The 55,931-nt window shown below is 68.4% G+C and carries 57 protein-coding genes, 1 tRNA gene, 1 other RNA gene and 2 pseudogenes (2 of these 61 running past the window's edge); 28 read left to right on the forward strand and 33 right to left on the reverse strand.

All coding sequences use genetic code 11. The features are described from left to right. From G6N16_RS01345 to G6N16_RS01360, 4 genes are all read left to right on the forward strand, one after another. Positions 1–410: the 3' portion of a DUF4129 domain-containing protein gene (locus G6N16_RS01345; RefSeq protein ID WP_083033469.1), read on the forward strand. The gene continues 241 nt to the left of window position 1, outside the view; 410 of the gene's 651 nt are visible here — the last part of the coding sequence; its start codon lies beyond the left edge, outside the window; its stop codon occupies positions 408–410. After that, a complete protein-coding gene (locus G6N16_RS01350) occupies positions 407–1,534 on the forward strand; it encodes a DUF4350 domain-containing protein (RefSeq protein ID WP_083033476.1) in 1,128 nt (375 codons plus the stop codon). Before G6N16_RS01345 ends, G6N16_RS01350 begins: the two co-directional genes overlap by 4 nt. A gap of 86 nt (positions 1,535–1,620) precedes the next feature. Next, on the forward strand, positions 1,621–2,661 hold the full coding sequence (locus G6N16_RS01355; RefSeq protein ID WP_110810971.1) for an AAA family ATPase: 1,041 nt from the start codon (positions 1,621–1,623) through the stop codon (positions 2,659–2,661). After that, a complete protein-coding gene (locus G6N16_RS01360; protein ID WP_083033466.1) occupies positions 2,661–4,016 on the forward strand; it encodes a DUF58 domain-containing protein in 1,356 nt (451 codons plus the stop codon). Before G6N16_RS01355 ends, G6N16_RS01360 begins: the two co-directional genes overlap by 1 nt. A gap of 7 nt (positions 4,017–4,023) precedes the next feature. Here G6N16_RS01360 and G6N16_RS01365 read toward each other — a convergent pair whose 3' ends face one another. Continuing rightward, the gene (locus tag G6N16_RS01365; protein ID WP_133053014.1) at positions 4,024–4,743 is read right to left on the reverse strand and encodes an Rv1363c family protein; all 720 of its coding nucleotides are present in this window, start codon (positions 4,741–4,743) and stop codon (positions 4,024–4,026) included. A gap of 16 nt (positions 4,744–4,759) precedes the next feature. Continuing rightward, a complete protein-coding gene (locus G6N16_RS01370; protein ID WP_083033463.1) occupies positions 4,760–5,752 on the reverse strand; it encodes a stage II sporulation protein M in 993 nt (330 codons plus the stop codon). Between the two features lie 28 nt (positions 5,753–5,780). Between G6N16_RS01370 and G6N16_RS01375 the strand changes: the two genes are divergently transcribed. After that, the gene (locus G6N16_RS01375) at positions 5,781–6,698 is read left to right on the forward strand and encodes an RDD family protein (protein ID WP_083033461.1); all 918 of its coding nucleotides are present in this window, start codon (positions 5,781–5,783) and stop codon (positions 6,696–6,698) included. Here G6N16_RS01375 and G6N16_RS01380 read toward each other — a convergent pair. Further along, positions 6,672–7,889 carry a cation:proton antiporter gene (locus tag G6N16_RS01380; RefSeq protein ID WP_083033459.1) on the reverse strand — a complete coding sequence of 406 codons (1,218 nt, stop codon included), beginning with the start codon at positions 7,887–7,889 and terminating at the stop codon, positions 6,672–6,674. The two genes, G6N16_RS01375 and G6N16_RS01380, sit on opposite strands and share 27 nt — an antisense overlap. A 150-nt stretch (positions 7,890–8,039) precedes the next feature. Between G6N16_RS01380 and G6N16_RS01385 the strand changes: the two genes are divergently transcribed. Further along, positions 8,040–8,672 carry a PadR family transcriptional regulator gene (locus G6N16_RS01385; protein ID WP_083033458.1) on the forward strand — a complete coding sequence of 211 codons (633 nt, stop codon included), beginning with the start codon at positions 8,040–8,042 and terminating at the stop codon, positions 8,670–8,672. A gap of 93 nt (positions 8,673–8,765) precedes the next feature. Here the strand turns inward: G6N16_RS01385 and glpK are convergent, their stop codons facing one another. After that, positions 8,766–10,334, reverse strand: coding sequence for a glycerol kinase GlpK (glpK, locus tag G6N16_RS01390; RefSeq protein WP_083033456.1), 1,569 nt, complete (start codon positions 10,332–10,334; stop codon positions 8,766–8,768). On the opposite strand from glpK, the gene G6N16_RS01395 reads away from it, so the two are divergent. Then, entirely contained in the window at positions 10,333–11,094 is a 762-nt protein-coding gene (locus tag G6N16_RS01395; protein ID WP_083033454.1) for a class I SAM-dependent methyltransferase, read from the forward strand. The two genes, glpK and G6N16_RS01395, sit on opposite strands and share 2 nt — an antisense overlap. A gap of 25 nt (positions 11,095–11,119) precedes the next feature. On the opposite strand, the gene G6N16_RS01400 is transcribed toward G6N16_RS01395, so the two are convergent. Beyond that, positions 11,120–11,404, reverse strand: coding sequence for a hypothetical protein (locus tag G6N16_RS01400; RefSeq protein ID WP_110810970.1), 285 nt, complete (start codon positions 11,402–11,404; stop codon positions 11,120–11,122). Between the two features lie 34 nt (positions 11,405–11,438). Then, positions 11,439–14,183: an AAA family ATPase gene (locus tag G6N16_RS01405; protein WP_163787721.1), complete on the reverse strand. Its 2,745-nt coding sequence runs from the start codon at positions 14,181–14,183 to the stop codon at positions 11,439–11,441. A 109-nt stretch (positions 14,184–14,292) separates the two neighbouring features. Here G6N16_RS01405 and G6N16_RS01410 point away from each other — a divergent pair, with 109 nt between their 5' ends. Together G6N16_RS01410 and bluB are read left to right on the forward strand one after the other, a co-directional pair. Continuing rightward, the gene (locus G6N16_RS01410) at positions 14,293–14,958 is read left to right on the forward strand and encodes a class I SAM-dependent methyltransferase (protein ID WP_197913094.1); all 666 of its coding nucleotides are present in this window, start codon (positions 14,293–14,295) and stop codon (positions 14,956–14,958) included. 9 nt (positions 14,959–14,967) lie between these two features. Then, positions 14,968–15,618 carry a 5,6-dimethylbenzimidazole synthase gene (bluB, locus tag G6N16_RS01415; protein WP_083033448.1) on the forward strand — a complete coding sequence of 217 codons (651 nt, stop codon included), beginning with the start codon at positions 14,968–14,970 and terminating at the stop codon, positions 15,616–15,618. Positions 15,619–15,623: 5 nt separating this feature from the next. Here the strand turns inward: bluB and G6N16_RS01420 are convergent, their stop codons facing one another. Together G6N16_RS01420 and G6N16_RS01425 are read right to left on the reverse strand one after the other, a co-directional pair. Beyond that, positions 15,624–16,271 carry a sensor domain-containing protein gene (locus tag G6N16_RS01420; RefSeq protein WP_110810969.1) on the reverse strand — a complete coding sequence of 216 codons (648 nt, stop codon included), beginning with the start codon at positions 16,269–16,271 and terminating at the stop codon, positions 15,624–15,626. A gap of 110 nt (positions 16,272–16,381) precedes the next feature. After that, positions 16,382–16,828 (reverse strand): hypothetical protein, encoded by a 447-nt coding sequence (locus G6N16_RS01425; protein ID WP_163787722.1) that lies wholly within the window; start codon positions 16,826–16,828, stop codon positions 16,382–16,384. 161 nt (positions 16,829–16,989) lie between these two features. On the opposite strand from G6N16_RS01425, the gene G6N16_RS01430 reads away from it, so the two are divergent. Beyond that, positions 16,990–17,373: a hypothetical protein gene (locus G6N16_RS01430; RefSeq protein WP_083034010.1), complete on the forward strand. Its 384-nt coding sequence runs from the start codon at positions 16,990–16,992 to the stop codon at positions 17,371–17,373. Positions 17,374–17,433: 60 nt separating this feature from the next. Here the strand turns inward: G6N16_RS01430 and G6N16_RS01435 are convergent, their stop codons facing one another. The 5 genes from G6N16_RS01435 to G6N16_RS01455 form a co-directional block, all read right to left on the reverse strand. Continuing rightward, complete coding sequence (locus tag G6N16_RS01435) at positions 17,434–19,506, reverse strand: alpha/beta hydrolase family protein (protein WP_163787723.1); 2,073 nt, start codon at positions 19,504–19,506, stop codon at positions 17,434–17,436. Between the two features lie 104 nt (positions 19,507–19,610). Further along, positions 19,611–20,714, reverse strand: a complete 1,104-nt coding sequence (locus G6N16_RS01440; protein ID WP_163787724.1) for a DUF4185 domain-containing protein — start codon at positions 20,712–20,714, stop codon at positions 19,611–19,613. 12 nt (positions 20,715–20,726) lie between these two features. Further along, complete coding sequence (locus tag G6N16_RS01445) at positions 20,727–21,764, reverse strand: aspartate-semialdehyde dehydrogenase (RefSeq protein ID WP_083033955.1); 1,038 nt, start codon at positions 21,762–21,764, stop codon at positions 20,727–20,729. 6 nt (positions 21,765–21,770) lie between these two features. Continuing rightward, on the reverse strand, positions 21,771–23,036 hold the full coding sequence (locus G6N16_RS01450; RefSeq protein WP_083033953.1) for an aspartate kinase: 1,266 nt from the start codon (positions 23,034–23,036) through the stop codon (positions 21,771–21,773). Positions 23,037–23,172: 136 nt separating this feature from the next. Next, positions 23,173–23,643 (reverse strand): hypothetical protein, encoded by a 471-nt coding sequence (locus G6N16_RS01455; protein WP_133053038.1) that lies wholly within the window; start codon positions 23,641–23,643, stop codon positions 23,173–23,175. A 202-nt stretch (positions 23,644–23,845) separates the two neighbouring features. Between G6N16_RS01455 and leuA the strand changes: the two genes are divergently transcribed. Together leuA and G6N16_RS01465 are read left to right on the forward strand one after the other, a co-directional pair. Then, complete coding sequence (gene leuA, locus G6N16_RS01460) at positions 23,846–25,651, forward strand: 2-isopropylmalate synthase (RefSeq protein ID WP_163787725.1); 1,806 nt, start codon at positions 23,846–23,848, stop codon at positions 25,649–25,651. Positions 25,652–25,819: 168 nt separating this feature from the next. Continuing rightward, positions 25,820–26,218 carry an SHOCT domain-containing protein gene (locus tag G6N16_RS01465; RefSeq protein ID WP_234806003.1) on the forward strand — a complete coding sequence of 133 codons (399 nt, stop codon included), beginning with the start codon at positions 25,820–25,822 and terminating at the stop codon, positions 26,216–26,218. A gap of 272 nt (positions 26,219–26,490) precedes the next feature. Here G6N16_RS01465 and G6N16_RS01470 read toward each other — a convergent pair whose 3' ends face one another. The 3 genes from G6N16_RS01470 to G6N16_RS01480 form a co-directional block, all read right to left on the reverse strand. After that, a complete protein-coding gene (locus G6N16_RS01470; protein ID WP_083033150.1) occupies positions 26,491–27,603 on the reverse strand; it encodes an oxygenase MpaB family protein in 1,113 nt (370 codons plus the stop codon). Beyond that, positions 27,591–28,274, reverse strand: coding sequence for a TetR/AcrR family transcriptional regulator (locus G6N16_RS01475; protein ID WP_163787726.1), 684 nt, complete (start codon positions 28,272–28,274; stop codon positions 27,591–27,593). The genes G6N16_RS01470 and G6N16_RS01475 overlap by 13 nt, the downstream gene beginning before the upstream one ends. Positions 28,275–28,420: 146 nt before the next feature. Further along, the gene (locus tag G6N16_RS01480) at positions 28,421–29,416 is read right to left on the reverse strand and encodes a DEDDh family exonuclease (protein ID WP_083033156.1); all 996 of its coding nucleotides are present in this window, start codon (positions 29,414–29,416) and stop codon (positions 28,421–28,423) included. 89 nt (positions 29,417–29,505) lie between these two features. Between G6N16_RS01480 and G6N16_RS01485 the strand changes: the two genes are divergently transcribed. Beyond that, a complete protein-coding gene (locus G6N16_RS01485) occupies positions 29,506–30,804 on the forward strand; it encodes a Mur ligase family protein (RefSeq protein ID WP_083033158.1) in 1,299 nt (432 codons plus the stop codon). Continuing rightward, a complete protein-coding gene (locus tag G6N16_RS01490) occupies positions 30,801–31,511 on the forward strand; it encodes a type 1 glutamine amidotransferase (protein WP_083033159.1) in 711 nt (236 codons plus the stop codon). Before G6N16_RS01485 ends, G6N16_RS01490 begins: the two co-directional genes overlap by 4 nt. 7 nt (positions 31,512–31,518) lie before the next feature. Here G6N16_RS01490 and G6N16_RS01495 read toward each other — a convergent pair whose 3' ends face one another. After that, positions 31,519–31,830, reverse strand: a complete 312-nt coding sequence (locus G6N16_RS01495; RefSeq protein ID WP_133052997.1) for a DUF4333 domain-containing protein — start codon at positions 31,828–31,830, stop codon at positions 31,519–31,521. 220 nt (positions 31,831–32,050) lie between these two features. Between G6N16_RS01495 and G6N16_RS01500 the strand changes: the two genes are divergently transcribed. Then, positions 32,051–32,368: a hypothetical protein gene (locus G6N16_RS01500; RefSeq protein WP_083033162.1), complete on the forward strand. Its 318-nt coding sequence runs from the start codon at positions 32,051–32,053 to the stop codon at positions 32,366–32,368. A 39-nt stretch (positions 32,369–32,407) separates the two neighbouring features. On the opposite strand, the gene recR is transcribed toward G6N16_RS01500, so the two are convergent. Further along, complete coding sequence (gene recR, locus G6N16_RS01505) at positions 32,408–33,019, reverse strand: recombination mediator RecR (RefSeq protein WP_083033164.1); 612 nt, start codon at positions 33,017–33,019, stop codon at positions 32,408–32,410. A 1-nt stretch (position 33,020) separates the two neighbouring features. Beyond that, positions 33,021–33,356, reverse strand: coding sequence for a YbaB/EbfC family nucleoid-associated protein (locus G6N16_RS01510; protein WP_083033166.1), 336 nt, complete (start codon positions 33,354–33,356; stop codon positions 33,021–33,023). Positions 33,357–33,446: 90 nt separating this feature from the next. Between G6N16_RS01510 and G6N16_RS01515 the strand changes: the two genes are divergently transcribed. Continuing rightward, the gene (locus G6N16_RS01515; protein ID WP_407663611.1) at positions 33,447–34,223 is read left to right on the forward strand and encodes an Rv3717 family N-acetylmuramoyl-L-alanine amidase; all 777 of its coding nucleotides are present in this window, start codon (positions 33,447–33,449) and stop codon (positions 34,221–34,223) included. On the opposite strand, the gene G6N16_RS01520 is transcribed toward G6N16_RS01515, so the two are convergent. Then, positions 34,220–34,663, reverse strand: coding sequence for an SRPBCC family protein (locus G6N16_RS01520; protein ID WP_083033167.1), 444 nt, complete (start codon positions 34,661–34,663; stop codon positions 34,220–34,222). The genes G6N16_RS01515 and G6N16_RS01520 overlap by 4 nt on opposite strands. Before the next feature lie 91 nt (positions 34,664–34,754). Here G6N16_RS01520 and G6N16_RS01525 point away from each other — a divergent pair, with 91 nt between their 5' ends. From G6N16_RS01525 to G6N16_RS01535, 3 genes are read left to right on the forward strand one after another with little or no spacing between them, the layout of a single operon-like run. Further along, positions 34,755–36,149 (forward strand): FAD-binding oxidoreductase, encoded by a 1,395-nt coding sequence (locus G6N16_RS01525; protein WP_083033169.1) that lies wholly within the window; start codon positions 34,755–34,757, stop codon positions 36,147–36,149. Then, positions 36,146–37,471 (forward strand): class I SAM-dependent methyltransferase, encoded by a 1,326-nt coding sequence (locus tag G6N16_RS01530; RefSeq protein ID WP_083033170.1) that lies wholly within the window; start codon positions 36,146–36,148, stop codon positions 37,469–37,471. Before G6N16_RS01525 ends, G6N16_RS01530 begins: the two co-directional genes overlap by 4 nt. Before the next feature lie 60 nt (positions 37,472–37,531). Next, positions 37,532–38,323 (forward strand): hypothetical protein, encoded by a 792-nt coding sequence (locus G6N16_RS01535; RefSeq protein WP_133052998.1) that lies wholly within the window; start codon positions 37,532–37,534, stop codon positions 38,321–38,323. Between the two features lie 2 nt (positions 38,324–38,325). Here G6N16_RS01535 and G6N16_RS01540 read toward each other — a convergent pair whose 3' ends face one another. The 5 genes from G6N16_RS01540 to G6N16_RS01560 form a co-directional block, all read right to left on the reverse strand. Then, positions 38,326–40,554 (reverse strand): DNA polymerase III subunits gamma/tau, encoded by a 2,229-nt coding sequence (locus G6N16_RS01540; protein ID WP_083033173.1) that lies wholly within the window; start codon positions 40,552–40,554, stop codon positions 38,326–38,328. Between the two features lie 255 nt (positions 40,555–40,809). Further along, entirely contained in the window at positions 40,810–42,099 is a 1,290-nt protein-coding gene (locus G6N16_RS01545) for an aspartate aminotransferase type Ic (protein WP_083033175.1), read from the reverse strand. Positions 42,100–42,132: 33 nt separating this feature from the next. After that, positions 42,133–42,227: signal recognition particle sRNA small type (gene ffs, locus G6N16_RS01550), an RNA gene on the reverse strand. Between the two features lie 57 nt (positions 42,228–42,284). Next, on the reverse strand, positions 42,285–42,677 hold the full coding sequence (locus G6N16_RS01555) for a type II toxin-antitoxin system VapC family toxin (protein ID WP_083033176.1): 393 nt from the start codon (positions 42,675–42,677) through the stop codon (positions 42,285–42,287). A 4-nt stretch (positions 42,678–42,681) separates the two neighbouring features. After that, positions 42,682–42,945: a type II toxin-antitoxin system Phd/YefM family antitoxin gene (locus G6N16_RS01560; protein ID WP_083033185.1), complete on the reverse strand. Its 264-nt coding sequence runs from the start codon at positions 42,943–42,945 to the stop codon at positions 42,682–42,684. A gap of 42 nt (positions 42,946–42,987) precedes the next feature. Here G6N16_RS01560 and G6N16_RS01565 point away from each other — a divergent pair. From G6N16_RS01565 to G6N16_RS01580, 4 genes are all read left to right on the forward strand, one after another. After that, positions 42,988–43,073, forward strand: a tRNA-Ser gene (locus tag G6N16_RS01565). 112 nt (positions 43,074–43,185) lie between these two features. Further along, positions 43,186–43,977 carry a lipid uptake coordinator LucA gene (locus G6N16_RS01570; RefSeq protein WP_083033178.1) on the forward strand — a complete coding sequence of 264 codons (792 nt, stop codon included), beginning with the start codon at positions 43,186–43,188 and terminating at the stop codon, positions 43,975–43,977. A 73-nt stretch (positions 43,978–44,050) separates the two neighbouring features. Next, on the forward strand, positions 44,051–45,127 hold the full coding sequence (locus G6N16_RS01575; RefSeq protein ID WP_083033179.1) for an NAD(P)H-dependent amine dehydrogenase family protein: 1,077 nt from the start codon (positions 44,051–44,053) through the stop codon (positions 45,125–45,127). Positions 45,128–45,176: 49 nt separating this feature from the next. Beyond that, on the forward strand, positions 45,177–46,244 hold the full coding sequence (locus G6N16_RS01580) for a S1C family serine protease (protein WP_407663612.1): 1,068 nt from the start codon (positions 45,177–45,179) through the stop codon (positions 46,242–46,244). 164 nt (positions 46,245–46,408) lie between these two features. On the opposite strand, the gene G6N16_RS21915 is transcribed toward G6N16_RS01580, so the two are convergent. Beyond that, the gene (locus G6N16_RS21915; protein WP_264026810.1) at positions 46,409–46,543 is read right to left on the reverse strand and encodes a hypothetical protein; all 135 of its coding nucleotides are present in this window, start codon (positions 46,541–46,543) and stop codon (positions 46,409–46,411) included. A gap of 221 nt (positions 46,544–46,764) precedes the next feature. Here G6N16_RS21915 and G6N16_RS01585 point away from each other — a divergent pair, with 221 nt between their 5' ends. Beyond that, positions 46,765–47,460, forward strand: coding sequence for a peroxiredoxin (locus G6N16_RS01585; protein ID WP_163787727.1), 696 nt, complete (start codon positions 46,765–46,767; stop codon positions 47,458–47,460). A gap of 55 nt (positions 47,461–47,515) precedes the next feature. Then, the gene (locus G6N16_RS01590) at positions 47,516–48,040 is read left to right on the forward strand and encodes a DUF2202 domain-containing protein (protein WP_083031542.1); all 525 of its coding nucleotides are present in this window, start codon (positions 47,516–47,518) and stop codon (positions 48,038–48,040) included. Positions 48,041–48,172: 132 nt separating this feature from the next. Here G6N16_RS01590 and G6N16_RS21675 read toward each other — a convergent pair. The 4 genes and pseudogenes from G6N16_RS21675 to G6N16_RS01610 form a co-directional block, all read right to left on the reverse strand. Then, positions 48,173–48,289: pseudogene (locus G6N16_RS21675) on the reverse strand (ATP-dependent DNA ligase); the annotation flags it as partial. A gap of 69 nt (positions 48,290–48,358) precedes the next feature. Further along, positions 48,359–48,541 (reverse strand): annotated as a pseudogene (locus G6N16_RS01600) (ATP-binding protein); the annotation flags it as partial. A gap of 23 nt (positions 48,542–48,564) precedes the next feature. Then, positions 48,565–49,683, reverse strand: coding sequence for a DUF4062 domain-containing protein (locus G6N16_RS01605; protein WP_083031543.1), 1,119 nt, complete (start codon positions 49,681–49,683; stop codon positions 48,565–48,567). Further along, positions 49,680–50,246, reverse strand: a complete 567-nt coding sequence (locus tag G6N16_RS01610) for a hypothetical protein (protein ID WP_133052945.1) — start codon at positions 50,244–50,246, stop codon at positions 49,680–49,682. The genes G6N16_RS01605 and G6N16_RS01610 overlap by 4 nt, the downstream gene beginning before the upstream one ends. Positions 50,247–50,583: 337 nt before the next feature. Between G6N16_RS01610 and G6N16_RS01615 the strand changes: the two genes are divergently transcribed. Further along, the gene (locus G6N16_RS01615; RefSeq protein ID WP_133052946.1) at positions 50,584–51,312 is read left to right on the forward strand and encodes a DUF1889 family protein; all 729 of its coding nucleotides are present in this window, start codon (positions 50,584–50,586) and stop codon (positions 51,310–51,312) included. 10 nt (positions 51,313–51,322) lie between these two features. On the opposite strand, the gene G6N16_RS01620 is transcribed toward G6N16_RS01615, so the two are convergent. Continuing rightward, the gene (locus G6N16_RS01620; protein WP_163787728.1) at positions 51,323–51,484 is read right to left on the reverse strand and encodes a hypothetical protein; all 162 of its coding nucleotides are present in this window, start codon (positions 51,482–51,484) and stop codon (positions 51,323–51,325) included. A gap of 206 nt (positions 51,485–51,690) precedes the next feature. On the opposite strand from G6N16_RS01620, the gene G6N16_RS01625 reads away from it, so the two are divergent. Together G6N16_RS01625 and G6N16_RS01630 are read left to right on the forward strand one after the other, a co-directional pair. Further along, the gene (locus tag G6N16_RS01625; RefSeq protein ID WP_083031548.1) at positions 51,691–52,764 is read left to right on the forward strand and encodes a DNA polymerase domain-containing protein; all 1,074 of its coding nucleotides are present in this window, start codon (positions 51,691–51,693) and stop codon (positions 52,762–52,764) included. A 151-nt stretch (positions 52,765–52,915) separates the two neighbouring features. Then, a complete protein-coding gene (locus tag G6N16_RS01630) occupies positions 52,916–53,713 on the forward strand; it encodes a hypothetical protein (protein WP_133052947.1) in 798 nt (265 codons plus the stop codon). A 244-nt stretch (positions 53,714–53,957) separates the two neighbouring features. Here G6N16_RS01630 and G6N16_RS01635 read toward each other — a convergent pair whose 3' ends face one another. Continuing rightward, positions 53,958–54,422: a hypothetical protein gene (locus G6N16_RS01635; RefSeq protein ID WP_133052948.1), complete on the reverse strand. Its 465-nt coding sequence runs from the start codon at positions 54,420–54,422 to the stop codon at positions 53,958–53,960. Positions 54,423–54,437: 15 nt separating this feature from the next. Continuing rightward, positions 54,438–55,931: the final stretch of a type I restriction endonuclease subunit R gene (locus tag G6N16_RS01640; RefSeq protein ID WP_083031582.1), read on the reverse strand. Its footprint extends 1,623 nt past the window's final position; 1,494 of the gene's 3,117 nt are visible here — the last part of the coding sequence; the start codon falls outside the window, past its right edge; it ends in the stop codon at positions 54,438–54,440.

Consider the following 55,931-nt stretch of genomic DNA (forward strand, 5'->3'; position numbering starts at 1 on the left):
CCATCCGCACCCAGCCCGGGGAGACCTACCAGCTGTTCGACGGCGCCGAGCTCACCGCGGCCCAGCACCGCGCCGCCGCCGCGGACTACGCCGCCCGCGGCGACTGGGCCGGCGCGATCCGGCACCGGCTCCGCGCCGTCGCCCGGCACCTGGAGGAAACCGGGGTGCTCACCGCCGTGCCCGGTCGCACCGCCACCGAGCTCACCCGCGCAGCGGCCGTCGCCTATCCGGCGTTGTCCGGTGAATTCACCTCGGCGGCAGCCATTTTCAACGACGTCACCTACGGTGAACAACCCGGCACCGCCGAGGAGTATCAGCAGATCGCCGATCTCGACGAGCATCTGTGCGCGCAACGCGGCACCCCGTCGGGCACCGCCGCGACGGTCGAGGGCTGGACGGCCGTGCGATGACCACCGCCACGACCCGCAAGACCCGTTCGAGGTGGTGGCTCCTCATCGCGCTGGTCGCGATCGCCGCCGTCGCGGTCCTGGCCACCCAGCTGACCAGCCCACGCGCGGGCGGCTTCCTCGATCCGGAATCCACCGCCACCAACGGTTCACACGCCCTGGCCACGCTGCTGCGCGAACACGGGGTGGAGGTGATCGAGGCCAACACCGTCGACGAGGCGGTGTCCGCCACGACCGGGAACTCGACCCTGCTGGTCGCCCCGACCTACTACCTGCCCGACCGCGACAAGCTGCAGCGGCTGTCGCGCGCCCCCGGCGACCTGTTGCTGATCGCGCCCAACTTCGTCGTCCAGGACGTCCTGGCACCTGACCTTCGGGCGGGCGCCAGCACCGTCACCCAGAAATCACCCGGCTGCGATCTGCGCGCGGCCCGGCGCGCCGGAGCCGTCGATTTCGACACCGGGCGGATCTACCGCGCCGCAACCGATTCGGTGGACCTGACCTCCTGCTACGGCGGCGCACTGGTCCGCTACCGAAACGGCGCCGGGCAGACCGTCACCGTCGCCGCCAACACCGACTTCCTGACCAACGACGGGTTGCGCGACGGCGGCAACGCGGCCCTGGCGATGAATCTGGCCGGCGAACACCCCCGGCTGGTCTGGTACGCGCCGCAACAGCTGGAGGGTGAGAAGTCCAGCTCCGCATCCATCACCGACCTGATGCCGGACCGGGTCGGCTGGGTCATCTGGCAGCTGATCATCGCGGTGGCACTGCTGGCGCTCTGGCAGGGCCGGCGCCTCGGCCCGCTGATCGCCGAACCGCTGCCGGTGGTGGTTCGCGCGTCGGAAACCGTGGAGGGGCGCGGCCGGCTGTACCAGTCGCACCGGGCCCGGGACCGGGCCGCCGACGCGCTGCGCTCGGCCACCATCTCCCGGCTGACCCCGCGGCTCGGATTGAGCGCAGCGGCCGGCCGGACCCAGATCGTCGACGCCATCGCCGCGCACAGCGGAACCGACCCGGCGCGGCTGACCCACCTGTTGTACGGCCCGGCCCCGGCCACCGACGACGATCTCATCAACCTCGCTCACGCTCTCGACGACATCGAAAGGCAGGTCGCGCACCCGTGACGCACTACTCCCCCGAGTCCCAGCCGCCCGGCGCTCCGTACGGCGGTCCCGCATCCGGTGGCTGGGCGCCCACGCCCCCGCCACCCGTGGCGCCCCCCGCGCAGGCACCGCTGCCGGTCCCGCCGCCGTCGGCCCCGCAGCACGCTCCCCAGCACCCGGTGCACGCGCCCCCGGATCCGGCCGGAGACGCCGCCCGCGCCGCGTTGCTGGCCTTGCGGGCCGAGATCGGCAAGGCCGTGGTCGGGCAGGACGCCGTGGTGAGCGGTCTGGTGGTGGCGCTGCTGTGCCGGGGACACGTGCTCCTCGAGGGCGTACCCGGCGTAGCGAAGACCCTGCTGGTGCGCACCCTGGCCGCCGCACTCGCCCTCGATTTCAAGCGGGTCCAGTTCACCCCCGACCTGATGCCCGGCGACGTCACCGGTTCGCTCATCTACGACGCCCGCACCGCGGAGTTCGAATTCCGAGCCGGACCGGTGTTCACCAACCTGCTGCTGGCCGACGAGATCAACCGCACCCCACCGAAAACCCAGGCCGCGCTGCTGGAGGCGATGGAGGAACGCCAGGTCAGTGTCGACGGGGATCCGAAGGCGCTGCCCGACCCGTTCATCGTGGCGGCCACCCAGAACCCGATCGAGTACGAGGGCACCTACCAGCTGCCCGAGGCTCAGCTGGACCGGTTCCTGCTCAAGCTCACCGTGCCGCTGCCCGCCCGCGAGCAGGAGGTGGCCATTCTCGGCCGGCACGCCGGCGGTTTCGATCCGCGTGATCTGACCGACATCGAGACGGTCGCCGGACCCGACCAGCTGGCCGCCGGTCGCGCCGCGGTCGCCCGGGTGCTAGTGGCCGACGAGATCCTGCGCTACATCGTCGATATCGCGATCGCGACCCGCAATTCACCGTCGCTGCAGCTCGGCGTCTCACCACGCGGAACGACCGCGCTGATGGGTACCGCCCGCGCCTGGGCGTGGCTGTCCGGGCGTTCCTACGTCACCCCCGACGACGTCAAGGCCATGGCCAAATCGACGCTGCGGCACCGGATTGCGCTGCGTCCCGAGGCCGAACTGGAAGGCGCCACCCCGGATGCCGTACTCGACGGCATTCTGGCCTCGGTGCCGGTTCCGCGCTAGTGGTGCTCAGCGGCCGGGTCGGCCTGATCGCCCTGGCGGGGGTGCTGCCGATCCTGGTATCACCCTGGCCGGAGGCGACTTTCGCGGCGCTGCTGGCCGTGCTGCTGGTGGCCGTCGTCCTCGACATACTGCTGGCCGCCACACCGTCGGCCATCGGTGTCACCCGCACCGTCGCGGCGTCCAGCCGCCTCGGTGAACCCATCGACGTGAGCCTGTCGGTCCGCAACGACGGCAGCCGCCGCTTCCGCGGGCAGATCCGGGACGCGTGGGCGCCCAGCGCCTGTGCGACCCCGCGCGCGCACGACGTGACCCTGTCACCCGGCGAACACATCTCGCTGCTGACCCGGCTGGACCCCGTGCGTCGCGGCGATCAGCGGGCGGCCGGGATCACCGTCCGCGCCCTGGGCCCGCTGCGGCTGGCCGGCCGTCAGCGTTTCCGCCCGCTGCCCGACGAGCTGCGGGTACTGCCGCCGTTCTTGTCCCGCAAGCATTTACCGTCGCGGCTGGCCCGGCTGCGGCAGATCGACGGGGCCATCCCGGTGCTCATCCGCGGCCAGGGCACCGAGTTCGATTCACTGCGCGAGTACGTCGACGGCGACGACGTGCGCTCGATCGACTGGCGGGCCAGCGCACGGCGCAACGACGTGGTGGTCCGGACCTGGCGTCCGGAACGCGACCGCCGGGTGGTGCTGGTGCTCGACACCGGCCGCACCTCGGCCGGGCGCGTTGGGGTGGATCCCATTGCCGCGCAACGTCGGACCGCCGCGGACGGATCCGGGCTGGAGGCCGGCGGCTGGCCGCGCCTGGACTGGTCGATGGACGCCGCCCTGCTGCTCGCGGCACTCGCGGCCCGCGCGGGTGACCATGTCGACTTCCTCGCCCATGATCGGGAGACCCGGGCGGGAGTGTTCAACGCCGGGCGCAACGAGCTGTTGTCGCGGCTGGTCGACGCGATGGCGCCGTTGGAGCCGTCATTGATCGAGAGTGACTCCGCAGCAATGGTTTCCGCAGTGCTGCGGCGCACCCGCGGCCGCGCGCTGGTGGTCCTGCTGACGGATCTGAATCAGTCGGCACTGGAGGAGGGCCTGCTGCCGGTGCTGCCGCAGCTGTGTGCGCGCCATCAGGTGATCGTCGCCGCGGTCGCCGACCCGCGGGTGGAGACCCTGGCGGCCGGACGCGGTGACGCGGCCCAGGTCTACGACGCCGCGGCCGCCGAACGCTCGCGTATTCAGCGCCGCGAGGTCGCATCCCGGCTGCGCAGCATGGGTGTCGAGGTGGTCGACGCCCCACCGGAGGAACTGGCTCCGGCGCTGGCCGACCGCTACCTGGCGATGAAGGCCACCGGGCGGCTGTAGCCGGGCGTCAGGGAAGCTCGACGTTGCTGGTCAGCCACCGGCCGTCGACCTTGGTCATGGTCATCTTCATCCGATTCCGGTCCAGCCGTGGATCGGACTGCTTGGTGTTGGACACCGACTGGTCGACGAACAGCAGCACCACGACATCCTGGCCGTTGACCGATTCGACCGCCGAATCCAAGACATTGCCCTTGGCCGAGGCGTTGTTCGACTTCAAGATTTCCTTGAGCGCAGCGCTGCCGGACGCGTAGTTCTCCTTGAACTTCCCGGTCGCGCCGTCGAGCACCTTCTGCATCTGCTCGTCCAGATGTGCATAGTCGACCGAGGTCAACAGTTTGGCGTACTCGACGGCGGCCTTGCGGGCGTCCTCGGAATCGGTGCGCTGAGCTTCCGCCTCCGCGATGACCGCGTGCTGGGTGGTACGCACCTCCTGCAGGGTGGTCGCGCTCTCATGCCATTTCCAGCCCAGGAACCCCGATCCGGCCAGCGCCAGCACGGCGATCAGGGTCGGTACCCAGACCGCGGCGCGACCCGGCCGGGCCACCGACGGCGCACCGGGCGCGGGGGCTCCCGGCGCCGACAGGTAAGGCGGTGGCGTCGCCGGATAGGCCGGCGGCGCAGCGGGATATGCCGGGGGCGCGGCGTAGACCGGGGGCGTGGGAAAGCTCGGGCCCGCGGGATACACCGGGGGCGTGGGGGAACCCCCGGGCGCGAAACCGTCGGTCATCAGCGGTCCTCTCGATTCATGCGGTCGGCACCACGTCGGGTGCGTCCGCCAGGTCGCCGGCGTCGCCGACGGCATCGGCACGGCGGCCGAAGTAGATGATGTAGTACAGGAACGCGCCCTCGGCGATCACCCCGATGCCGATCCGGGCCCAGGTCGGCAACGGCGACGGCGTCACCAGTGCCTCGATCAGACCGGCGACCAGCAGCATCACCACCAGGCCGGCGGCCACGGCTACCACCGCGCGGCCCTGCTCGGCCAGCACCTGCCCGCGTGGCCGGTCACCCGGGGCGATCACCGACCAGCCCAGCCGCATCCCGACGCCGGCGGCCAGGAACACCGCGGTGAGCTCCAGCAGTCCGTGCGGCATCAGCAGCCCGAGCATGAAGCCGCCCTTGCCGGCGCCGAACATCAGCCCGGCCATCACCCCGACGTTGGCGGCGTTGCTGTACAGCACGAACGGGATCGGCAGGCCCAGCACGATGGCGTAGGCGATGCACTGCACGGCGATCCAGGCGTTGTTCACCCAGACCTGCAGCGCGAACAGCCCCGCCGGGTGGTCGGAGTAGTAGCTCTCGAAGTCATGGTCGACGATCTGCCGAATGGACTCCGGCGTGCCGATGGCGGCCTGCACGTCCGGATTGTTGGCCACCCATACCGCGAACAGCGCGGCGATCAGCAGGAACACCAGCGCCGAGCCGAGCCACCAGCGCCAGGCTCGGTAGGCGACCACCGGGAAGGACACCGTCCAGAACCGGACGAACTCCCGCGACAGCGGCGCGTGTGCGCCGGTGACCGCGGCCCGGCCGCGCGCCACCAGCGTGGACAACCGCCCGATCAGCACCGAGTCGTTCGAGGACGACCGCACCATCGACAGGTGCGTCGACACCCGCTGGTAGAGGTCGACGAGTTCGTCGGCCTCGGCACCGCTGAGCCGCCGCCGGTGTTTGGTCAGGTACTCCAGCCGGTCCCACGTGCCGCGGTGGGCGAGCACAAATGCGTCAACGTCCACCTCCGGGAGTTTAGTAGCGTGGATGACTATGTCCGCACACTCGAATGACGCCGTCGTCACCGGCGATGCCGTCGTCCTCGATGTGCAGATCGCACAGCTGCCGGTCCGGGCGGTGGGCGCCCTGATCGACGTCACGGTGATGTTCATCGCCCTGTTCGTCGGCCTGTTCCTGACCGCACTGACCATCCGCCAGTTCGACACGGCGTTCACCGCCGCGGCGCTGATCCTGTTCACCGTGCTGGTGTTGGTCGGGTATCCGGTGATCATGGAGACCACCACGCGTGGCCGCACGCTGGGCAAGATGGCGATGGGTCTGCGGGTGGTGTCCGACGACGGCAGCCCGGAACGGTTCCGCCAGGCCCTGTTTCGGGCGCTGGCGTCAGTGGTCGAGATCTGGGGGCTGACCGGCAGCCCCGCCGTCATCTCCAGCCTGCTGTCGGCCAAGGGCAAGCGGCTCGGTGACCTGTTCGCCGGGACCGTGGTGATCAACGAGCGCGGGCCGCGGCTGGCCCCGCCGCCGCCGATGCCGCCGATGCTGGCCGCCTGGGCCTCGACGTTGCAGCTGACCGGCCTGAGTGCCGATCAGGCCGAGCTGGCCCGGCAGTTCCTGTCCCGGGCCCCGGATCTGCACCCGCAGGTCCGCACCGAGATGGCGAATCGGATCACCGCCGACATCGTCGCCCGGATCTCCCCCGCCCCGCCGACGGGAACGCCGCCGCAGTACATCCTGGCCGCGGTGCTGGCCGAGCGGCATCGCCGCGAACTGGCCCGCCTGCAGGCCGGGCGGGCCCAAGCAGCGCCAATGGTTGCGCCCGTCCAGCCGGGTGCGCCGGCGTGGCCGTCGCCTCCGACCTTCGCTGCGCCGCTGGCCGTGCCGTCGCCCGTTCCGGTGGCCCCGGCACCGGCCCAGCCGGCGTCGTCATCCGGCTTTGCCACTCCCGACTGAGCCGCCACCCGACGACGGCTCTCCCGACGACGGCTTCTCACCCGTCGCGACGACCGGGTTGCGCCTGCCCGCCGCGCGGGCGGCGATCGAGGTGACGACGACGGTCACCAGCGCGCCCAGGATCAGCGCCGACGGCTCACCGGGCTCCAGCAGCGCCGACTCAGTGCCCAGCGCCGCAGCCGCCACCGGCACACCCAACTGCGCCGAAGACAGCGCAGCCATGGCCACCGGCTGGCGTAGCAGCGCACCCACCAGGTGGGCCAGCACCGCCGCCACGCCCAGCGCCAGGCCCAGGCCGATCAGCCGCGGGTCGGCGCCGAGCTCGCGTATCCGCAGCGAGGACCCCAGCCAGACGAAGAACAGCGGGCCGAAGAACCCCTCGGTGATGCCGAACAGTTGTCGCGCCAGCCGCCGGGGCTGACCGACGGCGGAAAGCACCAGCCCCAGCGCGAACCCGGCCAGCATGATCGAAACGTGGGTCGCCGTGGCCAATGCCGCCAGCGCGAACAACAGCAGCAGGCTGATGCGCAGTTCCAGCGCCAGCCGATGCCGCTCGGAGTACCGGTGCAGGCGTTTGCGCCGGCCGTGCGCCTCGTAGTGCTGCAGCACCAGGAAGATCAGCACCGCACAGCCGCCGATGGCCAGCGAGCCCAGCGCCGCCCGGCCGGCCCGGGGTGGGTCGATGACCAGCGGCAGCAGCACGATGGAGGCGGTGTCGGCGATGGCGATCTGCGCGGTCACCGACAGCACCGCCGGGCCGCCCAGCCCCAGGGAATCCAGCATCGGCAGCGCCAGGGCCGCCGAGGACGACGCGATCAGCACGGCGAACAGCAGCGTGTGCCCGGTGTGGAAGGACTGGGCGATGATCACCGCGAACCCGACGGCGACCGCCCCGACCAGCACGGCGCGCAGCGCGGCCTTGGGCATCGAGGAGCGCAGCGTCACATCGCGGATCGGCACGTGGGAGCCGACGACGAACATCACCAGCGCGAAGCCGACGTCGGCCAGCATGGAGAACGTCGGGTTGGTCGGGTCGAGCACCTTCAGACCGCTCTGGCCGAACAACAACCCGACGCCGAGTTCCCCGACGACCACCGGGATGCGCAGCTGCTTCGGTGCGGCCAGCAGCGGTCCGAGCAGGCCCACCGCGACGATCAGCGCCAAGGTGGCGAAGCCGAAGTTCGCCGGCATCAGGCCGCCGGTCGCAGATTGTGCATCGGATACAGATAGCACGCGCCGTCGGCATTCACTCGCAAATTAAACGTTGCATCACGATAGTTTTCGATATATCGTTAATGCATCGAGAGCGCACACCGCGCCTCCGGACGAAAAGAGACGCACATGAACACCCCTTTCAACACCCCACTCGTTGGTGACCACCACCACGGCCACCCGGGTCACGGGCCCGCCCGTCGCGGCGGGTTCGGCTTCGGCCCGGGCTTCGGCGGCCCCGGCGGCGGATTCGGGCCCGGCTTCGGTCCCGGGGACGGCTTCGGCCGCGGGCGGGGCCGCGGCCACCGGCACGGACGCCGCGGCGCGGGCCGGCGCGGCGACGTCCGCGCAGCCATCCTGAGCCTGCTGGCCGAACAGCCCATGCACGGCTACGAGATGATCCAGGAGATCGCCGCCCGCAGCAACGGACTGTGGAAGCCCAGCCCCGGCTCGGTGTACCCCACCCTGTCCATGCTGGAGGACGAGGGCCTGATCGCCGCGGGCGAGTCGCACGGCAAGAAGAAGCTGTACACGCTGACCGACGAGGGCCGCGAGGCCGCCGAGAAGATCGAGACCGCACCGTGGACCGAGATCACCGAGGGCGCCGACCCCGATCAGGTCAGTTTGCGCGATGCGTTCGGCCAACTCTTCGGCGCGGTCGCCCAGTCCACCCATGCCGCCAGTCCCGAACAGCAGCAACGGATCCTGGACATCGTGAACACCGCCCGCCGCGAGGTGTACCAGATCCTCGCCGAGGATTAGGCGGTTCAGCGGAGCTGACGCTGGCCGGAACCGACCGTTGATGCGGAGTCGAGGGGAAGCTGGGACCGCCGCAACAATCCCGGCCCCATTCACTCAGTCGATATCGACCCAGTCGAGGGTTCGCTGAACTGCCTTGTGCCAGTTGGTGTATCCCTTGGCACGCTGGTCGTCGGACCATTCCGGCGACCAGCGTTTGTCCTCCTGCCAATTCTGCTGCAGCTCGGCCGGATCAGCCCAGAAACCGACGGCCAGCCCGGCGGCATAGGCGGCGCCGAGCGCCGTCGTCTCCGCGACAACGGGTTTGACCACCTGGACCCCGAGGACATCGGCCTGGATCTGCATGCACAGCTCGTTGGCCGTCACCCCGCCGTCGACCTTCAGCACCTCCAGGTGCACCCCGGAGTCGGCCTCCATCGCCTCGACGACGTCGCGGGTCTGATAGCAGATCGCTTCCAGCGCGGCGCGGGCCAGGTGCGCGTTGGTGTTGAACCGCGACATGCCGACGATCACACCGCGCGCATCGGCCCGCCAATATGGCGCGAACAATCCGGAAAACGCGGGCACGAAATACATTCCGCCGTTGTCGGGGACCTGCCGGGCCAGCGCCTCGCTCTGCGCCGCACCGGAGATGATGCCGAGCTGGTCACGCAGCCACTGGATCGCCGAACCGGTGACCGCGATCGAACCCTCCAGTGCGTAAACCGGTTTCGCGCCGGCGAACTGGTAGCAGACCGTCGTCAACAGCCCGTTGGCTGACCGGACGATCTTCTCCCCGGTGTTCATCAGCAGGAAATTGCCGGTGCCGTAGGTGTTTTTTGCCTGGCCGGCGCTCAGGCACACCTGCCCGACCATGGCGGCCTGCTGGTCACCGAGCGCAGCGGTCACCGGTACCGCACCGCCCAGCGGTCCCGATTCGGTGGTGACACCGTAGTCCTGCGCGGATGACGACGGCACGATGCGCGGCAGCATAGCTCGCGGAATCCCGAAGAACGACAACAGCTCGTCGTCCCAGTCCAGAGTTTCCAGGTCCATCAGCATGGTCCGGCTGGCATTGGTGACGTCGGTGCGGTGCACGCCGCCGTGGACCCCGCCCGTGAGGTTCCACAGCACCCAGGTGTCGGGGGTGCCGAACAGTGCGTCACCCCGCTCGGCGGCCTCCCGCACGCCGTCGACGTTGTCCAGGATCCAGGCCACCTTGCCGGCCGAGAAATAGGTCGCCGGCGGCAGGCCGGCCTTGTGCCGGATGACGTCCCCGCGCCCGTCGCGCTCCAATGCCGCGGCGATCCGGTCGGTGCGGGTGTCCTGCCAGACGATGGCGTTGTAGTACGGCCGCCCGGTGCGCCGGTCCCACACCAGCGCGGTCTCCCGCTGATTGGTGATGCCCAGCGCCGCCAGATCGGTCGGGCCCAGGTTCAGCGTGTTGAGCACCGTCATCAGGACCGCCACGGTGCGCTCCCAGATCTCCACCGGATTGTGCTCGACCCACCCGGCGCGCGGCAGGATCTGCTCGTGCTCGAGCTGGTGTCGGCCCACCTCGCGGCCGGCATGATCGAAGATCATGGCGCGGGTGCTGGTGGTTCCCTGGTCGATGGCGGCGACGAACTCGGCCAACTCGTAACTCCTAGCGTGCGGTACCCCTGCGATCGTCCATGATGTACCCATGAGCAACCCGGTCGGCGACATTTCCCGGATGCCGCGCGGCGGCCACGACGCATCCTGGCTGGACCGGCTGCTGCAGACCAATCTGAGCCAGTACCAGGATCGCGACGACGCCGACCCGGAGCTGCTGCGCGGGCTGCGCACCGAACGAATCCGGGTCCAATCGTTCCTGCACACCCACCAGCAGGTGGCCCGGCTGGTGCTCGACGACGTCGCCGACATGGCGGATCCGGCGATTCTGCAACTCGGCGCCGACAACGACGAGGTGGCGGCCCTGCTTCTGCACGACCACCCGACCGCCCGGCTGACGGTCAGTTCGCCCGATCCGGAACTCGTCGGCGAATGGGCCGACGGCGCGCTGGGCGACCAGCCCAGAGCACACCTGCGCACCCTGGATCCCACCGCGATCAACGCCGCCAACGACGAATTCGACCTGGCATTCCTGGCGTTCGGGCTGCATCACCTGTCCGCGGTGGCCGGCGCCCGGTTCATCGCCGAGGGTACCCGGGTGGCCGGAGAGTTGCTGATCATCGACGTGTTCCGGCCGCCGTCACCACTGCATCTGGTCCGGTTGGCCGCAATGGCACCGCTGGCGCCGGTCATTCCGTTCGTGCACGACGAACTCATCTCGTCGCTGGAGGCCTACAGCACCTCAGCGATCCGGGCGATGGCGGCATCGGCCGCGGAACGCACCGGGCGCACGATCGACGTCGACGTTTCCCGGTCCGGTCCCATCACTGTGGTGCGGGCCGCGCGCGGGTAACCCTGCTGTCCCCTCCGCAGCAGGACTACCCGGCGGCCCAGGTGTCAACCCGATCCACCACCCGGTCCGGCGGGCAACCCGCCGACCGGCAGACTTCGCACACCGCGTCGTCGGAGTCCGCGGAGAACACGCCGTAGACCACCTCGTCGGTCGGCGCGGCGACCGCCATCAGCAGGCGGACCGGCGCGCCGCAGGCCTTGGCCGCCGCCGCGCCCAGGCGCGCCACGGCATCCGCCAGGGACGCGCCGACGACATCGCGGCCGTACCACTCGACCAGGATGCGACGCTGCGACATCTCCGGATTGACCACGAATCCAACCTAGTGAGCGGGCCCGGGATGTGAATCAGGGATTTCCCTGGGATCGAACCTCGGTATCCTCGGACAGCCGTGCGTGCAGCTGGCTGCGGGACCGGATCCCCAGCTTGCGGTACGCGCTGGTGAGGTTCATCTCGACGGTCTTGGGCGCGATGAACAGCTCCACGGCGATCTCCTTGTTGGACATTCCGGCCGCGGCGCGCTCCGCCACCCGCAGCTCGCCCGAGGTGAGCCCGGTCCCCACGGGGGCCGAACCGGCCACCCGGGCCAATTCATCCCGGGCGCGCTGCGCCCAGATCTGCGCCCCCATGTCCTCGAACGCCCACAGTGCCTGCGCCAACGCTTCGGCCGCGGCCTGGCGCCGGCGGCGTCGCCGCAGAATCTGGCCGAGCAGCAGAACGATCCGGGCCCGGGTGAACGCCATCTCCAGGTGATCGTGTTCGGCCAGCGCCCGCCGCACGGCCGCCTCGGCGCCCGCCAGATCTCCGCGGGCGACCAGCAGCATCGCCCGTCCCCGGGCGCCCTCGGCGATCGTCCACGGCCGCCCCAGGCGGGCACCGCCGGTTTCCATCGCGGCGACCAGCGATTCGGCCTCGTCGAGCCGGTCCAGCGCCACCAGCGCCTCGACGGCTTCGGAGACGAACACGGCGCTGTGGATCTCGGTGATCCACGGTTCCCGGCGGAAGTTGGCGATCACCCCCGACAGCGCGTCGATGGCCTCCGGATAGCGGCCGAGCGAAACCTCCAGCAGACCGAGGGAACTGGCGGCCGCGTACTGCACACGGTCGGCCCCGCGGTGCACTGCAATCTCGGTAGCCTCCGCGCACGCCTGCCGGGCGTCGTCGATCCGGCCGGTGAGCGCTGCCGGACCGGCGCGGGCGACGGCGGCGATGAGCTTGGAGTTGTCCCCGCCCAGTTGGTCTGCGCGCTCGGTCGCGTCCCGGGCGATGGCGGTGGCCCGCACCAGATCCCCCTTCCAGCTCGACCCCAAGGTGCCCTGCACGGCCAGGAACAGCAGCTCGCTTTCCGCACCGCGCTCGGCGGCGCTGCGCCACAGCTGCTCGTACAGCTCGAGCCCCCCGGTCAGGTCGCCCTCCCAGAAACGCAGCTGCATCTCGTTGGCCGTGGCCCGGAAGATGATCGGCGCCACCAGATCCCGGTCCTCCAGCTCCAGCGCGAGCCGGCGGCGATCCGGGCAGATGCCGCCGCCGCGCAGACAGCCCAGCATGGTCTGCAGGCTCAGCACCTGGCTGCGCACCGCGTCGGAGCCGAGATCCTCGGCCCGCGCGGCGGCGACATCCAGGGTGCATTCGGCGTCGGCGAACTCCCCCAGGTTCATCGCGGTGAACGACAACATCATGTGCAGCTGGGCGAGCATTGCCGGGTCGGTGGTCGTCTCGACACCCTGGCGTAGCCAACCAGCTGCCGCAGTGAATCCGTCTGTGTAGACGCTGATTCCGCCGAGCATCAACAGTGCGGTGGCCCGGACGGGCCCGGACGGCAGCTCGTCGATCACCCCGGCCAGTAGCTTCTGCGCCGACTGTGCGTCGCCCGCGGTGAAATGGTGCGTGGCGCACAGGATCCGCCGCAGCGGGGTGTCACCACCGCGAGCGATCGCCAGTTCCAGCAGTTCGGCGGCGGTGGCCGGGGCGCCCTGGGCGGCGGTGACCGCGACCGCGGCATCGAGAGCGGCCAGGGTTTCCGGATCCGCGCCGGCGCTCGCCAGCGCCAGGTGCCGTGCCCGCAGTTCGGGCGAATCCACCACCTCGGCCAGCCGGCGGTGCGCCGCTCGGCGTTGCGCATTGGTGGCGTTGGTGTAGACACCCGAGGCCAGCAACGGGTGGGTGAAGCCAATGGCGTTGCCCGCCATGGTGATCAAACCCTGGTCCTCGGCCGGTTCCAGCAGTAGCACCAGTTCGTCGGGAGAACACTGCGCGGCACGCGCGATCCGGTCGAGCGCCGGCCGCACGCACGCTGCCAACAGAAGCAGGGCCTCGGTGGTCGGTTCGTCGAGGCGCCCGACCCGCTCGGCAACCAGCGCGGCAAGTGAATCGGGCAGCTCCCGGCCCGCCCCGTCCCGGATCACCGCGTGAGCCAGTTCCAGTGCGTAGAAAGGGTTTCCGCCGGACATCCGATGAATGTGGGTGATCGTCGGCCGGGGAAAGGTGCGGCCCAGCCGCCTGCTGAACATCTGGTGCAGCCCACCGAGGCTCAGGCCCGAAACGGCGTGGCGCACCAGCAGTTCCGGGCGCGGCAGCGTCAGCCAGCTCAGCGGGTCCGGCACCGGTTCGGTGGCGCGCACGGTGACCAGCACCGCGACCGAGCTGGTCAGCCTGCGGAGCGCGTAGCCGATCGCGGTGCGGGACGCGGGGTCCAGCCACTGCGCGTCATCGATGGCAACCAGCACCCGGTGTTCGCGGGCCAGTTCCTCCAGCACCGCCAGGAACGCCGCCGCCACCGCCCGCTCGTCGGTCGGTGGCCCGTACGCCGCTCCCGGCAGGACTCGTCCGAGGGTCTGTCGCTGGGTTTCGGGCAGTGCCGCCAGCACCTCGTCGTCGAGTCCGGTGAGCAGGTCGGCGAGCGCCGAATACGTCAGAGTCAGTTCCGCGGACGCACCGCGCGCGGCCAGCACCACCATGCCGTCGGCCCGCGCACGGTCCACCGCATCCAGCCACATCGTGGTCTTGCCGATCCCGGGCTCACCCTGGACGATCAGCCCGGCCGGACCCGCGGCGGCACGGCGCAGCAAATCCACGACCGGGGACAGTGGCACAGGGTCTACCGTAAACGGCTTTCCGCGCGTCCCCGTGCCGAAATTCGCCGACACGCTTCCCTCACTTCGGCGAACCTATCGCGATGGCGGGCCGGGTAGCCTGGCGAGCATGGCCGACGACGTAATGGATTGGGACAGCGCCTACCGCGGTGAAGCCGTATTCGAGGGCCCGCCGCCGTGGAACATCGGCGAGCCGCAGCCCGAGCTGGCGACGTTGATCGACAGCGGCGCGATCTCGGGTGCGGTCCTCGACGCGGGCTGCGGCCACGCCGAACTGGGGCTGGCACTGGCGGCGCGGGGGCACGACGTCGTCGGGATCGACCTCAGCCCGACCGCCGTGGCCGCGGCAACCGCTGCCGCCGCCGAGCGCGGGCTGCCGAATGCGACTTTCGTCGCCGACGACATCACCGCGTTCACCGGCTACGACGGCCGGTTCGACACCATCGTCGACTCCACGCTGTTCCATTCGCTGCCGGTGGAGGGACGCGACGGCTACCAGCGCTCGATCGTGGCCGCGGCCGCACCTGGTGCGCGGTACTACGTGCTGGCGTTCGCCAAGGGCGCCTTCCCCGACGACCAGGACACCAAGCCCAACGAGGTCGACGAGGCGGAGTTGCGCGCCGCCGTCGAGCCCTACTGGACCATCGATGAGATCCGCCCGGCGAAGATCCACGCCAACCCGCCGCCCGGGGTGCCGATCCCGGCCGAGGCGCTCGACGCCGCCGGCCGGGTGCAGATGCCGGCGTGGCTGCTGCGCGCCCACAAACCTGCCTGAGCAGCGGAGATGAGCGAACCGGAGTTCACCGACGCCGAACGCTCCGCGGTGTACCGGGCGATCGCCGAGCGCCGCGACATGCGCCGGTTCGTCCCCGGTTCCACGGTGGCCCCGCAGGTGCTGTCCCGGTTGCTCGCGGCCGCGCACGCCGCCCCCTCGGTCGGTCTGATGCAACCGTGGCGGTTCATCCGGATCACCGATGAGCACCTGCGCCGCGACATCCACGCGCTCGTCGACGAGGAGCGCCACCGCACCGGCGTCGCGATCGGTGAGCGGGAGTCGGAGTTCCTGGCGCTGAAAGTCGAGGGCGTGCTGGACTGCGCCGAGCTGTTCGTCGTCGCACTGTGCGAACACCGGGAGCGCTGGGTGTTCGGCCGCCGCACGCTGCCGCAGATGGACCTCGCCTCGGCCTCCTGCGCGATCCAGAACATGTGGCTGGCCGCCCGCGCCGAGGGCCTCGGAATGGGCTGGGTGTCCATCTTCGACCCGGGCCGGCTCGCGGAGCTGCTCGGGATGCCCGACGGCGCCGATCCGATCGCCGTGCTGTGCCTGGGCCCGGTGCCGGAATTCCCCGACCGCCCGGTGCTGGAGCTGGACAACTGGGCGTTCGCCCGGCCGCTGAGCGAGTTCGTCGCCGAAAACAGCTGGCCGGAAGGCTAATCCGGCTACTGCCCGAGGGTGTTCTGCATGGCTCCGGCCAGCACATTGGCCGCGGGGCCGCCGTTGCCGGTCTGGCAGACCTTGGCCTGCAGCAGCACGTTCTCCCGCAACCGGGTCTGGGTGTAGCAGCGGCGATCGGTGCCGGCCTCCTGCTTGACCCAGATGGCGTCGGTGGCAGTCGGCGCCGACCCACCGAACGACCAGACCTGCACGGTGCCGTCGTCGAGGCGCATGGTGGCGGTCTGACCCGAGCAGCCGACCGTGCGGTCGACGACCCGGTGGAAGGCGCCGTTGGCCGCAGCCGTCGTCGCGAACACCCCGATGGCCTGCCGGACGAGGTGGTCCTGGTCGGTGGCCGAGGTCTGCGCGGTGGACCCGTTGAACGACGCCAGGTCCGGATCGAGGAACACCTCCGGCAGGCCGATGTCGGCCCAGTTGTTGCAGACCGGGATGTCGACCGAATAGCCCTGGAACGGCGCGGTGAACACCGACTCGAAGCTGATCGGGGCGCCGACGATATTGCCGACCGACCCCTTGCCCATCACCGCGTAGGTCACCACACCCGGGTCCGACGGCTTGGCCGCCACCGTCGGAGCCGTCACGGTGCCCGCCGGAATCGCCAGCAGCACCGCCGCCAACAGCGTCGTCCTCATCCGTGCCATGAGCCGATCATGCCAGGTCCGGGTGGTGTGGCGAGGCGCCAACATGAGACGCCCCAGCGCATTCACGGGGCGAATGCGCCGGGGCGGGTCGGGTCCTGGCGCTAGCGGCCCGGGCCGGGGTTCGGGGTGTTCGGCGCGGTGGTGCGGGAGCCGCCGTCGTCGTCGGATCGGCTGGGCCGCTCCCACCGCGGGCCGCCCATCCGGTCAGGTCCCCCGCGCATCATGGGCGGACCGTACATCTGATTGTTGTCACGGTCGCCGCGATGGTGGTGGTAGCCGCCGTTGCTCTCGTGGCCCAGGACCATCCCGGTGATCAGGATCGACCCGACGATGAAGATCACCCCGGCCACGATGCCGACCCACGCGGCGGCCTGGTACAGCCGGCTGGGCTTGTCGTGACTGTGACAGTCGTGGTGGTGGTGGTGGTGCGGATCGCCGGCGGGCGGCGGGGGCGGAGGTCCGCCCTCCATCGGCGGTGGCGGGGTGGCCGGCTTGGCCGGGGGCGGGGTCGGCTCGGGGGCCGTCGGGGTTTCAGCTGCTTCGCTCATGAACCCATCATGGCGTCGGTCCGCCCAGCAGCGGTTATGTTCCGGCTATGAAGTTCCTATGCTTAAGCATCGCTGCCGGGGTGGATCCGCCCACGTAAGTGGGACCAACCGCCTACCGTGTGACCAGGCCGGGGTTAGAGAAACGCGCTGGGGGGATTCATATGGGAAAGATCTTGACGACGGCGACCGTGTCGGTCGGTGTTGTGGGGCTGGTCGCGGCGGCGCTGGTGACAGCCGGTACCGCAGGTGCCGAAGACGGCGTGTTCTCCGGCACCTATGTCGTCGCGCCCTGGGGCGACACAATCCACGTCACGTCGAAGTGCGCGCACTGCAATGCCGTCGCCACCGGCCGGGTCACCCAGACCCTGACCTGGAACGGTGCGGGTTGGACCAACGCGTTCACCATCGAAGGCTGCGGACCCGTGACCACCACCGGGACAGCGACAGCGGTCGCCGACGGCTACGTGCAGGAATTGCAGGTGGTGGGAGTCGGAGCGTGCCCGGCGGCAAACACCACGGCGACGTGGTCGCGGGTCGGTCCGTAGTCGCAATTGCCAACGAACGCCGGATCACCCCACGAGGGGCAGCCCGGCGTTCGCGGGTGGCTACTTCTCGGCGGTCACCTTGGCTTTCGGCTTCGGCTTGAGGGCTGCGGCGGCACGGTCGCCCTGCGCCCGGGCCTCGCCGATCGTGTGCCGGACCGCCTCCCGGGCCTCGGCGCCGGCCGCGTTGAGGTTCGTACGGACCGTCGTCAAGGCATCCTTGACCGGAGTCTTGCGGGCCGAGCTCCCGGTGCTCAGCTGGAGCTTGTTTCCGGTGAGCTGGGTCAGACCGTTCTTGGTCGGCACCAGCGCCGTCAGTTCCTTGATGAGCTTGCCGTTGCCGAGCGACCCGGCGGCCAGTGTCGGGGTGCCGGCCCTGGCGAGCGACTGGGTCTGCGTCGCCGGCGCCAGCGGCGACGAGCCGCCACCGGTGGTGATCAGGCCGTCGTTCCAGGCCTTCGTGACACCCGCCTGCAGCGACTTGATCAGATTGCCCGGGAGGTCGCGCACATTGACGTTCTTCGGCAACGAGCCGAACGGGGTGACTTCGTTGCCCTTGTTCAGGGTGCGGTCGTAGGTGCTGGTTGCCGGATTCCACTCAACGTCGGTGTACCCCAGGTTGACCAGCGACTCCGTTACCGGTTGCAGCGCGGTGACCAGCGGGTTGTTGAGCCTCACGCCGGTGGAGCTGAGCAGCAGGTTCGCCCCGACGGTGGGAAGTGCGAGAGGTTCCAGCAGGGGCAGGGTGCTAACAGGGAGTGTCACGTACATGTTCGCGGGGATGTTATCGACATTGGGATGGTCGATGTCGACCCCGGTCTCGTCCTCGATCACCTGGCGCAGATTGGTATCGACGCCTCGCAGATACGTCGGGAGGAGCGTCGCGGCAACGGTGTTGGCGAGCGAGACCGGGTTCAGCCAGGCCGGGAAGTCCGAGAGTGGGTTGTACTCGACGGTCGCGTCGACCTTGATGGGGGTGATGCTGTTATCGGTGAGGCTGATGCCGGTGCCGGCTTGATCGCGGGTGATGGTGTTGATACCGGCGAGCGCGGCCAGCGGATATAACCGGGCGAATAGCCCGCCGTTGGCCCGGCCCGGGTTGGCCAACAGGACCGAGGCCAGGATCGTCGCCGTCGGGTCGCCGGTACCTGCCAGGGCGGCGTCGAGGATCTGCGGGTAGGCCTCACCCGCCGCGAAGGCGCCCAGGCCCATTCCGACGACCACCGGGACCTTGACATCCATCGAGTTGATGCCCGCCACCGAGAGGGTTGCCGCCGCCGCAGTAAGCGATAGCTTCAAGGCCTGGTTGGGGACGATGGGTCGCGACGGGATCTTGCTGTTGAGTTTGTTGACCACCTCGACCGGGTTCACATTCAGCGCCTCGGTGGCGTTCGCCGCCTCGGCGATGGCATCGGGGAACATCGACGACCACCCGGCGTCGACGCCCAGGAACTTGCCGAGGGTGAACAGCGGGCCGGAAGTGACGATGTTGAGACCGGGCGATCCCCCGCTGATGTTCAGCGGATCGGTCAGGCTGAAGTTGATCAGCTGCAGCAGTTGCCCAACGGTGGTGATGTCGGCGGCTCTGAGGAATGGCGCCACCAGTGTCGCCAGCGCCCGGGCGCTCTCGGGCAGCGGCATGTCCGTTACCGCGCTGGTGAGAACGGCGCCAAGGATGTCACTGATTGCAGTGTTCGGGTCCAGCCCGAATGCCTCCCACACCGGCCCGAGGTTGACCGTCCCGGGGACGACATTCGCTCCGGCTACGCCTACCTTCTGGACCACATTGGCAACCTGGCGGCCCAGTCCTAACGTCAGATCGGGGATATCCGCAGGGTCCGAGGCGGTACCCGACAGGGGCAACTGCGCCAACGGCATCTGCTCGAACCCGTCGCCGGGGTCGACGACGGATTGGTTGGTGTAGGCGGCCTGCTTCCACCGATCGATCAACCCGCCCAGGGTGTCCTGCAGGGCCGCGAGCTGGACCTCGGCGTTGCGCTGGGCCGCCACCGCGGGCGAGGTGACGGCGGCGTTGGCGACCGGGGCGCCGAGACCGGCGGTGAGTGCGGTGGCGGTGACGACGGCCGCCGCCGCGGTACTGAGGTTCCGGGCCAACTGCCGACGCGTGCGCCTCATGGCTCCACCGCTTTCTCAGGTTGATCTCAGGTGATTCTTACGCGGAGACTAGCACTCAGACGTGAGCAGAGTCACAAAACGGTGTGCCCGTCCCTAGGCGCGACTCAGGAGTAGGGGTGAACCAGGTACTGCAGCACCCGGTAGGGCATCCGATCCCGGGTGGTGGTGTTCCACTGGCTGACGAACACCCGCATCGACTCCAGCGTCGAACCCGGCGCGAGGTAGCCACCGTAGGGCTGGGCCAGCGCGTTGTCCTCGGGAGCACCCAGCGCATCGATGGGGTCGGGCCAGTCGGCGGCGACCACCACGGTGGTGACCGGCGCGGTGCCCAGCCCGGTCGGGTCGGCCGCCACCCTGATCTCCATGTTGCCGGTGCTGGAGTTGAAGTAGGACAGCACCGCCTTGCCGTCGATCTGCTTGAAGCTCATCTCGCCGACCAGGTCCGGCCACAGCGGCGGCGGGGTCTTGCCCCAGCCCGCGGGCGAGTAGCCCTGCCAGCGGGTGCGGTCAGTGAACTGCGCGGGCCGCACCCGGAACAGCCGGACCGGAGCCGACCGGTTGAAGTTGTTGGCCACGATGTACACCCAGCCGGTCGGCGAATCCGGGGTGGGAACCGGGTCGTAGTAGCCGCTGATCTGCGACATGGTCCCGTCGGCGTACCCGCCGTCGCGCACCGAGCCGGGCACAGTCGCCCAGCCACCCCGGCCGGCGTCGGCCTTCACCAGCCGCGACGAGCGCGGCGCCAGGTCCTTGGTGGTGGTGATCAGCAGATAGTTCTCCCGGTTGATCGACACCACGCCGGCCGGAAGTTGCGATGTCCCTTCAGCTTTCGGATCGGCCAGCAACGGCTTGTCGGTACCGATCACCCCGAGGTAGCGCACGCCGCCCGGGGAATCCAGTGAGCTGCGGTCCACCCGGAACGCGACGGGGGCGTGCCAGTTGCCGAATCCAACGCCCTGTCCGGCGAAGCTGTCCCCGCAGATCTGCAGCAGTTCGGTTGGGAAATCCATGAACTCGCACAGATCGGTGGCGCCCACGTTGTAGTCACGGGTGGCGGTGCCGGTCCCGGCGATCGCCGCCAGCCGCAGCACCTGCCCGGGTGCGAGGTCGGGCACCGACGGCTCGGCGCGCACCGGGGTGGCGAGCGACGTGGCGGTCAGCAGCGCAGCCGTCCCCGCGAGCCAGCGCTTCCGCAACCACCGGGGCATCGGCGTCGTGGCTCAGATCAGCTGCGCGGCCAGCAGCTCAGCGATCTGAATGGTGTTCAGCGCCGCGCCTTTTCGCAGATTGTCACCGGAGACGAACAGGGCCAGCCCGCGGCCGTCGGGCACGCCCGGGTCGACCCGGATCCGGCCGACGAGCGAGTCGTCGGTGCCGGCGGCGGCCAGCGGCGTCGGCACCTCGACCACCTTCACCCCGGGTGCGTCGATGAGCAGCGCGGTGGCGAGTACCGGCGAAATCGGTTCGGCGAACTCGGCGTTGATCGACAGCGAGTGACCGGTGAACACCGGGACCCGCACGCAGGTGCCGCTGACCAGCAGGTCCGGGATGCCCAGGATCTTGCGGCTCTCGTTGCGCAGCTTCTGGTCCTCGTCGGTCTCCCCCGAGCCGTCGTCGACCAGGGACCCGGCCAGCGGGACGACGTTGAACGCGATCGGCGCAACGTATTTGACGGGTTGCGGGTAGTCCAGCGCGTTACCGTCGTGCACCAGGGACTCCGCGCGAGAGATGACCGCGCGGGTCTGCGACGCCAGCTCCTCGACACCGGCCAGACCGCTGCCGGAAACCGCCTGGTAGCTGGAGATCACCAGCCTCCTCAGCCCGGCCGCCTCGTGCAGCGGCTTGAGCACCGGCATGGCCGCCATGGTCGTGCAGTTCGGGTTGGCGATGATCCCCTTGGGCCGGTTGCCGGCGTCGCGGTGAAAGTTGACCTCGGACACCACCAGCGGCACGTCGTCGTCCTTGCGCCAGGCCGACGAGTTGTCCACCACCACCGCACCGGCGGCGGCGAAACGCGGGGCCTGCACCCGTGACATCGTCGCGCCGGCCGAAAACAGTGCGATATCAAGGCCACTCGGGTCCGCGGTGGCCGCGTCCTCGACCTCGATCTCCCGCCCGCGGAACTCCAGCGTGCGCCCGGCCGAACGCGAGGACGCGAAGAACCGCACCCCGGTCGCCGGAAAGTCGCGTTCTGCCAACAGGTTCCGCATCACCTGGCCGACCTGGCCGGTGGCACCCACCACACCGATGTTCACCATGATGCGCTACCTACCCGTCCCCGCGTAGACCACGGCTTCCTCGTCGCCACCGAGGCCGAACGCCTCGTGCAGCACGGCGACCGCACGGTCGAGCTCGGTGTCCTTGATCAGCACCGAAATCCGGATCTCCGAGGTGGAGATCAGTTCGATGTTGATACCCGCGTCGGCCAGCGACTCACAGAACGTGGCGGTAACGCCCGGGTGGCTGCGCATGCCCGCGCCGATCAGCGACACCTTGCCGATGTGATCGTCGTAAAGCACGCTGGTGAAACCGATCTCACCCTTGAGCGAGTCGAGCTTCTGCACCGCGGTGGCCCCGTTGTCCCGGGCGCAGGTGAAGGTGATGTCGGTCTTGCCGTCCTCCACCTTGGAGATGTTCTGCAGCACCATGTCGATGTTCACGTCGGCGTCGGCGACGGCGCGGAACACCCGGGCGGCGTAGCCGGGCACGTCGGGCACGCCGACGACGGTGACCTTCGCCTCCCCGCGGTCGTGGGCAACTCCGGTCAGGATGGCGTCTTCCATGGGGATGTCCTCGATCGATCCGTTGACGATGGTTCCGGGTTTGTCGGTGTACGACGAGCGCACGTGAATCGGCAAGTCGTAGCGGCGGGCGTACTCGACGCAGCGCAGCATCAGCACCTTGGCGCCGGCCGCGGCCATTTCCAGCATCTCCTCGAAGCTGACGCTGTCCAACCGTCGGGCGTTGGGGACGATGCGCGGATCGGCGGTGAACACGCCGTCGACGTCGGTGTAGATCTCGCAAACGTCGGCGTTCAATGCGGCGGCGACGGCGACGGCGGTGGTGTCGGATCCGCCGCGGCCCAGGGTGGTGACGTCCTTGGTGTCCTGGCTGACCCCCTGGAACCCGGCGACCAGCACGATCTGCCCGTCGTCGAGCGCGGCGCGCAGCCGGCCGGGGTTGACGTCGATGATCTTGGCGTTGCCGTGGGTACCGGTGGTGATGACACCTGCCTGGGACCCGGTGTAGCTGCGGGCCTGGGCGCCCAGTGACTCGATGGCCATGGCGACCAGTGCGTTGGAGATCCGCTCACCGGCGGTCAGCAGCATGTCCAGCTCGCGGGCCGGCGGCACCGGGCAGACCTGCTTGGCCAGGTCCATCAGGTCGTCGGTGGTGTCCCCCATCGCCGAGACCACGACGACGACGTCGTTGCCGGCCCTCTTGGTCTCCACGATCCGTTCGGCCACCCGCCGGATCCGGTCGGCGTCTGACACCGAGGATCCGCCGTATTTCTGCACGACGAGTGCCACTGACCGACCTTTCACGTTGGGTGCGGGTCCACGACCGGACTCAGCCACCAAGGATAAGGCACTCCCATCTGGGCGTTTACTCCCCGTCCGATCGCTGAAACCGCCGGTCACCGCGCCCACCCGGGGCTCCGCGGGCTCAGCCGATGAACGGGATCCGGAATCCGGACGGGGCCGGGCAGAGGCCCTCGAGCTGTTTGGTCTCGTCGAGGATCTGCTGGTTGAGCATGTTGAGCCGGTAGTACTCGTCCGGCGGTTTCTGGCCCGGGCGCGTGCTCTGCGGCATCAGCGCGTAGCCGGAGGCGAACTGGCTGGCGTAGGTGGACAGCCGGATGGCGTGTCCGGCCAGCGTCGCGTCGGTGACCTTGCCGGAGCGGTCGGCCAGCCCGTCGGCCCAGGCCCGGTAGTCCGCCTGGGTCGGATTCTCCTGCGCGCCGATGCGCTTGCCCTCCGAGGCGTTGAACGCCAGCATGTCGCGCACCGGCACGCATTCGGGCGAGGTCTTGTCCCGGAACCACGGCAGCTGGGACACGCCGATGATCAACAGCACGATGATCGTCGTCGACCCGGCGAACAACCAGCGCCGATTCGCCCCTCTCAAGAAATCCACGATGTCCCACGATAGCCGCGGCCGTCCGCTCCCGCCGACGGCGGCGTTTGAGCTGCACGCACCGACAGGAGTAGAGTGCCCGATGTGCAGCGTGTGCTCCTCCTCGGGCGCCGCGACGGGGTCTGATCCAGACTGGCCTCCCGTCGCGGGTCTTCGCGATGTGCCGGTCTGAAATCCCATCGAGACCTTCGGAGCACCCATCATGACTACCCCATCCTCCAGCGACGCCTATTCGTCGGTGCGCACCGTCAACACCCCCGCCGGCCCGCGCAATCCCGGGCAACCCTCCTGGAACACCCAGCGCAGTTCCTCGATGCCGGTCAACCGGTACCGCAGCTTCGCCGACGAGGTCGAGCAGATCTCGCTGCCCGATCGCACCTGGCCCGACGTCGTCATCGACCACGCCCCGGCCTGGTGCGCGGTGGATCTGCGCGACGGCAACCAGGCCCTGATCGACCCGATGAGCCCCGAGCGCAAGCGGCGGATGTTCGACCTGCTGGTGCAGATGGGCTTCAAGGAGATCGAGGTCGGGTTCCCGTCGGCGTCCCAGACCGACTACGACTTCGTCCGTTCGATCATCACCGACGGCGCCATCCCCGACGACGTCACCATCCAGGTGCTGGTGCAGTGCCGCCCCGACCTGATCAAGCGCACCTACGAGGCGTGCGCGGGCGCGCCGAAGGTGATCGTGCACTTCTACAACTCGACCTCGATCCTGCAGCGGCGGGTGGTCTTCCGCGCCGACCGAGAAGCCGTCAAGAAGATCGCCACCGACGGCGCGAAGATGTGCCTGGCCGAAGCGGTCAAACACCCCGAGACCGAATGGCGCTACGAGTACTCCCCGGAGTCCTACACCGGCACCGAGCTGGAGTACGCCAAGGACGTGTGCGACGCGGTCGCCGACGTCATCGCACCGACGCCGGACTGGCCGCTGATCGTCAACCTGCCGGCCACGGTCGAGATGGCCACCCCGAACGTCTACGCCGACTCGATCGAATGGATGAGCCGCAACCTGGCGCGGCGTGACTCGATCATCTTGAGCCTGCACCCGCACAACGACCGCGGCACCGCGGTGGCCGCCGCCGAACTGGGTTTCCAGGCCGGCGCCGACCGGATCGAGGGCTGCCTGTTCGGCAACGGCGAGCGGACCGGCAACGTGTGCCTGGTGACGCTGGGGCTGAACATGTTCTCCCGCGGGGTGGATCCGCAGATCGACTTCTCCAACATCGACGAGATCCGCCGCACCGTGGAGTACTGCAACCAGCTGGCCGTGCCCGAGCGGCACCCCTACGGCGGTGACCTGGTGTACACGGCGTTCTCCGGCAGCCACCAGGACGCCATCAACAAGGGCCTGGACCAGATGAAGGTCGACGCCGACGCGGCCGACGCGGACGTCGAGGACATTCTGTGGCAGGTGCCCTACCTGCCGATCGACCCCAAGGACGTCGGCCGGACCTACGAGGCCGTCATCCGGGTGAACTCGCAGTCCGGCAAGGGCGGGGTGGCCTACATCATGAAGGCCGACCGCGGTTTGGCCCTGCCGCGCCGGCTGCAGATCGAGTTCTCCCAGGCCATCCAGCGGATCACCGACGGCGAGGGCGGCGAGATCGCACCCAAGGAGATGTGGGACGCCTTCCAGCAGGAGTACCTGGCGCCGGTCACCCCGCTGGAGCGGATCCGGCAGAAGGTGGATGCGGCCGAGGAGGACGGCGGCACCGACACCATCACCGCGATCGTCAAGATCGACGGCGAGGAGCGCGAGATCGTCGGCGCCGGCAACGGTCCGCTGGCGGCGTTCTGCGACGCACTGGGTGCGGTCGGCTTCGACGTGAACGTGCTGGACTACTCCGAGCACGCCATGTCCGCGGGCGAGGAGGCCCAGGCCGCGGCATATGTCGAGGCGTCCATCGGCGGCAAGACGGTGTGGGGCGTGGGCATCGCGCCGTCGATCACGACGGCGTCCCTGCGGGCCGTTGTGTCCGCGGTGAATCGCGCAGCGCGAGCGTAGCGAGTGCGGAGCGATTCTTACCGCGGCGACAACACAGCGATGAATCGCGCAGCGCGAGCGTAGCGAGGACAGCAACGCACCGATTGCTACCCACCGGTAGGGTTTCCGGATGAGGGGGCGTCACACCTGGGCCGACACCGTCGTGCCGGGCGCTTTCAAGGAGTGAACATGCACATGGAGATCGACTGGCAGAGCATCGGGGGTCTGCTCTGGTACACGATCATGATCTTCGCGTTCGTCGCGTACCTGATCATCCTGTTCCAGATCATCACCGACCTGTTCTGGCGCGACCACACCACCTCCGGCTGGGTGAAGGCGATCTGGACGGTGTTCCTGATCGTCTTCCCGTTCCTCACGGCGCTGGTGTACCTGGTCGCTCGCGGCAATGGCATGGCGCAGCGCGCCCGGGATGCCGCGCTCGCCGCGAAGGCGGAGACCGACAGCTACATCCGCGAGGCCGCAGGCCGTTCGCCGGCCCAGGAGATCGCCGACGCCAAGGCGCTGCTGGAGGCCGGGGCTATCACTCAGGCCGAGTTCGACTCGCTGAAGGCCAAGGCCCTGGCCTGACCTTTCGACGGTACGACGGCGCCCGGCAAGATCCGTTCCTGCCGGGCGTCGTCGTCTGTTTGTGAAGGTCAGCCGGTGTTGTTTTCGGCTGACCTTTTCCTCGCGCGCCCGTTCCTCGCGCGCTCGTTCCTCGCTTGCTCGTCGAGTCAGCCGGTGTTGTTTTCGGCTGACCTTTTCCTCGCGCGCTCGTTCCTCGCTTGCTCGTCGAGTCAGCCGGTGTTGTTTTCGGCTGACCTTTTCCTCGCGCGCCCGTTCCTCGCTTGCTCGTCGAGTCAGCCGGCTCGGGTCCCGATGAACTGCTCGGACTCGATCAGGCCCTCGTCGCTGGGCGCGAGCCCCTCCCCGAAGACCCGCTTCTCCTGCTTGGCGCGCAGTTCCTTGTGCGCCTCGGCGGGAATGTCGTAGCCGTAGCGGGCCTGCGCCTCGCGCGGGGTCATGATGACCTCGGACTGCGCGGGAATCCCGAGGATGGCGTGCGCGGCGACCGGCACCGTCGTCGGGACCATGTACTCGGCGATCCGCATGAACAGGGCCTTGTTCGAGTACACCGCGCGCAACAGGGTACGCAGCGACACCTGCAGGATCCCGTCGACCAGCCTGCTCTGGGACAGGCCGAACATCTTGCGGATGTAGGGCGGGTAGGTGGAGATCACGGCCCGGCGCAGCACGCCGGTGATCAGGTCGCGCAGCGGATGCGACCAGCGCGGCATGTCGGCGGGCATGACGAACTTGGACTCCAGGATGAAGTCGGTCATGTCCTGCGCCATCTCCGAGGCGGCGATCTTCGGGCGCCAGGACTCGAAGAAGGCCCGCACCTCCTCGCGGCTGCGCGGGACGTCCTCGACGGTGATGGTCTGCAGCTCAGCGGCCCGGGCACATTCGGCCCAGTACTGCAGCTCCTCGGCCTCTGTCAGCTTGCCGCCGCCGAACAGCTCGTAGCTGTAGAGGATCGAGTGCCAGGCGGTGACGTGGATCCACAACTGCGACGCCGGGTCGTTGGCGTCGTAGTGGCCGCCGGTGACCGGGTCGGTGCCGATCGCCTTGGAGTGCACCTTGACCAGGACGTCAGCGGCCTTGGTGGCGGTCGCGGTATCGCCGAAGGCGGCCAGGGCGAAGTAGCGCATGGTGCGCTCGTAGCGCGTGCGGGTGCGGTACCGGACGTCGCCGGTGCCCTCGACGGCGGCGTTGAGGTTGGGGTCGAGCTGCTCGATGGTGACCGCCCGGGTGAATCCGATCACCACCGAGCTGGGGTAGCCCCACACCCGCCAGGCCACCGAGTCCGGTCCGAAGAATCCGTTGTCGGCCGGGGCCTGGTAGTTGTCCCGGTAGTGGGTCACCGCGTCGAACGACTTCAGCTTGGCGATCTCACGTGTCAGTTTCGGCATTCGTCTTGACCTTCCATTGGGGAATTCGAATCGGAGGCACCCGGTTGCGCGGCGGTACCTTTGCCGCGCACGTCGCGCAGCAGCGGCAACGCCACCCGCAGCATCGAGTCGACACTGTCCTCGGTCGAGGGGCTGGGCAGGATCGCGTGGCTGATCATCATCCGGACCATGGTGTCGGAGTAGGCGCGGACGTCCTCGGGCTGCGCACCGGGCAGCGCCGCGCGGATGATCGACGCCATCTCGTCGACGGAGTGTTTGAGCAGCCGTTCGCCGTGCGTGGTCACCAGCGGCAGCAGGCTGGCCGCGGCCGCATCGTCGGTGAGCACCGCCCGGATGAGCGGGTTACGGCTCATATCGTCGACGATATGGCGCAGGCCCTCGGTCAGTGCCCGTTCCGGGTCATCCGGGTAGCGTTCCAACTCGCTGCGGGCGGTCTGCAGGATCAGGTCGACCTCGCGGTCGACGTAGGCGCGGGCGAGCTCGTCGCGGGAACCGAAGTACTTGTACAGCGTGGGTTTGCTGATCCCGGCCAGGGTCGCGATGTCGGCCATCCGGGTCTGCGCCCAGCCGCGGGTGCGCACGATATCCACCGTGGCCTGCAGCGCTACGTCGCGCAGCAGCGCCTTGGCCCGCTGCGTGAAACGGGAGCCGCCGTCCTTCTGGGGTGGCACCACGTCACCTCACTCTGCATCAACCTCGCAAGCCGTTTACGCCACGAGTCGCCGAATATGAGATGTTAACAAAATTGCGGATTGAGTAAAAATAGAAGACGCGCGCGTCACGGTCGCGATCCCGTTGTCAGCGGTGTCCCTACGGTTCAGAACAGCGCGAACTGGCCGTCGTCGGGAACGACGGAAACCTCCGCGGCGTCCGCGACGATGCCGCCGCCGGCGGAGACGTCACGGACCCCCGCCATGAACTCGGAATCGGTGAGCAGCGGAACGCCCAGCTCGCGGGCCGCCAGGCCCTTCCCGCGGGCGGAGCGGGCGTCGTTGCACACCACCAGTGACGTCTGCGGATCCACCGTGTCGGCATAGGCCAGACCGGCATACAGCATCCGCTCGACCAGTTCCTCGTGGGTACGGGAACACTCCGCGGACAGGGCCACCCGCATGCCGCGCAGCAGCGGGCCACCGTTGTAGCGGCCGGGGTTCTCATACGGGCACGGCAGCCGCGACGCCAGCGCCTTCAGCGGCCGCAGCTCCTCGTGGGTCACCCGGCCGTTGGGCCAGCGACGACGGGTCACCGGGCGCACCGGCAGCCAGACGTCGCGTTCTTCGGCCAGCGCCAGCGCCGGCACCAGCAGCTTCGACAGCACCAGGGCGTCGTCGAACGCGTCGTGCGGGCGGGTCTGGCACTGTCCCCAGTGCCGGGCGAGGGTTTCCAGCCGCACGTTGTCCAGGCCCAGATCCAGCCGTCGAGCCAGCTCCACGGTGCACATCACCGTCTCGATCGGCAGCTCGGCACCGGCCAACTCGGCCTCCGCGACCAGGAACGAGTAGTCGAATGCGGCGTTGTGCGCCACCAGGGTGCGCCCGGCCATCAGCTCGGCGACGTCACCGGCGATCTCGGCGAAGGTGGGCTGGTCCTCCAGCATCTCGGCGGTCAGACCGTGGATGTGGGTGGGTCCCGGGTCCACGCCCGGGTTCAGCAGGCTGGCCACCGATCCCTGCACCCGGCCGTCGGCGTCCAGCGCCAGCACGGCGACGCTGAGCACGCGGTGTTCCCCGGGGTGGAAACCCGAGGTTTCCACGTCGACCACCGCCCAACCCGACCCCGGTTCGGTGGCCGGCCGGCCCCAGCACTGACTCACACAGTGAGCATCGCACGCCGCACCGACAGATCCGTGTCCGACATCACCCGTGCCGCCCGCAGCCGAGGTGAATGCGTACATTTGTCCCCGTGATCACCGCCCGCGCCCGCCTGGCCCTGGCCGCCGGTTCCGCCGCGCGCTGGGCCTCGCGGACCACCGGCCGCGGCGCCGGCGCGATGATCGGCGGCCTGATCGCCATGAAGATCGACCCGACGGTGCTGGCCGAGCTGGGCCGGGGACGCCGGTCCGTGGTGGTAACCGGCACCAACGGCAAGTCGACCACCACCCGCATGGTGGCCGCCGCGCTGGCGACGCTTGGCCCCGCCGGCGGTTCCGGTGTCGCGTGCAATACCGAGGGCGCCAATATGGACGCCGGGCTGATCGCGGCGCTGGCCGCCAACCGCACCGCTCCCCTGGCCGCCCTCGAGGTCGACGAGATGCACGTCCCGCATGTCGCGGACGCCATCGATCCGGCGGTGATCGTGCTGCTCAACCTGTCGCGCGATCAGCTGGACCGGGTCGGCGAGATCAACCACATCGAACGCACGTTGCGGGCCGGGCTGGCCCGTCACCCGAACGCGATCGTCGTCGCCAACTGCGATGACGTGCTGATGACCTCGGCCGCCTACGACTGCCCGAAAGTCGTGTGGGTGGCCGCCGGCGGCGGTTGGGCCGGTGATTCGGTCAGTTGCCCGCGCAGCGGCGAGCTGATCGTGCGCGACGGCACCGACTGGCACTCCACCGGCGGGGATTTCCGTCGCCCCACCCCGTCGTGGTGGTTCGACGAGTCGGCGCTCTACGGGCCCGACGGCCTGGTGCTGCCCATGCAGTTGGCGCTGCCCGGCGCGGTCAACCGCGGCAACGCCGCCCAGGCGGTGGCAGCGGCCGTCGCACTGGGCGCCGACCCGGCCCAGGCGGTGGCCGCGGCGTCCAGCGTCGACGAGGTCGCCGGGCGCTACCGCACGGTCACCGTCGGCGCGCACACCGTGCGGCTGCTGCTGGCCAAGAACCCGGCCGGCTGGCAGGAGGCGCTGTCGATGGTCGACACCGACGCCCCGGTGGTGATCGCGGTCAACGGCCAGGTGCCCGACGGCGAGGACCTGTCCTGGCTGTGGGACGTCAACTTCGAGCACTTCGTCTTGCCTTCCCAACGACTGCCGGTGGTGGCGTCCGGGGAACGCGGCACCGACCTGGCCGTGCGGCTGGGCTACGCCGGCGTCACCCACACGCTGGTGCACGACCCGCTGGCCGCCATCGCCTCGTGCCCGCCCGGGCACGTCGAGCTCGTCGCCAACTACACCGCATTTCTGCAATTGGACCGCCGGGTTCAACGAGCGAGGAACGAGCGAGGCAGAGGCCCGGCGCAGCGAAACAGCCGGTTGCCATGAGCACCGTGCGGATCGGGCTGGTGCTGCCCGACGTGATGGGCACCTACGGCGACAACGGCAACGCGGTGGTGCTGCGCCAGCGGGCGCGGCTGCGCGGCATCGACGCCGAGATCGTCGAGATCACCCTGAGCGAACCGGTGCCCGACTCGCTGGACATCTACACCCTCGGCGGCGCGGAGGACTACGCGCAGCGGCTGGCCACCACACACCTGATCCGCCATCCCGGCCTGCAGCGCGCGGCCGAACGCGGCGCTCCGGTGCTGGCGATCTGCGCGGCCATCCAGGTGCTCGGCCACTGGTATGAGACGGCCGCCGGCGAGCGGGTCACCGGCGTCGGCCTGCTGGACCTGACCACCTCACCGCAGCCGGAGCGAACCATCGGCGAGGTGGCCTCCACTCCGCTGATCGACGGGCTGACCCAGCCGCTGACCGGGTTCGAGAACCACCGTGGCGGAACGGCTTTAGGCCCCGACGCCCGGCCGCTGGCGCGAGTCACCAAGGGGGCGGGGAACCGGCTCGGCGACGAGATCGACGGCGCCGTGCAGGGCAGCGTGATCGCCACCTATCTGCACGGTTGCTGCCTGGCCCGCAATCCGGAGCTGGCCGACTATCTGCTGGCGAAGGTGGTTGGCGAACTGCCGCCGCTGGATCTGCCCGAGGTCGACCTGTTGCGGCGGGAACGGCTGGCCGCGCCGCGGCGCGTGTGACCGGCGATCAGTTGTCGTCGGTGTGCCACTTGTAGTTGACGTCCGAACCGTCGACGTTGGTGACGGTGGCGGTCACCGGGTGCTCGCCGCCGCTGGTGGTCACCACACAGTGCTGCGTCGCATCGACTTTGGCGTCCAGGTCGCCGTCGCAGGCCACCGATTTGGCCTTCTGCTGCGGAACCTGCTCGTTCCACTGCTGCTTGATCTTGGTCTCGACGTCGGATTTGGACACCGTCTTGCCGATACTGACCGAACCGTGGCATCCGGAGAGCAGAGCGGCCGACACCAGCAGCGCCCCGGCAACAGCCCGTCGCGTCATGTTCTTCACGGTTAGGTCCCCTCACTCCGGCGGGTTTCATTCGACGTCACGACGCTAGCACCCGTCGTCCGCCGTTCCCGACGGAAAATCATCGCCCCAAAATTCCCGTTCGCACCCGCCCGGTTCGGCGTCGAAAAGCTCATCGGGCGGAATTCACCTTCGCGGTCTATCCTGGGCGCACTCACAGCAGATTCCCCTCAAATCAGAAGGATCGCCGCCGATGAATTTGGCAAAGACCGGGCTCGTCGCCCTCACCGTCGCGGGCGCGGTGACGCTGGCTCCGGCCGTGGCCGCACCGGCCTGGGCCGAGGAGCCCGACACCGTCGAAATCGCCGCCGACGATCCGCAGGCCCCCGACGACCCGAACAACCCCGACTACTGGGATTCCGGCGAGCACGCCGGCGGCACCGGTGAGGAGGCCCAGGACAACGGGCCGTCGTACAACAACCAGGACGAGCCCACCGGCGGTACCGGCGAGGATCCGGGCGAGCCGGACTTCACCATCGACCACGGCTCCGAGGCCGCCGGGGCCTTCTGACCCCGGAGCCCGCCCCGGTGGGTTCTGGTGATGTGGCGCTCAGCCCATCGCGCGGCGACCGGCCAGGGCCCGGCCCAGGGTCAGCTCGTCGGCGAACTCCAGATCCCCGCCCATCGGCAGCCCGGACGCGATCCGGGTGACGGTCAAACCGGGGATGTCGCGCAGCACCCGAGCCAGGTAGGTGGCCGTCGCCTCCCCCTCTGTATTGGGATCGGTGGCGATGATGACCTCGGCGACGTCGACGCCGTCGACCCGCTGGCCGATCCGGTTCAGCAGTTCCCGGATCCGCAGCTGCTCGGGACCGATGCCCGAGAGCGGATCCAGCGCACCGCCGAGCACGTGATAGCGGCCGCGGAACTCCCGGGTCCGCTCGACGGCCTGCACATCCTTGGGTTCCTCGACCACGCACACCGCAGAGGCGTCGCGGCGGGAGTCCGCGCAGATCCGGCAGCGCTGGGCGTCGGACACGTTGCCGCAGACCTCGCAGAACGTGACCCCGTCGCGCACCCGGCTCAGCGCGCCGACCAGCCGATCGATGTCGGGTGGTTCCACCGAGATCAGGTGGAAGGCGATGCGTTGCGCGCTCTTGGGGCCGATGCCCGGCAGTTTGCCCAGCTCGTCGATCAGATCCTGGACCGGTCCCTCGAACATCTCAGTAGCCGGGCATGCCCAGCGCCTGGCCCATCCCGCCGGCCAGCGGGCCCAGCCGGGTCTGCACCAGCTCGTTGACCTGGTTGGCGGCGTCGGCGAGCGCGCCGACGATCAGGTCCTGCAGGGTCTCCGGGTCGTCGGGGTCGATCACCTTGGGATCGATGGCCACCGCCGTCACCTGACCGCTGCCCTTCATGGTGACGCGCACCAGTCCGCCACCGGCCTGGCCGTGCACATCGGCGGTCGCCAGGTTCTGCTGAGCGGCCATCAGCTGCTGCTGCATCTGCTGCGCCTGGGCCAGCAACGCCGACATATCGGGCGGATTCCCGGGTTGCATGACAGTCCCCTTGCGTTTCGGTCTCGACTTGATTCCGCATTCCCCATCTGGGGCTTCGGCCCTTAACAGCCTAGTCGTCTGGCGGTTAGCGTGGCGCCCGTGCATCTGCGAACCCGCCCGCGTGTCGGAGCCGTGCTGGCCACCGCCCTGCTGACGGCGGCCGCCACGATGACCCCGTCGACCGCCCCCGACGCCGACGCCGCTCCGGCCAGCATCGCCGGGATGATCGTCTTCCTCGACCCCGGCCACAACGCCAACAACGAGGGCAACAGCGTGCAGGTGCCGACCGGTCGCGGGGGCACCAAAGACTGCCAGGCGTCGGGCACCTCCACCGATGACGGCTACCCGGAACACACCTTCACCTGGGACACCACCCTGCGGGTCCGTCAGCTGCTCACCCAGTACGGCGTGCGCACCGCCATGTCCCGCGGCGACGACGCCTCGCACGGGCCGTGCGTCGACGCGCGGGCCGCGATGGCCAACAGCGTGCACCCCAACGCGATCGTGAGCATCCACGCCGACGGCGGCCCGGCCACCGGCCGCGGTTTCCACGTGCTCTACTCCAGCCCGCCGCTGAACCAGGTGCAGGCCGGGCCCGCGGTGGTGCTGGCCAAGACCGTGCGTGACCAGATGCAGGCCTCCGGGCTGACCCCGGCGACCTACATCGGCTCCGGCGGGCTGATGGGCCGCTCGGATATCGCCGGGCTGAACCTGGCGCAGTACCCGTCGGTGCTGGTCGAGTGCGGCAACATGAAGAATCCGGCGGATTCGGCGTTGATGAAGACCGAGGCCGGACGCCAGAAGTACGCCGAGGCCATCGTGCGCGGCATCGCCACCTATCTTGTCGCGCAGAACCGCGCCGGTTAGGCCTGCTGCTCGACGACCGTCTTGAGCTTGGCCAGCACCCCGTCCTGAATCTTGCGCAGACCCAGCGGGGCGAAGGTCTTCTCGAAGAAGCCCTTGACACCGCCGGCGCCGTCCCAGCTGGTCTTGACTGTGACGGTGCAGCCGGTCCCGGCCGGTGCGACGGTCCAGTTGGTCACCAGCGAGGAATTGGCGTCCTTTTCGATGACGGTCTTGCCGGCCACGTCCACGTGGGCTTCGACCTCGCGCGAGCGGCTCTTGGTGGCCTGCAGTTTCCACGCGGCGACGGTGCCCGCGCCCTCACCGCCGGAGAGCACCCGGTAGTTGCTGTAGTTGTCGGTCAGGATCTCCGGCCGCACCTTCTGGTAGTCGGCGACCGCGGCCAGAACGGCGTCGGGTGCCGCGTTGACCAGGACAGTGCTCGTTGCGCTGACACGTGCCATCAGATGAATCTCCTTGTGTTCCCGCGGTGTTCTGCGATGTCGCTCCGCGCATCGCTCGCACGGCCCGTATTCCAGGACTAGCGTAGTAGGTGTGTATGTGCCGACCGACGATGCACCCGTCGCGCACACCGCCGGTGTGCAGCGACTTCTGGCCAGCTACCGGGCGATTCCCGCGCAGGCCACCGTCCGGCTGGCGAAGGGCACCTCGAATCTGTTCCGGGCCCGCGCGCGCAACACCGCACCGGGGCTCGACGTGTCCGGGCTGACCGGGGTGCTGTCCGTCGACCCCGTGGCGCGCACCGCCGACGTCGCGGGCATGTGCACCTACGAGGATCTGGTGGACGCCACGCTGCCCTACGGGCTGGCGCCGCTGGTGGTGCCGCAGCTCAAGACGATCACCCTCGGTGGAGCAGTCACCGGGCTGGGCATCGAGTCGTCGTCGTTCCGCAACGGGCTGCCGCACGAATCGGTGCTGGAGCTCGACATCCTGACCGGCGCCGGCGACGTCGTCACCGCCTCCGCCACCCAGAACTCCGATCTGTTTTTCACCTTCCCGAATTCCTATGGAACGCTCGGCTATTCGGTACGGCTGCGGATCGAGCTGGAGCCGGTGGCGCCGTTCGTGGAACTCACCCACCTGCGCTATCACGGGCTCGACGAACTGGTCGCCGACATGGACGACATCGTGAAAACCGGTGTGCACGACGGCCGTCGGGTCGACTACCTCGACGGCGTGATGTTCACCCCCGGTGAGGCGTACCTGTGTCTGGGCCGCCAGAGCGACGAACCCGGCCCGGTCAGCGACTACACCGGCTCGCAGATCTACTACCGATCCATCCAGCACGACAACCCAGCGGGCAAGACCGATCGGCTCACCATCGCGGACTACCTGTGGCGCTGGGACACCGACTGGTTCTGGTGCTCACGGGCGTTCGGCGCGCAGAATCCCCGAATCCGGCCGCTGTGGCCGCGGCGCTACCGGCGCAGCAGCTTCTACTGGAAACTCATCGGCTACGACCAGCGCTTCGACATCGCCGACCGGATCGAGGGCCGCAGCCTTCGGCGCCCGCCGGCGCCGCTGCGGGAGCGGGTCGTCCAGGACATCGAAGTGCCGATCGAGAACACCGCCGAGTTCCTGCAGTGGTTCGACGCCAATGTGCCCATCGAGCCGGTGTGGTTGTGCCCGCTGCGATTACGCGGCGACCAGGCGTGGCCGCTGTACCCGATCAAACCGCACCACACCTACGTCAACGTCGGGTTCTGGTCCTCGGTCCCGGCCGGGCCCGCCCCGGGTCACACCAACCGGGCCATCGAGAAGCAGGTCGCCGAACTCGGCGGGCACAAATCGCTGTATTCCGAATCCTTCTACTCCCCCGACGAGTTCGACGCGCTCTACGGCGGCACGAAATACCGTGCCGTGAAACAGACCTACGATCCCGACTCCCGACTGCTCGATCTCTATGCAAAGGCGGTGCAACGACGATGACAACATTCAAGGAGACCCCCATCAACGACGGCGCGGCGTCGCACTCCCGGATGTCGCTGGCCGAGATCCTGGAGGTGTTCGCCGCGGGCGAGGAACTGCCGCTGCGTTTTTCCGCCTACGACGGCAGCAGCGCCGGTCCCGACGATGCGCCCCTGGGCCTGGAGTTGCGCACCCCGCGCGGTGCCACCTACCTGCTGACCGCACCGGGCGATCTGGGCATGGCCCGCGCCTACATCTCCGGGGATCTGGAGATCCTCGGTGCGCACCCCGGCGACCCGTACCCGATGCTCAAGACACTGGCCGAGGATCTCGACCTCAAGCGGCCACCGGCACGGGTGCTGCTCGACGTGGTGCGGTCGGTCGGCATCGAGCGCCTGCGCCCGGTGGCCCCGCCGCCGCAGGAGGTGCTGCCACGGTGGCGACGACTCGCAGAAGGCCTGCGGCACAGCCGCAACCGCGACGCCGAGTCCATCCATCACCACTACGACGTGTCGAACACGTTCTACGAGTGGGTGCTCGGGCCGTCGATGACCTACACCTGCGCGTGCTATCCCGACGCCGACGCGACCCTGGAGGAGGCCCAGGAGAACAAGTACCGGCTGGTGTTCGAAAAGCTGCGCCTCTCGCCCGGGGACCGGTTGCTCGACGTCGGCTGCGGCTGGGGGTCGATGGTGCGCTACGCCGCACGCCGGGGCGTGCACGTCCTGGGTGTGACCCTGTCCCGCGAGCAGGCATCCTGGGCGCAGCAGGCGATCGACGCCGAGGGGCTGGGCGAATTCGCCCAGGTGCGCCACAGCGACTACCGCGACGTCACCGAGTCCGGCTTCGACGCGGTGTCCTCGATCGGGATGACCGAGCACATCGGGGTGGCCAACTACCCGGCGTACTTCAAGTTCCTGCAGTCCCGGCTGCGCCCGGGCGGGCTGCTGCTCAACCACTGCATCACCCGCCCGGACAATCGTGCGGACGGCAGCGCCGGCGGATTCATCGACCGCTATGTGTTCCCCGACGGGGAACTGACCGGGTCCGGCCGGATCATCACCGAGATGCAGAACGTCGGCCTGGAGGTGATGCACGAGGAGAACCTGCGCCACCACTACGCCCTGACGCTGCGCGACTGGAGCGCCAACCTCGTCGAGCACTGGGACGAGGCGGTGGCCGAGGTCGGTCTGGCCACAGCCAAGGTGTGGGGCCTCTACATGGCCGGCTCCCGGCTCGGATTCGAGTCGAATGTGGTTCAACTGCACCAGGTTCTGGCGGTGAAGATCGACGACCACGGCAACGACGGCGGCCTGCCGCTGCGTCCGTGGTGGACGCCGTAGCCGTCATCGGATCAAATTTCCGCTCTATCTCGGACTGGGACCCGGGTAGATTGACCGTCCATGACGCGGCGAAATCTCTGGTGCGTGCTGATTGTGGGACTGGTCGGCTTCCTGGCCGTGGGCTGCGGGGGTTCCGGCGGCGGTTCGTCGGCGCAGGGTTCGGGTGTGGTGTCGCCGTCGTCGACCGGTGATCCGAAGCAGGACCTGCTGGCCGCGTTGACCCGGATGGACCAGCTGAAGACCTACCAGGGCGACATGACGATGTCGATGTCGGGGATGCCCGGCGGCGGTGCCATGACCACCACCAGCAAGATTCAGACCGACGTCTCCGACAACGTCGTCTACCAGGTCACCGAGGTCAGCGGTGTCGGTCCGGGGCCGACCAAGCAGGAGATGCTGATCCGCGGATCCGAGATGCTGATGCGCTCGGACCTTTTCCAGCAGGCCTACGGCGGCGGTGCGGACACCTGGTACCGCGCGCCGTCCTCCGGGGCCGGATCCCAGGGCGCGACGCTGATGGTTTCGATGTACTTCGCACCCGCGGCTCAGGCGATCACCTCGGTGTCCAATGACGGCACCAAGCAGGTCGGCGGTACCGAGGTCACCGTCTACCGCGCGCAGCTCGACACCGAAAAGTTGCGTGCGGCAATGGCGTCCGCGGGCGCTCCGGCCGCCGTCGACGCCAAGGCCATGCCCGCCCCGAGCAGCATCGACTACGGCGTCGGCCCCGACGGGTACGTGCACTCCATCTCGTTCGATATGAACGGTCAGGTCACCATCGAGCTGCACGAGTTCGATTCGGCTTTGAGCCTGCCGAATCCGACGGACATCAAGGACCTGCCGACCTCGTAGTCTCAGCCGTCGATACGGCGGGCGCCGAGCTCGTTCTGCAGCAGTTCCAGGGCGACCTCTTCGGGATCGCGCCGTGGGCCCGGGTTGGCGTCGTCGGCTGCGGCCTCGGCGATCATGGTTTCCTCCTCGGCGCGGCGCCGCGACGCCTCGGCCTGCTGACGCTCCTCGGCCGATGGTTGCGACGGGGCCCGCCGCGCTGGTTCGGGGACCGCCGGCGCCGCGCTGCCGACTTCGCAGCGCACCCGCCAGTCCACGCCGAGCGCATCTTTGAGCGCTTCCCGGATCACATCGGTGTTGCGCTGTTCGGACAGCCGTTTCGCCAGCGGCGGCGACTCGTGCATCAACACCAGGGTGCCGTCTTCGATACTCCGCACGGTGGCACCGGACAGCATGACCTCGGTGGTGCGGCTGCGGGCTCTTACCTTGTCGCGCACCGTCGTCCACATGCTGCGCACGGCGGAGGCATCGGGTTCCGCGGGCACGGCGGTGGGCCGCGCCTGGGCCGGTTCCGCCGGTGGGGCGGCCGGGACGGATGCAGCGGGCTGCGCAGGCGGGGTCGGCGCAGCGGGCGGTGCCTGGACGGCCGGCGCGGGGCGCTCTTGAACCGGGCGTTCCGGTACGGGGCGTTCCGGCACTGGGCGTTCCGGCACCGGGCTGGTCTGCGGCGGGCGCGGGGTGGCCCGTTGGGTTTCGGCGCCCCAATCCGGCGGTGCGGACTCGTCCTCGGGCGGAGCCTCGTCCGGCGGAATGTCGGCATCCGCGGGAGCCGGCCGCGGCGCGGGTTGCGGCGGCGCCGGCTGGGCCGGTGGCGCTACCGGTGGCTGGGGCGCACTGCTCACCTGCGGCTCAGCGGGCGGGCGAGGCACCGGAGCGGACTCGGCAGGCGGGGCGATCTGCGCAGGCTGTGCGGGCGGTGCCGATTGCGCCGCGGCGGCCGGCGGGACTGCCGTGGCCGGGGCAGCGGGAGCGGGAGTCTCGGCCGCTGGGCGCCGGCTCGGCCGGGAATACTGCTTGGCCGCGCCGATCACCCCGTCGCCGGCGGGCTGCGATGCGGCGATCTCGCCGGCCGGGACCGCCATGTCCAGCCGCATCTCGACGCGTTCTAGGCGCTGCAGCAACGCTGCCTCGGTGTCGGCGGCCGACGGCAGCAGCAGTCGCGCGCACAGCACCTCCAGCAGCAGCCGAGGGGCGGTCGCGCCGCGCATCTCCCCGAGCGCGGCGTGCGTGACCTCCGCGTAGCGGGTCAGTGTCGCGGTCCCGATCCGCTCGGCCTGGGAACGCATCTTGTCCAGCTCGTAGGCCGGAGCCTCCACCACGCCCCGCGCGGCGGCATCCGGAACCGCCTGCAACACAATGAGGTCCCGGAATCGTTCGAGCAGATCGGTAGCGAACCGGCGTGGGTCGTGACCGGCATCGATCACCGACTCGACGGCCCCGAACAGCGCCGCCGCGTCCGCGGCCGCCAGCGCCTCGACGGCGTCGTCGATCAGCGCGATATCGGTGGCGCCCAGCAGCGCGAGCGCCCGCGGGTAGCTGACGTGGTCGTCCTGGGCGCCAGCCAGCAGCTGGTCCAGCACGCTGAGCGTGTCGCGCGGGGATCCGCCGCCCGCCCGGATCACCAGCGGGTATACCGCCTCGTCGACCCGGACGTCCTCGGCCTCGGTGATCTTCTCGATCAGGGTGCGCATCGTGCGCGGTGCAAGGAGCCGGAACGGGTAGTGGTGGGTACGCGACCGGATGGTCGGCAGCACCTTGTCCGGCTCGGTGGTGGCGAACACGAAGATCAGGTGCTCGGGCGGTTCCTCGACGATCTTGAGCAGCGCGTTGAAGCCCGCGGTGGTCACCATGTGGGCCTCGTCGATGATGAAGATCCGATAGCGTGACTGCGCCGGCGCGTAGAAGGCACGGTCGCGCAGTTCCCGGGTGTCGTCGACGCCGCCGTGGCTGGCCGCGTCGAGCTCGGTGACATCGACGCTGCCGCCGCCGTTGGGTGCCAGCGACACACACGAATCGCACACCCCGCACGGGGTCGGCGTCGGGCCCTGCGCGCAGTTCAGCGAGCGGGCCAGGATCCGGGCCGATGAGGTCTTCCCGCAGCCGCGCGGCCCGGAGAACAGGTAGGCGTGGTTGATCCGGCCCGCACCCAGCGCCGTCGACAGCGGTTCGGTGACGTGCTCCTGGCCGATGACCTCGGCGAACGTCGCCGGACGATATTTACGGTAGAGCGCCACCCAAGCAGGCTACCGACTGGCGCCGACGACCGGTGTTCCGGGAATCACAGAGCCGCGCGCCGGGTGCATCAATGCAACACCGGTGGTCGCCGACAACCGGATGATCCGACTATCGGCCGCCGTAGGTGTTCTCCCGATACACCTACGGCCGAACGCAGTACCAAACCGTGACGAACCAGCCGCTTCGTTTGGATTATCCAAACGAAGCGGCTGGTTCGTCAACATTTGGTACTGCACCCACGGCACGAGCGGGCGTCAGCGGTCCAGCAACGCCTCGGTGGCAGCCAGCAGGGCCGAAGTAGCCAGGCCGTCGATGGCGTTGCGCAGGTCCGGCAGGGACGGGAAGCTCGGCGCGATCCGGATATTGGTGTCCTCGGGATCCCGCTGGTAAGGGAAGGAGGCGCCCGCCGCGGTGACCGCGATACCGGCGTCCTTGGCCAGCGAAACCGTGCGCTTGGCCGTACCGGGCAGCACGTCGAGGCTGACGAAGTAGCCGCCCTTGGGGTCGGTCCAGGACGCCACCTTGGAATCGCCGAACCGCTCCGCCAGAATCTCGGCGACCAGGGCGAACTTCGGCGCCAGGATCTGCTGGTGGGCCAGCATGTGCCGGCGCACCCCGTCCGCGTCGCCGAAGAACCGCAGGTGCCGCAGCTGGTTGACCTTGTCCGGGCCGATCGTCTTCTTCCCGGCGTACGAGCTGTACCAGGCGATGTTGTCCTTCGAGCCGCCGAAGAACGACACCCCGGAACCGGCGAAGGTGACCTTGGAGGTGGACGCGAAGACGTACGGCCGGTTCGGGTAGCCGGCCGCGGCGGCCAGACCGAGCACGTCGACGGGCGCGACGAACTCACCGGTCAGCGTGTGGATGGGGTACGCGTTGTCCCAGAACAACCGGAAATCCGTTGCGGCGGTGGGCATCTGGGCCAGCCGCTGCACCTTCTCGGCGGAGTACACCACCCCGGTGGGGTTGGCATAGACCGGCACGCACCACATGCCGCGGATCGCCGGGTCGGCGGCCACCAGCGATTCGATCAGGTCCAGGTCGGGGCCGTCGTCGAGCATCGGAACGGTGATCATCTCGATGCCCACGGTCTCGGTGATGGCGAAGTGCCGGTCATACCCCGGCGACGGGCACAGGAACTTCACCCCGGTGCCGGCGCGCAACTCGTCGACCCAGGGCCGGGGCGAATCCACCCCGCCGTGCAGCAGCGAATACATCACCGTGTCGTGCATGAATTCCAGGCTGGCGTTGTTGCCGGCGATCAGGTTCGACACCGGGATGCCGAGCAGTTCGCCGAAGATCGCCCGCAGTTCCGGCAGCCCGTGCAGGCCGCCGTAGTTGCGGGTGTCGGTGCCGTCCGCGTCGCGGAAGTCGCCCGGGCCGGGCAGGCCCAGCAGCGCATCGGAGAGATCCAGTTGCTCCGGCGACGGCTTGCCGCGGGTCAGATCCAGCGACAGCTTCTTGGCCTGGAGATCGGCGTAAGCGAGGCGCAATTTTTCGTGTTCGGCCTGCAGTTCAGCGCGGCCGAGGGAATGGAATGACACCGGGGGCCTCTCGCCGGAGGGGGCACGAAGGACGTCAGGGGACCCCGCGCACCCGCCAGAGCCCGTTGACCCTTGCTGCCTTCCGGCCCTGGGGGAGTTCACAGGATGGACGCCGCGCGGGGTCCATCGCAGAGTGTAGTACGACCCCCGCAGGGCCACCCTCCACCGACCCCGGGGCGGCCGGTTCAGTTCGGCGCAACCACCGCGATGCCGTGCGCCCGCGCGGCGTCGGCCATCCGGTCGTCGTAGGTGATCATCCCGGCCAGGTCGTCGCCGAGTTCCAGTGCGGTCGCCACGTGCACGGCGTCCAGGCTGCGAAAGAGCATGGGGTCGAGGTGACCCGCCGCCTCGAACGTCGCCGTGCTCGGGGTGATGAGGGCGAGCCCGTCGAGCACCGCCCGGGCTGCCACCACGCGGTCCAGCGCAACACGTCGGACCGCCCGCAGCAGTTCGGTGCGCGTCAGTTCGCAGGAGACGAGATCGGAATCGGCCTCGGCGATCCAGGCGGTCAGGGCGCTCGTTTCCGGCTCGGCGACGACCAGCTTGACCAGTGCCGATGTGTCGAAGTAGTAGGCCACCGGATCAGTAGCGCTCGGCGTCGCGCATCGCGGCCAACTCGGCCGTCAGGCTGGGGCCGGGGCTCGGCGCGGGGAGCTCCCGGATGTCGCGGCGCGGGGGGCGGGCCCGGCCCGAGGCCAGCAGGCGCTGCAGCGGCGAGGCGGGCAGCGGGGTGAGCTGCGCGACGGGACGCCCGCGGTCGGTGACGATGATCGTCTCGCCCGCGGCGGCCTCGGCGACGACGGCGGAGGCGTTCTGTTTGAGGGCCCGGATCCCCACCTCGGTCATGTGCTTCATTGTAGCTCAATGTGCTGCGCTAGACTCTGCGGCGGAGGATTCGCCTAGTGGCCTATGGCGCTCGCCTGGAACGCGGGTTGGGTTAACAGCCCTCAGGGGTTCAAATCCCCTATCCTCCGCACCTGATCCGGGTGCCCGCAGATGCGTTCAGTACCGTTGCGGGCACCCGGATCGTTTTTGTCGCGGCCACCGCGGCGCCGGGCCGGTGCCGACGTCCGCCCGAGGAGGAATATGACGCGCAGGCTGTTCGTCGTCTGGCACACGCTGACCCTCCTGATCGCCGCGGTGTTGTTCTTCCTGTTCACGCTGCCGCGCTGGTGGGAGTTCGCCGGCAGCGTGTCGCACACCACCGGCACCGTCCTGCGCATCGTGACCGGAGCGCTGGTGGCCTCGCTGGCCGCCCCGACGTACCTGGACCTGGTGCGCGTGCGGCGCCCGGAACTGCGGACCCCGCAGCTGTCGCTGACCCTGCACTGGTGCTCGATCGTCGGGAGCGCGCTGTCCGGGTTGACCATCGCCGGGATCGCCGTCGCCGAGATTCCGGTCCCGCTGGAGAAGGCCGGGGCGTGGTTCTTCGCCGGGTACGCCGGCGCCGCCGCCGCGGCACTGCTGGCCTCGCTGGCCTTCTACCTGGCGTTTGCCGCCGAGACGGCGCCGAAGGTCAAGCCGATCAAGCCGCTGAAGGCGGGCCTCACCTCCGGCTCCGACGACTCCGACGACGCCGAGTCCGTCGACGACGAGACAGAGCGCGGGGCCGGCGACACGGCCGCCGAGCTTGTCGTGGTGGAGGTCGATGAGGTCGACGTCGTCGTCGTGGAGGACGCCGACGGCAACCAGGAGGTCGTTGTCGCGGAAGCCCACGAGGTGATCGTGGTGGAGAGCCAGGAGCCCACCGCAGAGGAACCCGGGGAGAAACCCGAGGACGCCCCGGTGTCATCCTGGAAACCCGAGGAAACCGAGGCCAAGGCCGACAAGCCCGCCGGGAAGACCCGCCGGCTGCGCAACCGCCGCCCCCAGCGCTGAAGCACCCCGGCGGACAAGCGTCGCCTCCGCCGAAACCGCCCACCGCTGCGCATCACCCCGATACGCTGAGCGAGTGCTCAACAATTCCCAGCGCACCGCCCCGTACCGCGTCGTGCAGTGGACCACCGGAAACGTCGGCAAAAGCTCGGTCAAGGCCGTGGCGGCCAACCCCAACCTGGAGCTAATCGGCTGTTACGCCTGGTCACCCGACAAGGCTGGGCGCGACGTCGGCGAACTCGTCGGCATCGAACCGCTCGGCGTGACGGCCAGCAACGACGCCGACGCCCTGCTCGCGCTCAAGCCCGACGTCGTCGTCTACAACCCGATGTGGTGCAACGCCGACGAGTTGGTGAAGATCCTGGAATCCGGCGCCAACGTGGTGGCCACCGCGTCGTTCATCACCGGCCACAACCTCGGCGCCGACCGGGACCGGATCATCGCGGCCTGCGAACGCGGCGGGTCGACCATCCTCGGCTCGGGCATCAGCCCCGGCTACATCGAGCTGCTGGCCATTGTGTCGGCGATGATCTCCGACCGGGTCGACAAGGTCACCGTGACCGAGGCCGCCGACACCACCTTTTACGACTCCCCCGAGACCGAGAAGCCCGTCGGCTTCGGCCGCCCGATCGACGACCCGGAGCTGCCTGCGATGACCGCCAAGGGCACCGGGGTGTTCGGCGAGGCCGTCCGGCTGGTCGGCGACGCTCTGGGCGTCGAGCTCGACGAGGTGCGCTGCGACGCCGAGTACGCCCAAACCACCGCCGACCTGGATCTCGGTTCGTGGACCATCGGCGCCGGCTGCGTGGCCGGGGTGTTCGCCTCGTGGAAGGGCATCAAGAACGGGAAGACCCTGGTGGAGCTGACCGTCCGGTGGCGCAAGGGCCAGACCCTGGAGCCGGACTGGAAGATCGACCAGGACGGCTGGGTGATCCAGGTCGACGGCCGCCCGACGGTCAAGACGGTCGTCAGTTTCGCCCCGCCGGCCGATTTCGCCGCCGAGACGCTGGCCGACTTCATGGAGATCGGCCACATCATGACGGCCACCCCGCCGATCAATGCGATCCCGGCCGTCGTCGCCGCAGCTCCGGGTATCGCCACCTACAACGACCTGCCGCTGACGCTGCCGTTCGGGGTGGCGGCCATCGGCTGATACTCCCCGGTAACGCCGGGGCCCGATTCGCCGACAGACAGACATGGTCGTGAACGAACCTCTCCGTCGACGGCTGCCCAAATGGCCGGCCCTGATCGTGGCCGCGCTGCTCACCGTGGCGGCCCCGCTGGCCGCGCCCGCGACGGTGCACGCCAACCCGACCACCCAGGTCGACGCGAACGTGGTCGCCGCCCAGGTGGAGCCCGGGCTGGTGCAGATCGACACCCTCAACGACTTCCAGGGCCTGGTCGGCAACGGCACCGGCATCATCCTGTCGTCCGACGGGGTGGTGCTGACCAACCACCACGTCGTGCAGGGCGCGAACTCCATCAGGGCCACCAGCGTGGCCACCGGCCAGGTGTTCGACGCCGACGTGCTCGGCTATTCGCGCACCAACGACGTCGCCGTCATCGCCCTGCGCGGCGCGGCGGGTCTGCCGGTCGCACCGCTGGGTTCGTCGTCGAGCCTGGCGCTGGGTGACGCGGTGCTGACCATCGGCAACGCCAACGGCACCGGGCACCCGCTGACCCGGGAAACCGGCAAGATCACCAGCCTCAGCCGCGTGGTCGACGTCTCCGACGAGACCACCAACACCTCCCACGAGATGGGCGGGCTGATCGAGTCGTCGACCAACCTGCGCGCCGGGGATTCCGGTGGCGCGCTGGTCAACACGGCGGGCCAGGTCGTCGGCATGAACGCGGCCGCCACCATCAACTACCGCCTCGACGGCGGGTCCGATCCCGCCGGCGAGGGCTTCGCGATCCCGATCGACAAGGCCGTCGCCCTGGCCAACGAGATCCGCTCCGGCGCCGGCACCCCGTATGTCCACATCGGGCCGTCGGCGATGATCGGCATCGGCATCGACGCCGGCGGGCGTAACCGGCCCGACGGGCTGCCCGTGCGGTCGGTGCTGCGCGACGGACCCGCGGCCCAGGTCGGGCTGGTGCCCGGTGACACGCTGCGCGCCATCGACGGGACCCCCATCGACTCGGCAAATACCCTGACCGGTCTGCTCGACCAGCGCCACGGCGGCGACGTGGTCACCATGGAGTGGACGGATCGTTCCGGGACGCCGCAGAGCGCGGCGGTCACCCTGGTACCCGGCCCGGTCAGCTGACCGGATCACTACAGGTTCCGAGCAACAGCGGGACCGCCGCCGCCGTCGGCCACCACGGTCAGGCCGACGGGCTCCCCCTTTGCACCCACGGGTCCGGCGCCCTGGTCCGAGGCCGATGCCCGGGGTTCGACGACGGGTTCCTCCACTCTGGGTCTTTCGGTGTCCTAGTCGACGAACTCGTAGCGGTAGCCGCGATCGGAAGCGGTCGCCGCGCAGTGCGCGCGCCCGATGGCCAGGGCGGGGGTGGCCGTCGGCAATTGCAGCGCGGCGGCGCCGGCGATTCCCTGGTAGCGGGTCATCACCGCGGCGGCCCGCGCTGGTTGCGGTGTGGCGCGACGGCGGGGGGATCGGGGTCCAGTTCGTCTTCGCAGAGTCGGGAATATACCCCCATGGGTATCGGTTCTTGATGGTGTCACATCAGACATGCGGGGACTGTCAGTGGCGATCGCCAAGGATCGACCGGCAGTCCCGCCCGAGAGGACCACGACAATGACTGCCACCGAGGTACCCCGTCACGAGCATGCCGCGCATCGGTGAGCCCGCACCGGCTTTCACCGCTACCACCACCCAAGGCGAGGTCAATTTTCCGGCCGACTACGCCGGCAAGTGGGTGATCTTCTTCTCCCATCCGGCGGACTTCACCCCGGTATGCACCAGCGAGTTCATGACCTTCGCCGCGATGCAGCAGCAGTTTGCGGCCTACAACACCGAACTGCTGGGCCTCTCCGTCGACGGCCTCTACAGCCACATCGCCTGGTTGCGCTCGATCAAGGACAAGATCGCCTACCGGGACATGAAGGACATCGAAGTCACCTTCCCGCTCATCGAGGACATCTCGATGAAGGTCGCTCACAAGTACGGGATGATCATGCCGGCCGAACACTCCACCGAGGCGGTGCGCGCAGTGTTCGTCATCGACCCCAAGGGTGTCATCCGCACGATCCTCTACTACCCCTTGAGCACCGGCCGGAATGTCGATGAGGTGCTGCGCGTGGTCAAGGCGCTGCAGACGGCAGATCACTTCGGGGTCGCGACGCCTGCGGACTGGCAGCCCGGCGAGCGGGTCATCGTGCCGCCTGCGGGCTCGTGCGGGACCGCGAAGGAACGCATGGAGGGCCAGGCCCGCGACGTCGAGTGTGCGGACTGGTACTTCTGCACCAAGGACATCCCCGCCGACGAGGTCGAGGCCGCAATCCGGGTGAAGGACGGCGCCTGACCGGAGCCCCACCCGGTGTAGCGCCCGACCGACGGACAGGAACGGAAGCGATCGAATGAACATGGACGACAACCCGGAACCGACGGCCGTCGGCCCCCTGTCCGACGGCGAGCGGGCCGATCTGGTCCTGATGCGAGAGGAGGAACGCCTGGCACGCGATCTGTACCTGCGGTTCCACCAGGCCTGGGGTGTGCCGATCTTCGGCAACATCGCGGCCAGCGAACAGCGGCACTACGACGCGGTCGGGCGGTTGCTGGCGCGCTACGGTGTCCCGGACCCGTCAGTGGGGCGTGGGCCGGGTTCGTACGCCGACGCCGAACTGCAAGCCGCCTATGACGGCTGGCTGGCCCGGGGTCTCTCCTCGGTCGAGGATGCGTACAAGGTCGGAGTCGAACTCGAAACCGGCGACATCGCCGACCTCTCGGCGGCCACAGAAGGCAGTGACGAAGCGGTCCTCCGGAAGGTGTACGGAAACCTGCGGGCCGCCTCCGAGAACCATCTGCAGGCGTTCCAAGCCCGGCTATCCGGCGGGCGTATGGGATGCGGCGGAGGTTGGCGCCGGCGCAGGTGGGGCGCCTAGCCCGATCCGCTGACCGAACTGAACGGTGCTGCTGCTCAGGGACTTTCGATTGAGTTATTCGCCTCGCCCCAGTTCTCGCGACCTCTTTGCTGGGGCACCCGCGCGGATCGACTGAGATCGGGCGTTTGCCACTCAGTTTTTTCCGGTCGGGTTTCCCTCCGCATCCCAGTGCGCGGCGACCTTCTTGCTGGGCTGCACCCGCGGCGGCTCCCCCGGCATCTTCGGATAGTTCGGTTCTCCGGGTAGTTCAGGGCTGTGCGATTGTGTCGGCTCCGGCTGAATCCTGAACAGCCTGCTCCGGCTGAATAGTGAGCAGGTTTACGGGGTAGAGTCTGCCTGACGATCGGCTTCCACGGAGGGCAGTGTGTCGATCGCGGTGTGTTTGATGCGGTAGCTGGAGCCTTTGAGCGCGATGACGTCGGCGTGGTGGACGATGCGGTCGATCATCGCCGAGGCGATGGTGGCTTCTCCGAAGACTTGACCCCAGCGGGAGAACGGCAGGGCGATTTCGTCGCCCTGGCGGATCAGCGGTGTAGGTGGAATGCCTCAATCAACCGGCGGCTCAGGATGCCACCGACCTCAGGCGCGCCGGCGTCGAGCGCGGTCACCGTCACTAGTTCGTCGGGCTCGACCCGTAGCGGCTGGTCCGACAGCTTGAGAAGTTGCGCCGAGCGCCGCGGCATATCGGACACTTTGCCGATCGACAAGGTGCTTACCGGCGCGACACCAACGGCGATCGCGACGTGCGCTGACGAGATCGCTTGCGCGTGGCTGATTAACCGCAGCAAGCTCGCGATCTGGAGGGGTAGTTGTGTGGGATCGAGAATCGACCCAAGCCCGTCGCGGGGTAGCGACGCCCACGCCGACACTTGGCCGCTGCTGCTGATGCGCAGTCCCAGCGTTCGTCCTTCAGCGGCGGAATTCCACCCTGTGGGAGGTTCGTCCCCGAACGCCAGATAGATCGCATCCTGCGCAGTGCGCGTATCCAAGCCAGCGCGCTCATCAACCAAACCGCTACGCCGCATGCGGCCGGCCAACGCATCCCCCACTAGGGCGAGGGCCCGCGCTGATAGCGGAGCTCCAGGCGACGGAAGCACATGGACTTCGAGCGTGGCCGGAGAGAATTGTTGCCCATGGCCGCCCAGTGCAAATTGGTTGCGCCACTGGATTACCGGCGCCTCAGTCATTGGTGTGAAGTTGAGCGGCCCGCTGGTCTCGGCAAGTTCCCGGACCTTGCCTGCCACCTTAGTCTGCAACTCCGCGGTGGAGCTGAACGTGTCGCGAAACACGCCTGCTCCGTAGTCCTCGATCTCCGCGACGAACGCAGTCTGGTCGGCGTCCAGTTCCACGTCCGCCTTGCGGTAGACCACGCGCGGCATTCCTGCCACCGTCGCAGCCATCCATTCATCGTGGGTGGCGGACTGTCCGGTGTCTTCGAAGACATGGCCGTAATGAGGCCCGACGAGCAGCACATAGGCGTCGGAGCTTTGGACGCCCGCCAGGCACGCTTCCCGGCTCGGCACTGTCTGTGCGGTGAAGTCCTCAAACTGGACCGGCGTATGGCCGATCGCAGTGATCAGCCCGGGCAGGGCGTCGCGCTCCTCTTCAAGCCCTCGCCGGACGCTACTGATGAACACCCTCATTCGGATCCTCCCGTCATGACCGCCTGCCGCGCGGCGGAGACAAACTCCTCCCAGCGCTCTCGTTTGGCTTGGTCGTCGAACATGGTGTCGATGCCGACGCTCACCGAGGACCGACCAAAACCGATCTCGATTTCCAGTGGCGTGAAGTCTTCAGCGAAGTCTCCGATCGGCCCAACTCCGGAATGGTGGTACACCCGCATCACGGCGAAAGACGACGCGGTGCGCAGCGGCAGCATTCGAGCGGTCAGCGCCTTCGGCTCGACGGGCGGCTTTGAAACGGTCCGGGGTTGTCGGCGCTGCCGGTCTTCGATCGCGTCGTAGCGGTCGGCGTCGAAAGTCGCTTCGACCTGTGTCAGCCCGGACCGCGTGAGCGCCCAGATTCGCCAGGTCGCCGGAGCCTCCGAGTACTGAGCATGGGACGCCGTGATCTGCTCAACATCACCGACGACGGCGGCAAGCGTCAGCATGACGACGTTAGGCGCAATTCTAGAGCCGGGACCTGGGAAGTTGGCGGCAGTGGCGTGGCGTATGGCCGTCCGCCACTGGGCCTCGGTGAGTTCCATGATCCCCCTCTGCTCGGATCGCCAACGCTACCGCCGGCCACCGACAGATCCGCCCCGGGGCGACAGAGTGGCGGTGGATGTCTTACGCGCGTGACGGCCATGGTGGCGAGGTCGCTCTGCGTGACCTCGCGTTCTCCGGCCACAGCAGCGACGGCTTAAAGGTCAGAACTCACCACGCCCGGCATTTTCTATTCAGCATCCTGCGGGCGTTTTGGGCCTAGCACCTCCTCCACCGAGGTCGACGCTGCCGAATCCCATTACCGGCATGCGCAGATGACGCGAGTTTGGCCTCAACCGAAACTGAAGATGTGTCGGTCAGCTCGTGCATGATGAGGCTATGTTTGGGCGGACAGAACGCAATTACCCGAAGGCGCTGACCGCAGGCCCCGATCACGGCGACCAAGGCCTTCGTGATGGGCTGCGTTGGCTGATGAAGAAGGTCTCTGAGGTCGGCGGAGCACCGTTGATCGTCGCGCCAGGCCGAGCCAATGTGGACCATAATTCGCTGCTGTCTGAGTTCGTCAAGCGCACCGGAGTCACGGTGGCGACATGGCGCAGCCGGCCGCGCGAGTGGCACGGTGGCCCGGTGCTGGCCGCCTGGCCGACACGGGAGAAGCTCGGCGAGATCGCTGATGATCCTCGGACGGCGGCGCTGTGTGTCGTCCCCTGGGGGAAGGGCGAAGTCGATGCTTGGGCGGCTGCAGAATCGCCGGAACTTCTCGGACCGGCGGCTGTCACCGAGAGTGCCGAGCTCGATCCGGTGATTGTCGAAGGTCTGAAAACGCTCACCGCCATGGTGAACATGGGAAACAACCTCGCTGGATCACTGGACCATCGCGACGCAGTGGCCGTCCTGCGAACGCTCAAAGACGGCGGCTATCGCCTGTTACCGGACGCGATCTACTCCTGGGCAATCCGCAACCAATGGTCCGCGCAAGGCGCCGAACGGCTGCGTGAACTCGCCGCCAAGTTTGAGGCCGGGAAGCGGCCTCCACTCAAGGGCGGCTACCCGTTGCGCTCAGACATCCTTGGCGTTTGGCGACGCGAATCCACGCAAAACAGATGACGCTGCGTACTCACTCCCCAATTCTCAAGCTCTTGACACAGGAAGCGCAGAGGGCGCGTTCGGTGTCGTCGGTGCTGGCATACATGGCGTCGAACAGTTCCGAGGTTCCGTCGGCGCTGCCGGGCCAGAAGTAGTCGTGCAGGGTGCCGAGCTTCTCTTTGATCTGATGCACCACGCAGTCGGGGTCGAGGCGGGCCAGTTGCCATCAAACAAGCACCGGTCGCATCTCGGCAGATCAGCTCGTGCGCGAGCCGGCCGGGACAACGAGATCTTCGAATCGGTCCAGGATTGGACGCGAGGTGCACCGATTGCCTGGAGACCGCGAGAGTGCAAAGTGGGAGACTGGAGAGCAACCGGGCCGACGGATCCGAGGTAGCGATGGCAAAGCAGGGAAATGTCGAGGTCCAGGTCGAACCTGAGGGAAGAATGACCCGGACGGTAGAGGTCTCGCACGCCTCTCGAGTGATCTTTCCCGCGACTGAGACCACACGGGCGATCACCAAACTCGACATGGTCGAGTACGTGGTCAAGATGGCAGACCCGCTTCTCGGCGCACTCCGCGATCGACCGACGACGCTGGAGCGCTGGCCCAATGGGGTGCAGCCCGGGATGCACGTTGGCCGAGGAAAGGACGCGGCTGGCTTCTATCAGAAGCACCTACCTCGGTCGGTCCCCGACTACGTACAGGGCGTCGAGATCACTTTTCCTTCAGGCCGCACAGCGATCGAACTCTGCCCGACCGAACCTGCGGTGCTCGCGTGGTGCATGCAAATGGGGACGATCACGTTTCATCCATGGCCCGTCCGACGCACGCAGAATCCCGACTCCCTGGACAAGCCTGACGAGCTTCGAATCGATCTGGATCCCCAACCTGGAATCCCGTTCGGCGAAACCGTCCGCGTCGCTCTCAAGGCTGGCAATCTGCTGAACGCCCTCGGAATGACCGGGTTCTGCAAGACGTCCGGCGGGCGCGGCGTGCACATCTACGTACCGATCACCCCTGACTGGAGCTTCGACGACGTACGCCATGCCGCGATCGCATTCGGCAGGGAACTCGAGCAACGCGATGACGGGGTAACCACTCAGTGGTGGCGTGAGCTGCGCGGTGATCGCGTGTTCGTCGACTTCAACCAGAACTGCCGTGACCGGACAATCGCCTCGGCGTGGTCGCCGCGGGCTCGGGAGGGCGCACCGGTATCTACGCCGCTGACTTGGGACGATCTGGCTGGCCTAAGCGACCCCCGTGAGCTGAACGTGCTCACGGTCCCCAGCAGATATGAGAACAAGGGCAACCCATGGCAGGACATGGACGCGAAGCGATGCACCATCAATCCTCTTCTGGACCTCTGGAACACCAATCCAGCCGAGATGAATTTCCCGCCTGACTACCCAAAAATGCCTGGCGAGCCAAAGCGCGTCCAGCCAAGTCGTGACGCGGATCGGCCACACTAGCCGGTCGGTCATGACGACAGAAGAAGACGCCCGCGGGGCCAGTGCGCCAAGGACCGTCGATAGCCAATAGGTGTTGCGGGCGCTTACGAGGATCGAGGCGGAGCGACTTGTCAACCCGCTTTACGAACCGCACGAATGAGAAGATGCCTCAATGTCGAGCACATCGGGTCAGCCCGTCCTGCTGGGATCCTTGCTGGCACCGTATAAGGCCTGGCAGGAATACTCAGAAGATACCGAAGCACTCATTCATCTCACGCACGAAGGGTTCCGGCATGTGTCTCTGCGTCCGCAAACCCTGCATCTACTGGGTTACACGGATGAAGAGATTCAGCCAGACAGGTGGAAAGCCGGTAAAGCGGAAGGCGAGATTCGGGCGGGCTTCCCTACGCTCCACGCTCATGCACTGCTCGGACTGTGGGGAGCATTTGAACGATTCGTGGAGGATACGTTTACGGCTTTGATTGTCGCGCAGCCAGAGCTCCTCGAGGGTGAGAGGTTCGCGAGGATCAAGCTCTCCATGAGGGCTGCCCTTGCATCCGGAGAGGAACGCGCTCAGGCAGTGCTGTACGAGATCACGCGAAACACGAGCGGACCAAAAAAGCTGGGAGTGAACCAGTTTGAGGATCTACTGGACCACTTGTCACTGAGTGGAGAGGTACCCGAGAACGTGAAGGATTCAGTGTTTGCTGCTCAGCAAGTACGGCATGTGTGGGCACACCGTGGGGGCGTAGCGGACGCCCAGTTCGTGGGGAGATACCCCACCCGGGCACAGGTCGGCGAAAAGCTCATGATCGATATAAGCGAGTTCTCGCGGTACATGCACGGGTTGCACATGTACGGATTGGTCATTGTTAACCGGTACCTGAAGGAGATCGACGAGCCCCCAGTCTTGAAAGAGTGTCGCGGCTACGAGGGCACATGGGAGAGTATCGGCCTGTCCGGCAAGTAGGGGTTCTCGCCCCGGAGGCCTAGGCGCACGAACAGGCTGCGCCGCGGGCAAGCGAGGCAGGCTCGGAGTTGCGATCGCGCCTGGCCTACAAGAATCAGTCGCGAAGGACGACCGGCCTTAGCCTCAGCCCACCGCACGAATAGGCACGGCGCGTCTGCCCATCGTACACACGACCGCGCGCGACCAGGTATGACTCGGCTACTAAGGTCTCAAATTACGCGTTGAACTCAGTGTCCGGCCAAGTTCACGGCTTCGTTCGGACTGCCGCCTTGAGCGCCTCCAGGGCAGCGCAGAGCCGAACAACATCTGGCTGATCTTTGTCTGCGAAGAACTCACCGTCTGGCCCCTGGGGTCCGACTTCATTGACATTCCAAGCAACGCTTTCCCATGCCTCTACGAGCCCATCGAATGCATGCGAAACTTCCACCGGCGCAACGAGATGCAGTTTCGCTCGTATGAGGATCTCGTCCGGATGGGGTGCGTACGAGCGGCTTCCCCTGTAGTAAGGCTCGGTTGTCAGGTTGTTAACGCGGACTTCGACGTACTGCGCGTAGGTAATCGCGTCGACGTACGCCGCATACCTCCGCTCATCCAGTCGCGCCGCCTCTTCTCGCCTGCGAGTGAAATAGTTCTGCAGCCACGGCACGGCGAGGGTTCCGATGGTCGCCGTACCCAAACCGGCGATTGCGATTGCCGAGGTTGTGTCCATCCTCCGTTGTCCCCTTCAACGCTCGGTCGTCGCGCTCTCTGCCGACACAACTTGGTAGAACCACTTCGCGATGTCAGAAATGAGGTGGTCCCGGCCGGGGGCGTTGGTGAAGAAGTAGTCGCTCATCTTCTCGTGCGCCCCGTGATTGTCGGCGACGGCACCGGTGACGGCATCGTCGAAGTCGGGGGATTCGATGAACTGCTTGGCGGTGTTCACCTTCGCCTGCTGAACCAGTGCTTGATTCGCCAGCAGGGTGCTCAGCAACGACTCCACAAACGATTCCTTCTGCGCCTTGGTGAAGTCCTCGGAGCCGAAGAGGTCGTTGAGCCGGTCGAGGACTTGCTGCAGCGCGACCATGGTGGGGTCCCGTTTCTCCCCAGACCCGGCGGCGGTGACACCAACCAGGCCGACGCGGGCGCTGAGGCCGATGTCGACCCTGCCGCGGTCAACTTGGGTGACTTTCTTGAGCACCACATCGGACAGGTCGATCGGCGCGGTGTAGTTGTCCGGGCGGATGACCCGTTCCAGCAGCCGCAGGTAGGTCTGTTTCTTCTCCAGCTCGGGGTCGCCGTAGTCGATGATCTGGGACATGAAGTCATAGAGCCGCACGAACGTTCCGACGTCCTTGCGGAACATGTCCAGCTCATCGAGTGCGGCCTTGTCACCCTCGCCGCCATTGTGGATCAACGCCGCATGGTAGCAGTCGGCGAAACGCTTCTTGCCCGGGTCCACCGCGGCCCAGAGAGCGTTGTTCCCTTTGCCTTTCACATATGCGTCGGCGCACTGGTCGATCTCGGCTTGGGTGTAAATGCCGGCGGTGTCGAGCTTGGCCGACAGGTCGTGCACCAGGTTCGGGTCGGTCTCGGTTTCCAGGTACGCGTCGGTGTAGTACGGCTCGAAGGCCTCTTGGATCGCGGTGGGTTCGTTGACGAAGTCCACCACCTGGGTCATGCCCGCGTCCTTCTGCACCCCCGACGGGGTGCGGTACGTGCGGTTGAGTCGGGACAGGGTCTGCACGGCGGTGACCCCGGACAAGATCCGGTCGACGTACATGCCGCACAGCAGCGGCTGGTCGAACCCGGTCTGGAACTTATTGGCGACGATCATGATCTGGCGGTCATCACCAGCAAACGCGGTCCGCAGATCCCGTACCCCCGGATTCATCGTCGTCTCGGAGAAGTCATCCGGCCCGGACTCCGGGTCATGCACGGTGCCGGAGAACGCGACCAGGGTGCCGTAGCCGTAGCCCTTCTTCGCGATGTAGTCGTCAATGGCGAGTTTGTAGCGGACCGCGGCCTTGCGAGAGTCGGTGACGACCATCGCCTTGGCGTGCCCATCCAGCAGCGGTGCGACGTTCTCCCGGAAGTGCTCGACCATGATCGCGGCCTTCTGCGAGATGGTCTGCGGGTTCAGCTTCACCCACCCCATCACCGCCTTGGTGGCCTGGGACTGGTCCACTTCCTCGTCGTGCTTGACGTTCTGCCCGATCTGGAACGCCAGCTTGAACGA

This window comes from Mycolicibacterium insubricum (genome assembly GCF_010731615.1).
GTDB lineage: Bacteria > Actinomycetota > Actinomycetes > Mycobacteriales > Mycobacteriaceae > Mycobacterium > Mycobacterium insubricum.

Bases quoted from the DNA above. Each gene is read 5' to 3' on its own strand.
- G6N16_RS01510 (WP_083033166.1), bottom strand. From the start codon at position 33,356: ATGCAACCCGGGAATCCGCCCGATATGTCGGCGTTGCTGGCCCAGGCG.
- G6N16_RS01605 (WP_083031543.1), bottom strand. From the start codon at position 49,683: ATGAGGGTGTTCATCAGTAGCGTCCGGCGAGGGCTTGAAGAGGAGCGC.
- G6N16_RS01425 (WP_163787722.1), bottom strand. From the start codon at position 16,828: ATGAGCGAAGCAGCTGAAACCCCGACGGCCCCCGAGCCGACCCCGCCC.
- G6N16_RS01495 (WP_133052997.1), bottom strand. From the start codon at position 31,830: ATGACGCGACGGGCTGTTGCCGGGGCGCTGCTGGTGTCGGCCGCTCTG.
- G6N16_RS01590 (WP_083031542.1), top strand. From the start codon at position 47,516: ATGAACATGGACGACAACCCGGAACCGACGGCCGTCGGCCCCCTGTCC.
- G6N16_RS01615 (WP_133052946.1), top strand. From the start codon at position 50,584: ATGTTTGGGCGGACAGAACGCAATTACCCGAAGGCGCTGACCGCAGGC.
- G6N16_RS01435 (WP_163787723.1), bottom strand. From the start codon at position 19,506: ATGAGGCGCACGCGTCGGCAGTTGGCCCGGAACCTCAGTACCGCGGCG.
- G6N16_RS01585 (WP_163787727.1), top strand. From the start codon at position 46,765: ATGCCGCGCATCGGTGAGCCCGCACCGGCTTTCACCGCTACCACCACC.
- G6N16_RS01535 (WP_133052998.1), top strand. From the start codon at position 37,532: ATGACGCGGCGAAATCTCTGGTGCGTGCTGATTGTGGGACTGGTCGGC.
- G6N16_RS01610 (WP_133052945.1), bottom strand. From the start codon at position 50,246: ATGGAACTCACCGAGGCCCAGTGGCGGACGGCCATACGCCACGCCACT.
- glpK (WP_083033456.1), bottom strand. From the start codon at position 10,334: ATGGGTACATCATGGACGATCGCAGGGGTACCGCACGCTAGGAGTTAC.
- G6N16_RS01385 (WP_083033458.1), top strand. From the start codon at position 8,040: ATGAACACCCCTTTCAACACCCCACTCGTTGGTGACCACCACCACGGC.
- G6N16_RS01375 (WP_083033461.1), top strand. From the start codon at position 5,781: ATGTCCGCACACTCGAATGACGCCGTCGTCACCGGCGATGCCGTCGTC.
- G6N16_RS01490 (WP_083033159.1), top strand. From the start codon at position 30,801: ATGAGCACCGTGCGGATCGGGCTGGTGCTGCCCGACGTGATGGGCACC.
- G6N16_RS21915 (WP_264026810.1), bottom strand. From the start codon at position 46,543: ATGACCCGCTACCAGGGAATCGCCGGCGCCGCCGCGCTGCAATTGCCG.
- G6N16_RS01365 (WP_133053014.1), bottom strand. From the start codon at position 4,743: ATGACCGACGGTTTCGCGCCCGGGGGTTCCCCCACGCCCCCGGTGTAT.
- G6N16_RS01500 (WP_083033162.1), top strand. From the start codon at position 32,051: ATGAATTTGGCAAAGACCGGGCTCGTCGCCCTCACCGTCGCGGGCGCG.
- G6N16_RS01350 (WP_083033476.1), top strand. From the start codon at position 407: ATGACCACCGCCACGACCCGCAAGACCCGTTCGAGGTGGTGGCTCCTC.
- G6N16_RS01625 (WP_083031548.1), top strand. From the start codon at position 51,691: ATGGCAAAGCAGGGAAATGTCGAGGTCCAGGTCGAACCTGAGGGAAGA.
- G6N16_RS01445 (WP_083033955.1), bottom strand. From the start codon at position 21,764: ATGGTGAACATCGGTGTGGTGGGTGCCACCGGCCAGGTCGGCCAGGTG.
- leuA (WP_163787725.1), top strand. From the start codon at position 23,846: ATGACTACCCCATCCTCCAGCGACGCCTATTCGTCGGTGCGCACCGTC.
- G6N16_RS01420 (WP_110810969.1), bottom strand. From the start codon at position 16,271: ATGAGGACGACGCTGTTGGCGGCGGTGCTGCTGGCGATTCCGGCGGGC.
- G6N16_RS01440 (WP_163787724.1), bottom strand. From the start codon at position 20,714: ATGCCCCGGTGGTTGCGGAAGCGCTGGCTCGCGGGGACGGCTGCGCTG.
- G6N16_RS01630 (WP_133052947.1), top strand. From the start codon at position 52,916: ATGTCGAGCACATCGGGTCAGCCCGTCCTGCTGGGATCCTTGCTGGCA.
- G6N16_RS01570 (WP_083033178.1), top strand. From the start codon at position 43,186: ATGACGCGCAGGCTGTTCGTCGTCTGGCACACGCTGACCCTCCTGATC.
- recR (WP_083033164.1), bottom strand. From the start codon at position 33,019: ATGTTCGAGGGACCGGTCCAGGATCTGATCGACGAGCTGGGCAAACTG.
- G6N16_RS01530 (WP_083033170.1), top strand. From the start codon at position 36,146: ATGACAACATTCAAGGAGACCCCCATCAACGACGGCGCGGCGTCGCAC.
- G6N16_RS01520 (WP_083033167.1), bottom strand. From the start codon at position 34,663: ATGGCACGTGTCAGCGCAACGAGCACTGTCCTGGTCAACGCGGCACCC.
- G6N16_RS01410 (WP_197913094.1), top strand. From the start codon at position 14,293: ATGGCCGACGACGTAATGGATTGGGACAGCGCCTACCGCGGTGAAGCC.
- G6N16_RS01380 (WP_083033459.1), bottom strand. From the start codon at position 7,889: ATGCCGGCGAACTTCGGCTTCGCCACCTTGGCGCTGATCGTCGCGGTG.
- G6N16_RS01635 (WP_133052948.1), bottom strand. From the start codon at position 54,422: ATGGACACAACCTCGGCAATCGCAATCGCCGGTTTGGGTACGGCGACC.
- bluB (WP_083033448.1), top strand. From the start codon at position 14,968: ATGAGCGAACCGGAGTTCACCGACGCCGAACGCTCCGCGGTGTACCGG.
- G6N16_RS01465 (WP_234806003.1), top strand. From the start codon at position 25,820: ATGCACATGGAGATCGACTGGCAGAGCATCGGGGGTCTGCTCTGGTAC.
- G6N16_RS01560 (WP_083033185.1), bottom strand. From the start codon at position 42,945: ATGACCGAGGTGGGGATCCGGGCCCTCAAACAGAACGCCTCCGCCGTC.
- G6N16_RS01430 (WP_083034010.1), top strand. From the start codon at position 16,990: ATGGGAAAGATCTTGACGACGGCGACCGTGTCGGTCGGTGTTGTGGGG.
- G6N16_RS01470 (WP_083033150.1), bottom strand. From the start codon at position 27,603: ATGCCGAAACTGACACGTGAGATCGCCAAGCTGAAGTCGTTCGACGCG.
- G6N16_RS01395 (WP_083033454.1), top strand. From the start codon at position 10,333: ATGAGCAACCCGGTCGGCGACATTTCCCGGATGCCGCGCGGCGGCCAC.